A 54,880-nucleotide genomic window follows, 5' to 3' on the forward strand; every position below is an offset into this window, starting at 1 on the left:
CCCAGTACCTGGCGAGGTCGGCTTCATCAAGCATGCGGAACTCGCAAGCCTCTGGAAACGAAATCCGCAAACCATTGAACCGCTGCTGACCAGCGGGCGAGGATGCAATCAAGATTTCGAGCCGCCCGCCAACGAAATGAACTTCCGCGATGTCCGATCCGCGGTCAACGGTCGTTGAAGTATCAAAGGGCTGGGTTTCAAGCTGCATAACGTTGAAATTCAGCGAGCCAGCCAGCCAGCGTAGCTGGCGCAGGTCCGCTGCAATGCCCGATTGAAGCGCATATTCATGTGTTGCCCCGCAACCCAAGCAACACCCGACGGACCCAGCCGATTGCGATGATGAGCGCTACGACCAGCGCACACAGCAAGATGACGAGTTCGCGTAACCAAAACGCCGCGAAGCTTCCCAAGCTCGGTGGATGCCCGCTCGGATAGGGATAGGTGTACGTGTAGTACATAAGCCCGCACAGAACGAGCATGGATGCGATGAAGGCGATCGCCTCTCCCGCCTGGCTCCCGCCGCGTCCTTGACAGCTCGATTGGCTCATGAACAACTCTGCACTGGTTTGCGCTTCAACGTGTTCTCGGGAGACAGCCGACGCCTCTTAGGCAGGCTGGCTGAGCCCTAGAACCGGCTACAGAAACCAGCACAACCGATTGATTTCTATGGAAATGTTCAAACATTTTGCTGGACTAAACGGTCATTAAATTTCCGGCAAAAGCGGCGCGCCGTTACAAGGCCGGGCTCAGCGAGGCGGGTTGAGGGCTAAGGCAACGCTGAACAAGTCCCTCGCGCGCAGCGCATCCCTGCTTTGGGCGGCCTGCAGCGTTGCAAATCCTCGCCATAGCCCGCTATGGCTGCGGTTTGCGCCTTGCAGCCCATCCCAAACCAGGGCGCGCTGCATCGCGGGGACTTATTCAGCGTCGCCCTAATGATGCCAGCCGGAGGCGCTGGATTCCCAACTCGTGCAGAAACGCGCTCCGCCGCACCGGCCGCGAAATTGCAGCGGCGGCAAGGGCAGACCGCGTCAGCTGCACTTCGGCAGTGCCGTGACTGTCCAGCATGTGCCCCGAAGCTGCGGCCAGTGAATGCCCGCTCCCGGCCGATCCGCGACGTGCGCCCTGCTGTCAATGGCTCAATCCGTCGGCTTGCCGGAGCAGTTTGCGCAGCTCGCCTTCCTGCAACTGCGCATAGCCCGGATCCCGCTTGCGGAGGTCTTCATCGATCACGAAGTGCCGAAGAAAGTGCAAGAGATCGTCCGGCCCTTCAAGCGAGCCCGCCTGTCCGGACAACTGTCATCGCAGGTCAAGGTCCTGGCGAGGAGCCCGCGCGCCAAGTCGACGGCCGCCCCTGCCACGGCGGACAAGCTCACCACACCTTGCACCGCTGCCCCGCCGGCTTCACCAGCTTGGCACCCGGTTTGCACGCAAAGGCTTTCTCGAACTCCGGCATGTTGACGACGACGCCGTTGATGCGCCACCTGGCGGGCGAGTGCGGGTCGATCTTGGCCTGCACGCGCATCGCCTCGGGGCGGGCGTCGGCGCAGTCCCATTGGGCAAAGCCGACGAAGAAGCGCTGCTCGGGGCTGAGGCCGTCGCGGGACTCGCCGGCCTTGCCTTGCATGTGCGCCTTCCACGCCTCCCAGGCGAGCACCAGGCCGCCGAGGTCGGCCAGGTCTTCGCCCAGCGTGAGCTTGGAATTGATCTTGATCTCGTCGACGACGGTGTAGGTGGCGTACTGGCCGGCCACGCAGGCGGCGCGCTTCTCGAACTCGCGGCCGTCCTTCTTCGTCCACCAGTTCTTCAGGTTGCCCTGGGCGTCGAACTGGCGGCCTTCGTCATCGAAGCCGTGGGTCAGCTCATGACCGATGGTGCCGCCGGTGTTGCCGTAGTTGGGCGCCTCGTCCAGCTTGGCGTCGTAGAGCGGCGCCTGCAGCACACCGGCGGGGAAGTTGATGTCGTTCATCTGCGCGTCGTAGTAGGCGTTGACGGTCTGCGGCGTCATGCCCCATTCGCCGCGGTCCAGCGGCTGGCCGATCTTGGCCAGGCGGCGCTTGGCCTCGAAGGCATTGCCGCGCACGACGTTGCCGAGGAAGTCGGCACGCTGCACGGCCAGGCCGGCGTAGTCGCGCCAGCGCTCGGGGTAGCCGACCTTGTTGACGATGGTCTGGAGCTTGGCCTGCGCGCGCGCCTTGGTCTCGGCGCTCATCCAGGCCAGGCTGTCGATGCTGCGCGCCATGGCGGCCTTGATCTCGTCGGTCATCTGCACCGTGGCGGCCTTCAGCTCGGGCGTGAAGTTGCGCGCCACGAACTCCTGGCCCAGCGCCTCGCCGAGCTGCAGGTCGACGAGCTGCACGCAGCGCTTCCAGCGGGGTTTGAGCTGGGGCGTGCCGGTCAGCGTCTGGCCGTAGAAGTCGAAGTTGGCCTGCACGAACCGGTTGTCGAGCATGGGGGCGAGGCTGCTGGCGAGCTGCCAGCGCAGATAGGTCTGCACGTCGGCCAGGCTCATGGCCTTGAGCCGCGCATCCAGCGCCTTGAAGAACGCCGGCTCAGTGACGTTGTAGCGCGCCTGCCAGGGCGCCTGGCCCAGGCCGGCCTGGAAGGCGGCCCAGTCGAAGCCGGGCGTGAGGGCCTGCAGGCCACGGGCGTCCACGCCGTGGAAGGTCTTGTAGGGGTCGCGCTTGTCGACCTTGCTCAGCGATGCCTTGGCCAGCACCGTCTCGGTAGCCAGCACGCTGCGCGCTGCTGCCTTGGCTGCAGCGGGCGACTCGCCCAGCAGCGTGAACACCTGGGCCACATGGGCCTCATAGGCGTTGCGGATCTTCAGCGTCTTGGCGTCGCGCTTGAGGTAGTAGTCGCGGTCGGGCAGGCCCAGGCCGCCGGCCGTTGCGAAGGCGATCTGGCGCGTCGCGTCGGCAAAGTCCTGGCCCGAGCTGAAGCCGAAGAAGAGGCGGTCATCGCCGGCGGCGAGCTGCAGCTCCGCCAGCAGGGCCGGCAGGTCGCGCTTGGCCTTCAGTGCGGCGATGCGGTCCAGCAGCGGTTGCAGGCCGGTGAGGCCGGCGGCCTGCACGGCGCCCTCGTCCATGCAGCTGGCGAAGTAGTCGCCCAGCTGCGCCTGGGCCGGGCTGCGCGCGGCAGCGGTGTCGCCAAGCTTGTTCAGCACGCCCCAAAGGTAGCGCTGGTTCTCGTTGGCCATCTTGGCGTAGACGGACCAGCGCGACTGGTCGGCCGGGATGGGGTTGGCCTTGCTCCAGGCGCCGCAGGCAAAGCGGTGCAGGTCTTCGCAGGGGTCGGCGCTGCGGTCCATGGCCGTCACGTCGAGGCTGGGCGTGTAGGGCAAGGCGTCCAGCGGCGCCTCGTCGGCAGCTTGGGCCAAAGTTGGGGTCAAGGTGGCCGCCAGCAGGGCGGAGAGCAGCAGTCGTTTCATGGCAAAGCTCGAGTGAAGTGCAGCGATTGTGGGTGCGCGCTGCGGCGTCGCCATTCGTCAGCGGCTGCAGGAGCGGGCCGCGCGGCATGATGGCCGCATGAACGACACCCTGCTGCTGCTCGTCCCGATTGCCGCCGAACACAAGGCCCTGCTGCTGGAGCGCTTTCGCGTCATCGACGCGCCGGACGCCGCCTCGCGCGCCGCAGCAATAGCGGCCCATGCGGCCGACATCGAGCTGGTGCTGACGAATGGCTCTGTCGGCTTCACGGCCGCCGAAATCGCCGCGCTGCCCAACCTGACACTGCTGGCCGCCCAGGGCGCCGGCTACGAGAACCTGGACCTGGCCGCCGCCCGCGCGCGCGGCGTGGCGCTGTGCAATGGCGCCGGCACCAACGACGACTGCGTGGCCGACCACGCGCTGGCCCTGCTGCTGGCGAGCGTGCGCGCCCTGCCCCGGCAAGGCCTGGCCCTGCGGGCGGGCGCTTGGCGCGACGCACTGCCGCTCTACCCCAGCTTCACCGGCCGGCGGCTGGGCGTCATCGGGCTGGGTGGCATCGGCCAGAAGATCGCCCGGCGCGCGGCGGCCTTTGGCATGGTCATCGGTTATCACAACCGCCAGCCCAAGGCCGATGCAGGCGATGCGCGCTACTTCGACAGCGCGGCCGGCCTGGCCCACTGGGCCGACGACCTCGTCGTGGCCACGCCCGGCGGTGCGGGCACGAAGCACATCGTCAACGCGGAGGTGCTGGCGGCGCTGGGCGCGGGTGGGCATGTCGTCAACATCGCGCGCGGCAGTTGCATTGACACAGCCGCGCTGGCCGCCGCGCTGCGCACCGGGCAGATCGCCGGCGCTGCGCTTGACGTCTACGACAGCGAACCGCAGCCGCCGCTTGAACTGCTGGCCTTCGACAACGTCATCCTGACGCCGCACGTGGCCGGCTGGTCGCCGCAGTCCATTGGCGCCACAGTGCGCAACTTCATTGCTAACGTCGAGGCGTTGCGGCGCGGCGAACCGCTGCCGACGCCGATCTGACGAGGCGTTACCGGCGCGGCCGGTCGACGACCTCGGCTTCCGCCATCGGCACGTAGACGCGGCGGCTGCCTTCCTCCAGCTCCAGCTCGATGGCCCGGCGCAGCAACGGCGGCGGCGGTGCCGCAGACGGCGGCGGCGGCAGACTGTCGAAGTGCAGCACGGGCTCGTGGCTGCGGTTGATCCCTTGATCAACAGGGCGGCGCTGCGAGGCCAGCGCGTCCAGCAAGCGACGGGGCGTGGGCAGATGCATCATGACGTTGCGTTGAAGAGGGCTTGTCAGGAGACGCCATTCGCAGCGCAGCGGCGACAAAGCGACCCGATCGCCAAGTGTGTGTCCTGTAGGCGCCCGCTTGCAAGCAGGCTTGCCCGCAGCCGACAGCCATGCACCGCAATGGCGCTCAGCATGGCCTTTTCACCACACCGGGAGCCGCCATGCCCGCCCTCACCCCCGCCGTTGAACTGGCCAGTCAGGCCAGAACGCCCTTTCCTGGTGCCTCCGCCGAGTACGAGGCCGCCCGCCAGGCCCTGCTGGCTGAGGAAATCGAGTTCCGCCGCCACATGACGCGCCTCGGAGAGCAGCGCCGCGCGCTACCGCCTGGCCCGGTCATCAAGAAGGACTACCGCTTCAAGGACGAGCAGGGATTCGACGTCGGCTTGGCCGAGTTGTTCGGCGACAAGGACACGCTGGTGACCTACTTCTGGATGTACGGCCCGCAGCGCCAGCGGCCCTGCCCGATGTGCACCAACTGGCTGGGCTCGGTGAACGGCAATGCGGCCGACATCAAGCAGCGCGTGGCGCTGAAGATCCTCGGCCGCTCGCCGGTGGAACGGCAGTACGCCTTCGCGCAGGAGCGCGGCTGGCGCGACCTGAACTTCGTGCAGACGGTGGGGGACGACTACGCCAATGACCTCGGCATCCTGCTGCCCGATGGCAGCGAGTTCCCGGCGCTGATCGTCTTCAAGCGCGACGGTGACGAGGTGCGTCTGTTCTGGGCCAGCGAGATGACCAAGGCCATGGCCGACCCGGGCCAGGACCCGCGCGACGCGCCGGACATCGCGTCGCTGTGGTCCATCCTGGACCTGACGCCGGAGGGGCGGCCGGCGGATTGGTATCCGAAGCTGCAGTACTGACTGGGGCAACATTGGGGCTGGTCAGCAACGAGCATCCACATGACACCCCTGCAGCGCAAACGAGCTTCGGAGGATCGGCTATCGGCACTCGATATCCCAATCAACCTGCACCTGCCGATGGTGGAGTCGGAGGAGGAGACTCTTTTGCGGACGCCCGACGAACTCCTGCAGCGGCTGGTTGCGCTGTGGGCGGTTGCAGGAACAGCCTTCTTGGACGGCAACGAATTCTTCCGCAGGTACATGACGGACAAACAACTGCTCGGTTGGTTGTCGCCGCAAGAGAAGGACTTTTTGCTGGCATCGGAGCCAACGGACCGACAGCGCATTCAAGCCACATGGCGGCTGGAGTGCCTTTACTTCCTGGCATGGTGCGCGGGTCTCATCGACCAACTCGATATTCCCTCCGAGCAGTCGTCGGTAGAAAGGTTCATGCACCTGTTTCCACAAGAAGGCGATGACCTTTCGACACTGAAGGCATCAATCTCACCGCGCACGGTGTCCGAGGTGCTGGACTGGTCCGATTTGCTCTACCGCTTGCACTGGGCAGTGCGAGACGCTCATGTCAGCGGTCTTTCAGAGCCTGCGGGCGTTCAGGGCGGTGTCGTCCAGGAGTGGCATCACGCCGTCAACTGGATGACGCGCTACGACGATGAGGATGACTGGGACATGGTGGGCACCGACACATGAGCGCAGCCAGTCGGCCTAGCCCACGACGTACGCCGCCAAATGCTGGCCCGTCAGCGTCGACTTCCTCTTCACCAGCGCCGCCGGCGTGCCCTCGAACACGACCTTGCCGCCCCCATGCCCCGCGCCCGGCCCGAGGTCGATGAGCCAGTCGGCATGGGCCATGACGGCCTGGTGGTGTTCGATGACGATGACGGACTTGCCGTTGTCGACAAGCCGGTCCAGCAGCGCCAGCAGTTGCTCGACGTCGGCCAGGTGCAGGCCCGTCGTCGGCTCGTCCAGCACGTAGATGCCGCCCTTCTCGGCCATGTGGGTGGCGAGCTTGAGGCGCTGACGTTCGCCGCCTGACAGCGTCGTTAGCGGCTGGCCCAGGCTGAGGTAGCCCAGGCCGACGTCGGCCAGGCGCTCCAGGATGGCGTGGGCCGCCGGGACTTTTGCCGAGGCGAAGAAGGCCGTGGCCTCGGTGACCGGCATCGCAAGCACCTCGCTGATGTCGCGGCCGGCCAGCTTGTATTCGAGCACCGCGGGCTGGAAGCGCTTGCCCTCGCAGTCCTCGCAGGTCGTCGCCACGCTGGCCATGGGCCCCAGGTCCGTGAAGATGACGCCCGCGCCGTTACAGGCCGGGCAGGCGCCTTCGGAGTTGGCGCTGAAGAGCGCGGGCTTCACGCCATTGGCCTTGGCGAAGGCGCTGCGGATGGGGTCGAGCAGGCCGGTATAGGTGGCCGGGTTGCTGCGCCGCGAGCCGCGGATGGCGGCCTGATCCACCGCGACGACGCCCTCCAGCTTCGCGACCGAGCCGTGGATCAACGAGCTCTTGCCCGAGCCCGCCACGCCGGTGATGACACAGAGCACGCCGAGCGGGATGTCGACATCGACCTTCTGCAGGTTGTTCGTGCTGGCGCCGCGCACCTTGAGCGCACCCTTGGGCTTGCGGACCGACGGCTTGAGCGCGGCACGGTCGCCGAGGTGGCGGCCGGTCAGCGTGTTGCTGGCGCGCAGGCCCGCCACGCTGCCCTGGTAGACCACCTCGCCGCCGCCCGAGCCGGCACGCGGGCCGAGGTCGATGACGTGGTCCGCAATGGCGATGACCTCGGGCTTGTGTTCGACGACGAGCACCGTGTTGCCCTTGTCGCGCAGCCGCAGCAGCAGCTCGTTCATGCGTTGGATGTCGTGCGGGTGCAGGCCGATGGTGGGCTCGTCGAAGACATAGGTCACGTCGGTCAGCGCCGAGCCGAGGTGGCGGATCATCTTGGTGCGCTGGGCCTCGCCGCCGGACAGCGTGCCAGAGGGTCGGTCCAGCGACAGATAGCCCAGGCCGATCTCGACGAAGGAGTCCAGCAGCTGCTGCAAGGCGGTCAGCAGCGGTGCGACGTTAGGCGCCGCCTTTGACGTTTTCAGGCCGCGCACCCAGCCGGCCAGGTCGCTGATCTGCATGGCGCAGACCTCGGCGATGTTGAGCTTGGCGATGCGCGAGGAGCGCGCCGCCTCGCCGAGGCGCGTGCCGCCACATTCGGGGCAGGTCGCGAAGGTGATGGCGCGGTCGACAAAGGCGCGGATGTGCGGCTGCAGCGCCTCCACGTCCTTGGACAGGAAGGACTTCTGGATGGACGGGATCAGGCCGGCATAGGTCAGGTTGATGCCGTCGACCTTGATCTTGGTCGCCTCTTTATGCAGCAGGTCGTGCAGCTCGCGCTTGGTGAACTTGGCGATGGGCTTGTCGGCGTCGAAGAAGCCGCAGCCACGGAAGATGCGGCCGTACCAGCCGTCCATGCTGTAGCCGGGGATGGTGACGGCGCCTTCGTTGATGGACTTGCTCGCATCAAACAGCTGCGTCAGGTCGAAGTCGCTGACCGCACCCATGCCCTCGCAGCGCGGGCACATGCCGCCGGTACGGGTGAAGGTCTGCTTGACGGCCTGGCTGGCATCGCCCTTGTCGACGGTGATGACGCCGGTGGCCTTGACCGACGGCACGTTGAAGGCAAACGCTGCGGGCGGGCCGATGTGCGGCTGGCCCAGGCGGCTGAACAGGATGCGCAGCATCGCGTTGGCATCCGTCGCCGTGCCGACCGTGGAGCGCGCGTTGGCGCCCATGCGCTCCTGGTCCACGATGATGGCCGTGGTGATGCCGTCCAGCACGTCCACGTCTGGCCGTGCCAGCGGCGGCATGAAGCCCTGCACGAAGGCGCTGTAGGTCTCGTTGATGAGCCGCTGCGACTCGGCCGCGATGGTGCCGAAGACGAGCGAGCTCTTGCCCGAGCCGGAAACGCCGGTGAACACCGTCAGCCGCCGCTTGGGGATGTCGACGCTGATGTCCTTGAGGTTGTTCTCGCGCGCGCCCTGCACCCGAATCAGGTCGTGGCGGGCAGCCACGGGAGCAGTGAAAGCGGCGGCAGGCGGTGTCTTCTTCGTGGCCATGTGTCGGCAGTCAGCGAGCCTGTTGCTGAATGCGGATCATGTTGCCGGCGGGGTCGCGCACGCCGCAATCCCGCACGCCGTAGGGCTGGTCGGTGGGTTCCTGCACGATGTCGGCGTCAGCGGCCTGCAGCTTGTCGAAGGTGGCGGCCAGGTCGGGCGTGGCGAACAGGATCATCGCGAACGTGCCCTTGGCCATCATCTCGGCGATGGTGCGTTTCTCGTCGTCGGTGACGCCGGGCGTGGCCTGCGGCGGGTAGAGCACGATGGACGTGCCCGGCTGGCCCTTGGGGCCCACGGTGATCCAGCGCATGCCGCCGTAGCCCACGTCCTTGCGCACCTCGAAGCCGAGCACGTCGCGGTAGAAGGTCAGCGAGGTTTCGGCGTCGCTGTGGGGCAGAAAAGTCGAGTGGATGGTGATGTCCATGGGTTTGTCTCCGGGGGTTGAAAAGGCCATGGAGCCAGTCTAGGTTTGCTGCCGTTACGGCGCTTCTCGATTCCTGATCGGTCGCATCACCTGCTTGGCGACGCAGGACGGCAGGCCCTCGGTCGCACCCGCCGCGTCGCGCCGGTAGACGCTGGGCGGCACGCCCACCAGTTCGGTGAAGCGGGTGCTGAAGGTGCCCAGCGAGGCGCAGCCCACCTCGAAGCAGACCTCCGTGACGCTGAGGTCGCCGCGGCGCAGCAGGGCCATGGCGCGCTCGATGCGCCGCGTCATCAGGTAGGCGTAGACGGACTCGCCATAGGCCGCGCGGAACTGCCGGCTCAGGTGGCCGGCGGACATACCGATGCCCACCGCCAGCGCCTCGACGTCCAGCGGCTGTGCGTAGTCGCGGTCGATGCGGTCGCGCACGCGGCGCAGGCGGGCGAGGTCACGCAGGTGCGTGTCGGTGGTAGGCGCAGGCATGGCCGCGAGGATATGTCCTACGGCCGGCGTGCCCTCGTCCGACGCCACCCGCCCGCCCTGCGGCGCAGACTGGGTCATCCCCCGCAAATGGAGACCGTTATGGGACACAGCAGCCTTGTAGGCACCGAGAAGGCACCTCAACGCCCCAAGGGCACCGATGAAGAAGCGCTCGGGCCGTCCGACAACTCGGACAGCGGCAGCGACACTGTCGGCATCGACAGCCTGCCCACCGCCGACCCAGGCGAGCCCGTCGACGTGACGCTGGGTCGTGACCAAGCCGTGGCGCCCATCGAGGGCACGGGTGAGGACTCGACGGAGACGGAGGCCTCGGACATCGGTGTCGACCGCATCATCGACACGCCCGACGGCGAGGAAGTCGTCGACGACCTCGACCTGGATGACGCCGCGCCGGCTACCGGGCGCGGGGCTGGCACCAAGGCGCGCTGACGCGCTAGGCGGGCTTGGCCGGCGTGGTCGCCACGCAGGTCTTGGCGACCGCCAGCCCACGCAGGAAGCCGCGCCGCACACCGCCGGCCGTGATGGCCGCGTTGACCTGGCGTGCGTAGCGCTCGGCGCCGCTCAGCTTGCGGATCCAGCCGCGGAAGGGAATGACACCCTCGGCCGTGCGCTGCAGTGCGCCGGTGGCGGCGTCCTCGCCGCGCTCCAGCAGGCCGGTGTTGTTCTTGCCGGTGGGCGCGTCGAGGTCGGGGCCGAGCACTTCGTCCAGCGCCCGGATGCTGACCGCGAGCGCGGGGCAGCTGACGTCGGCCGGCTGCGCGTAGGGCGCGGCGGCGGCGGCCCTCAGCACTTCGGGGATGTCGGCGCGGACGACGTTAAGGTCGGACAGCGGCGTGGTGGCGGCGGAGGCCACCTTGTCGGGACTGGAGCTGGCGCAGGCAGTCAGGGCAAGGATGGCAGCGAGCGTGAGGGCGAGGTGGTGTGGGCGCATGGCGCGCGGATCATCTCAGCTATCCGCCCATGTCCGCCTCAACTGCGGCGCATGAAACAGGGGTATTCGGGCCGAGCGCCGGGCCGCTCCCAAGCCGGCCCGCCTTGGCGATGTGCTTGCGGCTCGATGCCGCAAGCATCGCCTTCCCCTCGGAGGACCGACTGGACTCGCCCGCGTGCAGCGAGGCGAGACTGGGCGAGGGGTTGTTTCATCTCAGGCCGGCGTTGATTTTTGCGAGCGCCGCCGACCCCGGGCAAAGGTCTTTTTCACCAAGCGTGTTGAGCGGCGCGGACGCCGTGCGTTGCGCGGCGTGCCAATCGTGTGCGGTCGGGTCGACGTAAAGCAGGCCCGTCGCAATCTCGCCACCCGCCGCGAAGCGCTGCATCGCGTTCATGGCGCCGAGGCGATCGGTGGGGTCGTAGTCGGGCGCCACCTTGCGCAGGCGCAGCGTGCTGCCGTCGGCTTGCGGCACGTCCACGACATCCGGCGAGTGCTCGACAACCTGCTCGGCCGCCAGGTCGATGAAGTCGATGCGGTTCAGCGCTTCGTTGTGCTCACGCACGTGGTCATAACTGCGTGTCGAACCGGCATGGTTGTTGAAGGCCACGCAGGGGCTGATGACGTCGATGAAGGCCGCGCCGCCGTGGCGCATGGCGCCTTCGATGAGGGGCACGAGCTGGGCCTTGTCGCCCGAGAAGCTGCGCGCCACGAAGGTGGCGCCGAGCTGCAGCGCAAGCGCGGCGAGGTCTATGGCGGTGTCGTTGTTGGTGGCGCCTTTCTTGGCGACCGAGCCCTTGTCGGCCGTCGCGCTGAACTGGCCTTTCGTCAGACCGTAGACGCCGTTGTTCTCGACGATGTAACCCATGCGCACGCCGCGGCGCATGGCGTGGGCGAACTGGCCCAGGCCGATGGAGGCGGAGTCGCCGTCGCCGGAGATGCCGAGGTAGAGCAGGTCGCGGTTGGCGAGGTAGGCGCCGGTCAGCACGCTGGGCATGCGGCCGTGCACGGTGTTGAAGCCGTGGCTGGCGCCGAGGAAGTAGTCGGGCGTCTTGCTGGAGCAGCCGATGCCGCTGAGCTTGGCGATGCGATGCGGCTGGATATCGAGCTGCCAGCAGGCCTGCACGATGGCGCTGGAGACGGAGTCGTGGCCGCAGCCGGCGCAGAGCGTGGAGACCTTGCCTTCGTAGTCGCGCCGCGTGTAGCCGACGGCGTTCTTGGTCAGGCTGGGGTGGTGGAGCTTGGGCTTGGCGAGGTAGGTCATGCTGCACTCCTCGGCGCCGTCGCCAGCGCATGCACATGGCGCGTGATCGCGTCGGTGATGAAGCGCGCGGTGATGGGCGTGCCGTCGAAGTGCAGCACCTTGGTCAGCTGCGCGGGCGCCACCTCCAACTCGTTGACCAGCATGCGGCGCATCTGCGCGTCGCGGTTCTGCTCGACGACAAAGACGCTGTCGTGCGCGGCGATGAATTCGGCCACGGCGGGCGCGAACGGGTAGGCGCGCAGCCGCATCGCGTCGAGGTGGATGCCGGCTTCGGCCAGCGCCGCCAGCGCCTCGTCCATGGCCGGCGCGGTGGAGCCGAAGTAGAGGACGCCCAGGCTGGTCTTCTTCGCCGCAGAACGCACCAACGGCTGCGGCGCGAGCAGCGCGGCAGTGGCGAACTTGGCGCGCAGGCGCTCGACGTTGCGGACGTAATCCTCCCCGCGCTCGGAGTAGATGGCCTGCTCGTTGCGCGTGGTGCCACGCGTGAAGTAGGCACCCTTGCTCTCATGCGTGCCGGGCAGCGTGCGCCAGGGGATGCCGTCGCCGTCCACGTCCTTGTAGCGGGCGAAGGGCATGCCGGCGTCGAGCTGCTCCACCGTCATGACCTTGCCGCGGTCGTAGCGGCGCGCGTCGTCCCACGCCAGCGGCGCGCACAGGCGTTGGTTCATGCCGATGTCGAGGTCGCTCATCAGGAAGACGGGCGTCTGCAGGCGCTCGGCCAGGTCCAGCGCATCGGCCGCGAACTCGAAGCACTCGCGCGGGTCTTCGGGCAGCAGCAGCACATGCTGGGTGTCGCCATGCGAGGCGTAGGCGCTGGAGAGCAGGTCGGCCTGCTGCGTGCGCGTGGGCATGCCGGTGCTGGGGCCGCCGCGCTGCACGTCGATGACGACGAAGGGGATCTCGGCGAAATAGGCCAGGCCCAGGAACTCGGTCATCAGCGACACGCCGGGGCCCGAGGTGCAGGTGAAGGCGCGCGCGCCGTTCCAGCCGGCGCCGGTGATGATGCCGATGGACGCGATCTCGTCCTCGGCCTGCACGATGGCGTAACGCTTCTCACCGGTCTCGGCGTCGATGCGGAACTTACCCGCGTACTTTTCGAAGGCCTCGGCCACCGAAGACGACGGCGTGATCGGGTACCAGGCGCAGACCGTGGCGCCGCCGTAGACGCAGCCCAGCGCCGTCGCGGCATTGCCTTCGAGGAAGACTTTGTCGCCGACGGCATCGGCGGGCTTCACCGCCAGGCCGAAGGGCTGCACGGAGAGATGGTCGCGCGCAAACTCGCGGCCAGCGTGCAGCGCGCGGACGTTGGAGTCCAGCAGTCGTTCCTTACCCCTGTACTGCTCGGCGAACAGCGTCTCGATGACAGCCGCACCAATGCCCATCAGCTCGCTCAAGGCGCCCAGCACCATGATGTTCTTGAACAGCGTGCGCTCGCGCGGCACGTCGTAGGTGGCATTGCAGATGGCCGTGACCGGCATGCCGATGACGTGGATGTCCGTTCGGAAGGCGCTGGCCGGCATCGGCTTGGTGCTGTCATAGAACAGGTAGCCGCCGGGCTGGATCTCGGCCAGGTCCTGATCCCAGGTCTGCGGGTTCATGGCGACCATCAAGTCCACGCCGCCGCGCCGGCCCAGCCAGCCGGCCTCGCTGACGCGCACCTCGTACCAGGTCGGCAGGCCCTGGATGTTGCTCGGGAAGATGTTGCGCGGGCTGACCGGCACGCCCATGCGCAGGATGGCACGGGCGAACAGCTCGTTGGCCGACGCGGAGCCGGAGCCGTTGACGTTGGCGAACTTGACGACGAAATCGTTGGTGGCTTCGATGCGACTCATGCGAGGAACTCCTCAAATTCAAACAAAGCCACAGACGCACAGAGGCACAGAGGGGCCGTCATTCCGCTTTCTCTGTGTCTCTGTGCCTCTGTGGCTGTGTATCTTTTTGGCATATCAACCGCCCTTGCGACCGGCGTGGTCCCGACAGGCCGCACCCGCCTTGGCCGTCACCAGCAGGAACTTCTGCATGTCCCACGCCCCCGTCGGGCAGCGCTCGGCGCACAGGCCGCAGTGCAGGCAGACGTCCTCGTCCTTGGCCATGATGCGGCCCGTCTTCAGCCCGCCTTCGACATAGACGTCCTGCATCAGGTTCAGCGCTGGCGCGGTCAGCCGTTCGCGCAGGTCGTCGCCGTTGTCGGTGAAGGTGATGCAGTCCATCGGGCAGATGTCCACGCAGGCATCGCACTCGATGCACAGCTTGGGCGCGAACACCGTCTGCACGTCGCAGTTCAGGCAGCGCTGGGCTTCCTTGAACGCGGTGGCCGCGTCAAAGCCCAGTTCGACCTCGACCTTGATGCTGGCCAGCGCGATGGCTGCAGCCGTCCACGGCACCTTGCTGCGCAGGTCATTCGTGATGGCGTTGTCGTAGCTCCACTCGTGGATGCCCATCTTCTGGGAGACGAGGTTGACGTGCGGCGGCGGGCGCTGCGTGACCGGCTCGCCGTGCAGCAGACGGTCGATGCTGACGGCGGCTTCGTGGCCGTGGGCTACCGCCGTGATGATGTTCTTCGGCCCGAAGGCCGCGTCGCCGCCGAAGAACACATGGGGTAGCGAGGACTGAAAGCTCTGCGCGTCCAGCACTGGCAGGCCGTGCTCGTCGAAGGCCAGCCCCGCGTCGCGCTCGATCCACGGGAAGCTGTTCTCCTGCCCGACCGCGAGCAGCACCTCGTCGCAGGGCAACACAATCTCCTCGCCCGTCTGCGCTTTCTTGAAACGCATGCCGGTCAGCTTGCCGTCCACGTGTTCGAAGGCCAGCGGCACATGGAAGTCGAGGATGGGGATGCCCTCGTGCTCGGCGTCCTCCTTTTCCCACGGCGAGGCCTTCATCTGCGCATAGCCGCTGCGCACGGCCACCGTCACGCTGCTAGCGCCTAACCGCCGCGCCGAGCGGCAGCAGTCCATGGCCGTGTTGCCGCCGCCCAGCACGATGACACGCGGCGCAACGGCCGTCACGTGGCCAAAGCTGACGCTGGCCAGCCAGTCGATGCCGATGTGGATTTGCTCGCCCGCCTCCTGCCGCCCCGGCAGCGGCAGGTCGCGCCCGCGCGGTGCGCCGCAGCCGACGAAGACGGCGTCCCAGCCCTCCGCCAGCAGCGCCTCCATCGACTCAATGCGCTGCCCGGCCCGCCACTCCACGCCCAGCCCGAGGATGTAGCCGCACTCCTCGTCGATGACCCGTTCAGGCAGCCGAAAGCGCGGGATCTGCGTGCGGATGAAGCCGCCCGGCTTGGCCTCGCCGTCGAACACGGTGACGGCATAACCTTCCAACGCCAGGTCACGCGCCACCGCCAGCGACGCCGGCCCCGCGCCCACGCAGGCCACGCGCTTGCCGTTCTTCGCGGCGGGCTTGGGCAGCATGGCGCGGAACTCATCGGTCTTGTTGTCCGCCGCCACGCGCTTGAGCCGGCAGATGGCCACCGGCTCGGGCTTGGCCGCCTGCTTCTCTTCAACCCGCCCCCGTCGACACGCCGGTTCGCAAGGCCGGTCGCAGGTTCGCCCAAGCACGCCGGGAAAGACATTGCTGACCCAGTTGACCCAGTAGGCCTCGTCGTGCCGCCCCTGGGCGATGAGGCGGATGTACTCCGGCACAGGGGTATGCGCGGGGCAGGCCCACTGGCAATCGACGACCTTGTGGAAATAGGCCGGGTCCGAGATGTCGCTGCGCTGCACGGTGTCTCCTCCGTGGTGCTTTTTGTCGCGGCAGTCTAGGACTGGCGATCCCCACAGATCAACGTGGAAACCCTTTGCAAACCCGGCTCACGGCTGACTAAAGCCCGGTAGTTGGTGTCAGGCCGTGACTGCGCTGTGGCGAATCCGGCCGGGGCCGACGGACGTGGCGGCCACCGTCACCGCCCAGCAGATCCACGCCGTCCACATCGTGTGGCTGGGGTAGTGGGCGCCGCGCAGCATCTGGCCTACGCCGTAGATCGCGCCCAGCACCACCACGCTGACCCACCAGGCCCGCGCTGCCTTGGGGTAGGCCCGCGCCAGCGCCCAGCCGCCGGCCAGGTAGGCGAACGCGGCGCTGGCATGGCCGGATGGAAAGCAATGCCCGCCGCCGCCGTCGCTCACGCCAAAGGCCCAGTGCGACACGTACTGCGCCGCGCCGCCGAACTCGGCCAGGTCCCAGGGGCAGCTGGTCATGCTGAAGCGCTTGATCAGCGAGATGACGGCCAAGCAGACCAGCGTCACCACCAGCCACCAGACCCGCTCGCGCCGGTTCAGCGCCGGCAGCAGCCGCGGCCACAGGTTGAGCACGACGATGAAGACCATGGCCACGTAGGACACCACGCGCCCACCCTCGTGAATCAACACCCGCGTGACCCAGGCCTCGCGCAGCACAAAGCCGCTGGCGCCAACCACCGACCGCATGGCCCACAGGTCGAGATGGCTGGCGTCCCAGGCCAGCAGCAGCAGGAGGGCCAGCAAGGGCCAGCGGTAGGTCTTCAACATCGAGGCATTGTCTACACTGGCCCGATGTCTTCCGCTTCCTTCGACGCCCAGCGCGCCATCCGCATCGGCCGCCAGGCGCTCGAGGTCGAGGCCCGCGCCCTGGCCGAGCTGGCGCCCCGCCTGGGCGAGTCCTTTGCCCGCGCCGTGCAGCTCATCCTCGGCTGCCAGGGCCGCGTCGCCGTCATGGGCATGGGCAAGAGCGGCCACGTCGGCCGCAAGATCGCCGCGACGCTGGCCTCCACCGGCGCGCCGGCCCTCTTCATCCACCCCGCTGAAGCCGCGCATGGCGACCTCGGCATGGTGACCGCAGGCGACATCGTGCTGGCTCTGTCCAACTCCGGCGAGAGCGACGAGCTGAACGCCATCCTGCCCGTGCTCAAGCGCCTGGGCATCCCGGTCATCGGCATGACCGGCAGGCCCGACTCCAGCCTGGCCGCTCATGCCGAGGTCGTGCTCGACAGCGCCGTGGCCGAGGAGGCCTGCCCGCTGCAGCTGGCTCCCACGGCCAGCACCACGGCCCAGATGGCCCTGGGCGACGCGCTGGCCGTGGCGCTGCTGGACGCCCGCGGCTTCAAGGCCGAGGACTTCGCCCGCTCCCACCCCGGCGGCGCTTTGGGCCGCAAGCTGCTGACGCATGTACGCGACCTGATGCGCAGCGGCGACGCCCTGCCCCGCGTGGCGGCTGATACGCCCTTCACCGAGCTGATGCGCGAGATGTCGGCCAAGGCGCTGGGCATGGCGGTCATCGTCGATGCCGACGACCGCGTGCTGGGCATCTTCACGGACGGCGACCTGCGCCGCCTCGTCGAGCAGGGCCGCGACCTGCGCGCACTCACCGCCATCGAGGTCGCCTACGCCAAGCCGCGCACCGTCGGCGCCGAGGCGCTGGCCGTCGACGCCGCCGACCTGATGGAAGCCGCCCGCATCACCGTCGTCCTCGTCACCGACGCCGACAAGCGCCTGCTCGGCGCCGTCAGCATCAACGACCTGATGCGGGCGAAGGTAATTTAATGGCGGCGCTGACCTTCCCGCCCGAACTGCTCGTCAAGGCCCAGGGCACGGGCCTGGGCGTCAAGGTCGCCCTCTTCGACGTCGACGGCGTGCTGACGGATGGCCGCATCTACATCGGCGACAGCGGCGAGGCCTTCAAGGCCTTCTCGACGCTGGACGGCCACGGTCTGAAGTCGCTGCAGCAGGTGGGCATCACGCCGGTCGTCATCACCGGGCGCGACAGCCCCGCCGTGCGCCGCCGCGTGGCCGACCTGGGCCTGGCCCACGCGCTCTACGGCATCAGCGACAAGCTCGCCGCCGCCGAGCCGCTGCTGGCCCAACTCGGCGCCAGCTGGGGCGAAGTCGCGGCCATCGGCGACGACTGGCCCGACCTGCCGCTGCTGGCCCGCGCCGGCTTTGCCTGCGCCCCGCCCGGCGCCCATGCCGAGGTGCTGGCCATCGCCCACCACGTCACGCGTGCCCCGGCCGGTTACGGCGCGGCGCGCGAGTTCTGCGACCTGCTGCTGATGGCCGCCGGCCACTACGAACGCCTGCTGAAGGCGCATCACGAGACCTTGGACGGGGGCAGGTCGTCGGGGGCCAAGCGCTGGGCCGCTCCCGAGCCGGCCCCCATCCCCTCGGGGGATCGCCCGACGTACCCGTCGGGCGAGGGGCAGACATGACGCCGGCCGCGTTGCCGGTACCCACGCCGCGCGCCCGGCCCGCCCAGCCCCTTGTCTGGCGCCTGCAAAGCCTGCTGTCGAACTTCCTGCCGCTGCTGCTGATGGCCCTTCTCGCCAGCGGCACCTGGTGGCTGGTGAAGAACACGCCGCTGCTGGACGCCCCTGGCGAGCTCGCCGCGCCGCGCCACGAACCCGACTACCGCATGGCCAATTTCGAGATCCAGCGCATCGGCGCCGATGGCCGGCTCAATGTGCAGATCGCCGGCGCCGAGCTGCGCCACTACCCCGACACCGACACCGTCGAGATCGACCAGGCCCGCGTGCGCGCCGTGTCGCCCGACGGCAGCCTGGCCATCGCCGAGGCCAAACGCGCCATCAGCAACGGTGACGGCACGGACATGCAACTGCTGGGCGACGTGCGCCTGCGCCGCCTGGCGCCCGGCGCCGGCGAGGAGGGGCCCGCCCTGATCGAAGTTCGCGGCGAGTTCCTGCAGGCCCTGTCCAACAGCGAGATCCTGCGCTCCCACCTGCCCGTCACCATCCGCCAGGGTGGCACGACGCTGCACACGCAGAACTTCGAGTACCGGCACCTGACCGGCCAGGTCAGCTTCACCGGCAAGGCGCAGGGCCAGATCATTTCTCGGCCCAAGCGATGACGGAGCTGGTTTTCATTACCGGCGCGTCCAGCGGTATCGGCCAGGCGCTGGCCCTGCGCTACTACCAGGGCGGCGCGCGCCTGGCGCTGGTGGCCCGCCGCACCGCCGAGGTCGAGCGCTGGGCCGTCGAGCAACAACTCGACGCAGCGCGCTTCAAGGTCTACGGCGCCGATGTGGCGGACCTCGATGCCATGGCGCGCACGGGCCGCGACTGCATCGCCGCCCAGGGCCTGCCCGACGTCGTCATCGCCAATGCCGGCATCAGCGTCGGCATGGACACCGCCCACTTCGACGACCTCGACGTGATGCGCCGCACCTTCGCCACCAACAATGTCGGCCTGGCCGCCACCTTCCACCCCTTCGTGGCGGCGATGAACGAGCGCGGCTCGGGCACGCTGGTGGGCGTGGCCAGCGTGGCGGCCATCCGCGGCCTGCCGGGGCATGGCGCCTACAGCGCGAGCAAGGCCGCCGTCGTCGCCTACTGCGAAAGCCTGCGCGGCGAATGCCGGCCCTTCGGCGTCAAGGTCGTCACGCTGCTGCCGGGCTATATCGACACGCCACTGACGCGCGGCAACCGCTACAGCATGCCCTTCCTGATGCAGGTAGACGACTTCGCCGAGCAGGCCGTGCGCGCCATCCGCGTCCAGGTCAGCTACCGCGTCATTCCCTGGCAGATGGGGGTGCTGGCCAAGGTCATGCGCCTGCTGCCTAACGCGCTGTATGACCGGCTGCTGGCCAGCCGGCCACGCAAGAAGCGCGCGAGCGAATAGCCAGCTCTAGTGGCTTGTTGAACTGGCGTCGGACACAAGCAGTCGCTGCGGACTGCTCGTGCCTACGGAAGGCCCGGCGCTTGGCCCGCATGCGCTGCGCGCAAAAAGAAAAGGCGCCCGAAGGCGCCTTGTCATTCATGCTGGGTCAGCAGAGAGCTGCTTAGTAGCTGCCGCCGCCGTAGCCGCCGCCGCCAGAGCGACCGCCGCCACCACCGCCGTAGCCGCCGCCACCGCCGGAACGGCCACCGCCGCCGCCGCCGTAGCCGCCACCACCGCCGTAGCCACCGCCACCGCCGCTGCTGCCACCACCGCCGTAGCCGCCGCCACCGCCGGAACGGCCACCGCCGCCACCGCCGAAGCCGCCGCCACCGGAGCGGCCACCGCCACCACCGTAGCCGCCGCCACCGCCGGTGCTGCCACCGCCACCGCCGCCGTAGCCACCGCCACCGCCGCCGAAGCCGCCACCACCGGAACGGCCACCGCCGCCACCGCCGAAGCCGCCCGGGCGCTCTTCACGAGGACGAGCCTCGTTGACGACGATCGCACGGCCTTCGAGGGCCTGACCATTCATGCCGTTGATGGCTGCTTGAGCCTCAGCGTCAGATGCCATTTCGACGAAACCGAAACCCTTGGAACGGCCCGTCTCGCGGTCCATCATGACCTTTGCGGAGGTCACCGTACCAAACTGACCGAACGACTCTTGCAACGACTCGTCACGCACGCTGTAGGCCAGATTGCCCACATAAAGCTTGTTTCCCATGGGGAAGCCCTTCTCTACTCAAAACCAAAAAACCATGTGGAGCTTCAACCCATCGTGAACCATTCAAGCGAAGGTGCGGCGTCCAGACACAGGCGAATCATTATGGTGGCCGGGTAAAGAATTGCGCGCCAGCCCTCCCGCAAGTGTTGTTTTTCAGATCTAGAGCAAACCCTGGAGGGGCCGCCGCCTCAAGTTCGCGTCATCGCTACCATCCTCGCCCGATGAGCCCCTCTCTGTTACCTGCCCTCGCCCGCGTCCTCGCCAGCATTGACGCGCCCCGCAACCTGCGCGCCCTCTATGCCCTGCTGGCGGGCTTTTGCCTGGCCGGCCTGCTGCTGGCCATGGCGCAGTCGGCCCTCGCCCGCAGCGAGGAGCTGCTCAGCGCGTTGTGGCTGGGCTTGGCGCTCGCTGTCGCCTTTTTCGGCGTCAACACGACCGGCCTGATGCTGATGGACCAGGCGCGCGGCCTGCCTGTGCGCGACCCGCAGGACGCACTCGCCGACGCGCTGCGCAGCGGCCATCGCGTGCTGCTGGCCTTGCTCGCCTGCGTGGCGCTGGCCGCCGTCGGCGTGGCGTTGCTGGCCGGCCTGCTGTGGGCCACACGCTGGCCCTGGGTGGGCGCACCGCTGCTGGCCGTGGTGCTGCCGGCCGGCGTGCTGCTGCTGGGCGGCCTGGCTTTCGTCGTCGTCATCCTGGTCGGGCCGCTGGCCGGGCCGGCGGTGTGGGCCGGGCGGCGCAGCACCGGCGTGCTGGCCTTCCTGCGCGAGCGGCTGCGCCACGGCCTGCCCGAAACGGCGCTGCTGATGGCCACGGTCTACCTGCTCGTCGCGCTGACCACCGGCGCCGTCAGCTTTGTCGTCGTGACCGGCGGCAAGCTGCTGGCGGGCCTGGCCATCCTGGGTGCCGGCATCGAGTTGCCCGCGCGCCAGCTGCTGGCCGGCGTCATGGGCCTGGGGCCTCGCGGGCTGGGGGCCAGCGGCGTGGCGCTGGAAGGCGGCAACCTGGGCCTGGCGGCGCTGATCGGCGGCGGCATCGTCTTTGCGCTGGCCCTGGTGCTGCCGACATTGGTGTGGTTGCGCGGCTGCTGCGCGGTCTACCTGGCGCTGACCGAGGCGGAATGACGCCACGCATCGCGTCGCTGGTGCCCAGCGCGACGGAGACGCTGGTAGCGCTGGGGCTGGGCCCCTGCCTGGTCGCCCGCACAGGTTTCTGCATCCACCCGGCCGACGCGGTGAAGGACGTGCCCAAGGTGGGCGGCACCAAGGATGTGAATCTGCCCAAGCTGCGGCGGCTCGCGCCCACCCACGTCATCGTCAACGTCGATGAGAACCGGCGCGAGACGGCCGAGGCGCTGAAGGCCTTCGTGCCCGAGGTCATCGTGACCCACCCGAGCAGGCCCGAGGACAACCTGGCGCTGTTCGAGCAACTGCGCGCTGCCTTCGCCAGCCAGCCGGGCGTCAACCAACGTGCGGCGGCGCTGTCGGGCGAGTTCTCGGCCGCGCTGGCCCGCTGCCGCGAGCAGGCGTGGCCGGGCGAGAACGTGCTCTACCTGATCTGGCGCGACCCGTGGATGACGGCGGCGCGCGACACCTACATCTCGACCTTGCTGGCCGAGACCGGCTGGCGCACCTGGCCCGACGTGCTGGGCGGCGAGCACGGCGCCGGCCGCTACCCCACGCTGACCGGCGATGAAGCCTGGCTGCCCGGCATCGACCGCGTGCTGCTCAGCTCCGAGCCCTACCGCTTCGGCCCCGCGCACATCGCCGAGGCGCAGGCGCTGTGCCCGCAGGCGCGCGTGCAGCTTGTGGACGGCGAACTGCTGAGCTGGTGGGGCGTGCGCGGTGCGGCGGGGCTGGACTATCTGCGCGGGCTCAGCGATCCCAGTCGATGCGAACGAGCAGGCGCTTGAGTTTTTCGGCCTTGACGGCGTTGAGCTGAGCCGCCCAGGCGACGCGGCCCTGCAGATGGGCGCGCCAGTCGGCGTGGCCGTCGCGGTTCTGGCCGGCGGGGCCGTCGACGACACAGCGGTGTAGCGTGGCCTTGAGCCGGTCGAACTCGTCGCGCGCCAGGTTGGGCTTGTCGTTGACGACGATGCCGCAGACCGCTTGCCGCTGCGCGACGCCGAGGCTGCGCGTCTTGCGCGGGTTGACGACGAAACCCTCGTCCGCCGCGATGGCCGCGACCCAGGCGGCAATCTGGCGCACGGGCAGCGTCGCCAGGCCGGAGACGACGAGGTCGTCGGCGTAGCGGCTGTAGCGTGCGCCGAAGGCCTCGGCCAAGCCGGTGAGGCGGGCATCCAGGCCGAAGGCGCAGAGGTTGGCCAGCGCCGGTGACGTCGGCGCGCCCTGGGGCAGGTGGGCGTCGCGCAGGCGCTGGCACTGCTGCCAATCCAGGTGGCCCTGCGCGCGCAGCCAGGCTTCGGGCGTGGCCGTGGTGCACAGCGCAGTCAATGCGCGGGCTACCGCCGTGGAATAGCCCAGCGTCTTGAACAGGGCGTGGACCCGCGCGGCGCGCACCGTCGAAAAGAAGTCGCTCAGGTCGAAGCGCAAGACCCGACCCTGCCCCGCATGCCGGGCCGCGTGCTGCACGACCGAGCGGCCCGGCGTGTAGCCGAAGGCGGCTTCGTGCGGCGGTAGGGCGTTCAACAACTGGCCGAGCAGGCGGCGCTGCACGGCGCGCAGATGCGGCTCGGGCACCTCCAGCAGCCGCCAGCCGGCGCTGCGCTTGCGGATGAGGCAGGGGCGGTAATGCTGCTGCGCCAGCGGGCGGCGACGTTGCCAGTCGACGGGCAGGGTCAGCCGCCACAGGCCGGCGGGCGTCATGCCCAGACCTCGGGCCAGCGCGCCGACGGTGGGCCAGTGCGGGCGCTCTAGGCCGGCAGGCGCCCGGGCCAGCTCGTCGGGTGGCTGCAGCAGCCAGTGGCGGGCGACGGGGCGCGCCTCGCTGCGCCAGGCCTGGGCAAAGCTGTCATGCGCCTGGACGCGCTCGGCCAGCGTCTGCACGTCCAGCCGCCCCCAGACCTCGCCCGGTACGCGGGCCATCGCCTCGGCCAGCTTGGCCAGCCACGGCGGGCGGGCGGCGAGGCAGACGGCCATGCGCGCCGCCAGCCCGTCGGCGTCGCGCGGGCCGGCGAGCATCGCGCGGGCCAGTGCCCGGGCAGTCATCGTGCGGGCGGTATCCACCCTGTTCGTCTCCCTGAAGAAAGGTGCGGCGCGCTGCCCGAGCGACGGGTGATGCGTGAGCAGTCTGGCGAGAACTCGCCACCAGGCTCACGCCCTGCTGGACGCGAGATCGAGAACCCCCGGGGTTGCCCCGGAGTGCATGCCGGTGAAGGCTTGCGAAGACCTCGGGCAGCGGCCGCCACACGATGGTAGCCGCCACAATCCGCGCCCATGGACATCTACAAGCCCCTCGTTGCGCTGCTGGCCATCGTGAACCCGGTGGGCGTCGTGCCCTTCTTCATCCACTTCACGAGCAACCTCACGCGCGAGCAGCGGCGCCGGACCATCCTCGTCAGCGCCTGCACGGCCGGCATCGTCATCGCCTTAAGTGCGCTGTTCGGGCTGAAGATCATCGAGTTCTTCGGCATCTCACTGGCCAGCTTTCAGGTCGGCGGCGGTTGCCTGCTGCTGATCAGCTCGTTGCAGATGCTGAACGCCCAGCCGGCCGAGGCGCGCAAGGAGGACGTGACCGAGGGCAACAGCAAGGCCGACGCGGGCGCCAGCATCGCCGTCGTGCCGCTGGCCATCCCGCTGCTGACCGGCCCGGCCACCATTTCCACCATGGTCATCTACGCCGACAAGACGCGCGTCTGGTGGGAGCTGGCCATCCTGTGCGGCTATGGCGTCGTCGTCACGGTGGTGACCTTCATCGCCTTCACGGCCAGCAGCAAGATCGCCAAGGTACTGGGCCAGACGGGCATCAACATCATGACGCGGCTGATGGGCTTGATCCTCGCCGCGCTGGCGGTGGAGCTGCTGGCGGACGGGCTGATCAAGCTCTTCCCCGTGCTGGCCGCGCGGACCGTCGGCTGAGGCGGGGCAGGCACGCTTGACGACCCTGCTGCTGCTGGAAGACGACCCCGCCATCGCGGACACCGTCGTGTTTGCGTTGCAGCGCGAGGGCTTTCGCGTAGAGCACCGCGCCTGGCTGGCCGAAGCGCGCGAGCGGCTGCGCCAAGCGCCGGCACCCGAGCTGCTCATCCTCGACATCGGCCTGCCCGACGGCCATGGGCTGGACCTGTGCCGCGAACTGCGCGCCGGGCCCTTGTCGCACCTCTCGCACCTGCCCATCATCGTGCTGAGCGCGCGCAGCGACGAGATGGACCGCGTGCTCGGCCTGGAACTGGGGGCGGACGACTACCTCGCCAAGCCCTTCAGCCCGCGCGAACTGGTGGCACGCGTGCGGGCGCTGCTGCGCCGTGCGCAGGCCGCGCCCGCCATGGCGACGGGCTTTGCGGTGGACGGCTCGCGTGTGCGACTGGACGGCGCGCTGCTCAACCTCACCAAGCTGGAGCTGGGCCTGCTGCTGAAGCTGCTGCAGGCGCCGCAGCGCATCCACTCGCGCGAGGTGTTGCTGGACGCCGTCTGGGGCGTCAGCGCCGACAGCAGCGACCGCACCGTGGACACGCACATCAAGACGCTGCGCGCCAAGCTGCGCGAGGCGGCGCCTGGGCGCGACCCGATCAAGACACATCGGGGCATGGGCTATTCATTGGAGCCGTGACTCTGTCGCCAAGATTCATGAACACAGCCACAGAGACACAGAGACACAGAGAAAGCCCCACTCTCTCTGTGCCTCCGTGTCTCTGTGGCTGTGTTTGGAATTGGATTTGGAATTCCTGACATGCGCCTCGGCCTGCGCGTCTTCTTCGGCTTCTTCCTCATCGCCGGCTTGAGCGCCGTGCTGCTGCTGAAGGTCTTCCTCGCCGAGGTGAAGCCGAGCGTGCGCGAGGTCATGGAAGACCTGATGGTGGAGGCGGCCTACCTGCTGGCCGAGACGGCGGCGGACGAGCTGGACGCCGACGGCCTCAAGCCCGGCAGCCGCCTCGGCGCGCAGTTGCAGCGGTATGCGAAGCGCGAGGTCAACGTGCCGATCTGGGGGCTGCGCAAGGAGAGCCTGGACCTGCGCCTGTACGTGACCGATGCGCGCGGCCGCGTGCTGCTCGACTCCGGCCAGCCCTCCGCCGTGGGCCAGGACTACTCGCAGTGGCGCGACGTGGCGCTGACGCTGCGCGGCGACTACGGCGCGCGCTCGACGCGCTACGCGGATGACGACCGCAGCACCATCCTCGTCGTGGCGGCACCCATCATCAAGGACGGCCGGACGCTGGGCGTCGTCAGCGTCGCCAAGCCGGTGGCCAGCGTGCAGCGCTTCATCGACCGCGCCGAGCGGCGGCTGTACTGGGCCGGCGCCGCACTGCTGGCGGCCAGCCTTGTCGTCGGTGTGGCGGTGACGCTGTGGCTGGTCGCGTCCGTGCGGCGGCTGCGGCGCTACGCGCAGCAGGCCCAGGCCGGCCACGCCATCGCGCCGCCCGACATGCCCGGCGAGCTGGGCGACCTCGCGCTGGCCATGGACGACATGCGCCGGCGGCTTGAGGGCCGCGAGCAGCTGGAGCACGACGTGCGCGCACTGACGCATGAACTCAAGAGCCCGCTGGCCGCGCTGCGCGCCAGCGGTGAGCTGCTGCAGGACGAACTGCCTGCCGCCGACCGCCAGCGCTTTGCCGCCCAGGTGCTGGACCAGACCGCGCGCCTGCAGACGCTGGTGGAGCGCGTGCTGGGGCTGTCGCAGCTGGAGGCGCAAATCGGGCTGGGTGAACGGCAGCGCCTGGCATTGGTGGGCTGGGCCGAGGCGCAGCTGGAGCGCCAGGCATCGCGGCTGGCGCAGAAGGGCCTGAGCGTCGTGTGGACGGCGCGGGACGACGTGGCCGTGGCCGCCGACGCGGCGCTGCTGGAGCTGGCCTTCGGCAACCTGCTCGTCAACGCCATCGACTTCGCGCCTGCGGGCTCGACGCTGGAACTGGCCGTTAGCGCTTCGCCCACCACCGCGCGGCTGACGCTGCGCGACCACGGCCCCGGCGTGCCGGCCGCAGCCTTCGCGCAGTTGGGCAAACGCTTCTTCTCCACGGCGCGGCCGGGCAGTCTCGTGAAAGGCTCGGGCCCGGGCCTGGCGATTGCGCGGCGCGTGGCGGAGCTGCATGGCGGGCGGCTGGCGTTCGAGGCGGCGCAGCCGGGCCTGCGCGTTGGCTTGATCCTGCCGCGCTGACTTCACGCTCGCTTCACACAGCTCGTCAGGCCCTCACATCGCCTCGCGATGCTGGCGGCATGAACAAACAACTCATCATCAAGCTGGCCATCCTGGCCGTCGTCACCGTCCTGCTGTGCATCGTGCTCGCCCAGATCGGCGGGCTGGTGAACGAACGCCAGGCACGCCAGCGCGAGGCGGAGCAAAGCGTCGAGCAGTCGCAAGCCGGCCCGCAGACCTTGCTCGGCCCCATCCTCACCCGCAGCTGCAAGGAAACCTGGACGCCCTCCAAGGACGGCGTGCAGAGCCGCAGTTTCCTGGCGACGCTGCCGCCCGCCCAGTTGGAGGTCAGCGGCGGCCTCAGCCCGGAGACGCGTTACCGCGGCCTGTTCAAGATCCACACCTACGTCGGCAAATTGGCCGTCACTGCGCGCTGGGACGATCTCGTCGCGCTGACGCCACCACCGGAAAACGCCGGCGGCCGCATCGAATGCGGCGACGTCATCGCGATGTTTTCGGCCAGCGACTCACGGGGTCTGCGCAAGGTCGAGTTGAAGCGCGACGGTCACGTGTTGAACGTCAGGCCAGGCACGGCGAACGCAGTCCACGCCTCCGGGCTGCATGCGGTTCTTGCGCTTCCACGGCCGGGCGAGCCGCTGGAGCTGAACTTGGCCTTGGAGCTCGTCGGCACGCAGCGCCTGGCAATCGTGCCTGCGGCCGGCAACACGACCGTGGCTCTGCAGTCCAGCTGGCAGCACCCAAGCTTCTCCGGCCGCTTCCTGCCGTCCGATCGCGAGGTCGGCGTGTCTGGCTTCTCGGCCCGCTGGCAGGTCTCCGAACTGGCGAGCAGCGCGGCGGCCGACGTCGTCGCGGGCAAGAGCGGCCTGGACACGCTCGCCGTCGACCTCATCGACCCCGTGAACCCCTACGTCATGAGCGACCGCGCCATCAAGTACGGCCTCATGTTCATCGCCCTCACCTTCGTCACCGTCGGCCTCACCGAGCTGCTGACCGGCCGCCGCGTGCACCCGGTGCAATACCTGCTGGTGGGCCTGGCGCTGAGCCTGTTCTTCCTGCTGTTGCTGAGCCTGTCGGAGCACCTGCCCTTCCTGGTGGCCTACCTCATCGCCGCCGCCGCAGCTGCGGTGGTGCTGACCCAGTACGCCGCCGCTATGCTGGGTGGCTGGCTGCGCGGGCTGGCGTTCGGCGGCGGCATCGCGCTGCTGTACGGCGCGCTCTACGTGCTGCTGAGCCGCGAGCAGACGGCTCTCGTCATCGGCGCCGTGCTGCTGTTCGCGGTGCTGGCGGTGGTGATGACGCTGACGCGCCGGCTGGACTGGTACCGGCTGGCGTCAGGGAATCCGCAGGGTGAGTGATTTACGCTCGGGCCTATGGCAAAAGAAGGTTTCGACTACATCATCGTGGGCGCCGGCACCGCCGGCTGCCTGCTCGCCAACCGGCTCACCGCCGACCCGACGAAGCGCGTGCTGCTCATCGAAGCCGGCGGCAAGGACGACTACCACTGGGTGCACATCCCCGTCGGCTACCTCTACTGCATCGGCAACCCCCGCACGGACTGGTGCTACAGCACCGAGGCAGAACCGGGCCTGAACGGTCGCAGCCTGCGCTACCCGCGCGGCAAGGTGCTGGGCGGCAGCTCCAGCATCAACGGCATGATCTACATGCGCGGCCAGAGCCGCGACTACGAGCACTGGGCCGAGGCCACGGGCGATGACACCTGGCGCTGGGAACGCGTGCTGCGCGCCTTCCGCCGCCACGAGCACCATTGGCGGCTGGACGACCCCAAGACCGCACCCGAGGGCTTTGCCGCCGTGCACGGCCCCATGCCAGGAAAGAAGGGCGAATGGCGCGTGGAGCAGCAGCGCCTGCGCTGGCCCATCCTCGACGCCTTTGCCGCTGCGGCACAGCAGACCGGCATCCCGGCCACCAGCGACTTCAACGCCGGCACGAACGAGGGCGTGGGCTATTTCGAAGTCAACCAGAAGAAGGGCCTGCGCTGGAACACGGCCAAGGCCTTCCTGCGCCCCACGACCTTCGGCCGGCCCAACTTCGAGCTGTGGACCGGCGCGCAGGTGCGCAAGTTGCGGTTGATGCGCGACGGTTCATCCGAAAGTAGCGGCCTGCGCTGCAGCGGCGTAGAGGTGCAGACGCCGCACGGCATCGAGCAGCCCTGGCTGAACTCGGGCGGCGAGGTCATCCTGTGTGCCGGTGCCATCGGCTCACCACAGATCCTGCAGTTGTCGGGCCTCGGCCCGGCCGAGCTGCTGCAAGGCCTCGGCATCAAGGTCGAGCAGGACCTGTCCGGCGTGGGCGCCAACCTGCAGGACCATCTGCAGATCCGTTCCGTCTACAAGGTGCAGGGCGCCAAGACGCTGAACATGCGCTCGGCCTCGCTGTTCGGCAAGGCCATGATCGGCCTGGAGTACGCGCTGCGCCGCAGCGGCCCGATGAGCATGGCGCCGAGCCAGCTGGGCGCCTTCACGCGCAGCAGCCCCGGCAAGACCTGGCCCGATCTGGAGTACCACGTGCAGCCGCTGTCGCTGGACGCCTTCGGCGAGCCGCTGCACGGCTTCGACGCCTTCACGGCGAGCGTGTGCAACCTCAACCCGACGAGCCGCGGCACGGTGCAGATCAAGTCGCCGGACTCGACCGTGGCGCCGGCCATCCAGCCCAACTATCTGTCGACCGATGCCGACCGCGAGGTAGCCGTCGAAAGCCTGAAGCTGACGCGCCGCATCGTCGCCCAGCCGGCACTGGCTGGCTTCAAGCCCGAGGAACACAAGCCCGGTCCGCAGTACCAGACCGACGAGGACCTGGCGCGGCTGGCCGGTGACATTGCCACGACCATCTTCCACCCCGTGGGTACCTGCAAGATGGGGCGCAACGACGACCCGGGCGCGGTCGTCGACTCGCGGCTGCGCGTGCGCGGCGTGAGCGGGCTGCGCATCGCAGACGCAAGCGTGATGCCGACGATCACGAGCGGCAACACGAACTCGCCGACGTTGATGATTGCGGAGAAGTTGGCTGGGTGGTTGGTGGGGGGCAACTGAGGCGGGCGGGCTTGACCCACTCTGGCGTGAGGAGGCGCAGGCGCGGACGCAGGCTGACTGCAGACCTCTACACTTTCTCTACCGCAAACAACACGCGCCATGTCTGACACGCCAAGGTTTGGCTTTGCGAAGGTTGCGGCATGGGCTCTTTGCTGCGTGCTCGGCCTGGGCCTGGTGGGCTGGCAGGCCGCCCGCGCCGAAACAGCGGCCTCCCCCGACAAGCGTCGCATGGAGTTTCGCTATTGGGACTGGGGCGCCACGCCGAAGCGAGACGACTACCAGTTCGCGCTGTTGACGCTGGCCCTCGACAAGACCGTCAAGGACTACGGGCCCTACCAGCTCTCACGGGTGGTGCGCAGCTACTCCACTTCGCGACTCAGGCGCGAGATCAATCGCGGCGAAGTGGTGAACGTGCATGCCGGGCCTTGGCGGCCGCTGGAGGTCAGTGAAGACAAATTGCCGGAGCGCAGCGTGCGCATCAATGTGTCCATCTTCAAGGACTTGCTGGGCTATCGCAAGCTGCTGATCCGCCGCGCCGATCTGGACAGATTCAAGCGCATCCGACGCGCCGATGAGCTGAAGAAGCTGGTTGTCGGGCAGGCGAACGGCTGGGTCGATATCGACATCTACCGGCACAACGGCTACGCGGTCAACGACACCCCGACCCCGGCTTCGCTGTACGACATGCTGGCCAGGAAGCGCTTCGACTACATCCCCATCAGCCTGCTGGAGGCCACCACCGCACTGAACTACCGCCCGGAGCTGGCGGGCGAGCTGATGCTGCTGCCCGACATCACCGTCTACCTCCCGCTGCCCATCATCTTCTACGTCAACGTCCACGAGCCGCTGATGGCGGAACGACTGGAAAAGGGTCTGGCCCTGGCCAAACAGGACGGTTCCTTCGAGCGCCTGTTCAAGTCTTCATTTGCCGACGAGTTGCAGCTGATTCAAGACGGCTCACGCGTGCACTTCGCGCTGTCCAACCCCTTCGTTCCCAAAGAGCTGACGGACGAGAAGTCACTTGAACCAGGCGCGCGCGGCACACCGGCGAAGCCGCACGCCAGACGGCGGTAGGACGGCGTGCCGATGCGCGCGTGATGCGCCCGCGATTCGAGACCGAGCTTGAGGTCTCGGGCGCCCGTTCAGGCAAGAGAAACGCGTGAACGGAGTGGCCATCTTCTACAAATAGAGCCGTTCGCAGCCAAGTAGAGCTGGTCGTGAAATAGCGTGGGACAAGAATGCGAAAACTGGGTTTGACTTTGCTGGTCGTCGGATTTCTCTGGCTGCTCGTGCTGCAGGTCCAAGCTGCGCTGCACGCTGGCGTTCGGGCGGTGGTACTCACTCAGTACAAACAACTTGATGCCGAGGCCAAGCCCAGCTATTCGAGACAAGAGGTCGACGGATTGATCCGTAATACAGCAAGGGATGCATTTGATGCACATCCGTTGTTCGCTTTGCCAGGCGCCGTCAGCTTCATCGGCGGTTTGCTGGCGTTGAAGCGACAACGCGGCAAGTCGGCGGGCTGAACCATGGATCGCGGGAAAGCCGCACTACGCGCGGCATAGGCTTGAGCGTCTGCTCCTCGACAATCGAGCCATGCCGTCTACGTCCCCCCGTGTCCTCGCCGTCATCCCGCCGATGACGCAGCTGAACACGCCTTACCCGTCCACCGCCTACCTGACCGGCTTCCTGCGTTCGCGCGGCATCGAGGCGCAGCAGGTGGACCTGGCGCTGGCGCTGGTGCTGGAGCTGTTCTCGCCCGCCGGCATCACGCAGTTGCACGACACCGTGCTGGCCCTGCCTGATGCGAAGCGCACGCCGCAGACCGCCTGGTTCGCCGCCGAGTTCTCGTCAATCGCCGCCGCAACTCCGCGCGCAATTGCCTTCCTGCAGGGCCGCGATCCGACGGTGGCGCATCGCATCAACACGCGCGCCTTCCTGCCCGAGGGCAAGCGCTTCGAGACGCTGGAGGCCTATGTCGATGAGGATGGCGGCGACCCGCTGGCCTGGGCGTTCGGCGCTTTGGGCCTGCAAGACCGCGCGCGGCACCTGGCGACGCTGTTCCTGAACGACCTCGCCGATGTGCTGCGCGACGCGTTGGACGCGCGCTTCGAGTTCGTCCGCTACGCCGAAAGCCTCGCCGCCGCGCAGGCGCACTTCGACCCGCTGGCCGACGCGCTGGCCGCGCCGCCCAATCTCGTCGACGACACGCTGCGGCGCCTCACGCTCGAAGCGCTCGAACAGCACGAGCCCGACGTCGTGCTGCTGTCTGTGCCCTTCCCCGGCTCGGTCTACGCGGCGCTGCGCATCGCACAGACGATCAAGGCCGCGCGGCCCGAAGTGGTGTGCGTGCTGGGTGGTGGCTACGTGAATACCGAGCTGCGCGAACTGGCCGAACCACGGCTGTTCGACTTCGTCGACTACGTGACGCTGGACGCCGGCGAGCGGCCGCTGCTGGCGCTGCTGGAGCACATGTCGGGCAAGCGCTCCAAGACGCGCCTGGTGCGCACCTTCTGGCGCGATGGCGCCGACGTCAAGTACACCAACTTCGTCGAACCCGACATTCCCTTCGACGACGTCGGCACGCCGACCTGGGACGGCCTGCCGCTGGACCGCTATTTGTCGCTGCTGGACATGCTCAATCCGATGAACCGGCTGTGGAGCGACGGGCGCTGGAACAAGCTGACCGTGGCCCACGGCTGCTACTGGAAGAAGTGCAGCTTCTGCGACGTGAGCCTGAACTACATCTCGCGCTACGAGGCGGCGAGCGCCGAGGTGCTGGTGGACCGTATCGAGGCCATCGTCAAGGAGACAGGGCAGACGGGCTTTCACTTCGTCGACGAGGCCGCGCCGCCCAAGGCGCTGAAGGCGCTGGCCGAGGAGTTGATCCGCCGTGGCGTGGCCATCTCGTGGTGGGGCAATATCCGCTTCGAAAAGACCTTCACGCCCGAGCTGGCCCAGCTGCTCGCCGACAGCGGCTGCATCGCCATCTCGGGCGGGCTGGAGGTCGCGTCCGACCGGCTGCTCAAGCTGATGAAGAAGGGCGTCTCCATCGAGCAGGTGGCGCGCGTGACCAAGGCGTTCTCCGATGCCGGCGTGCTGGTGCATGCCTACCTGATGTACGGCTTCCCGACGCAGACGACGCAGGACACCGTGGACGCGCTGGAGTACGTGCGCCAGCTGTTCGAGAGCGGCTGCATCCACAGCGGCTTCTTTCACCGTTTTGCCTGCACGGTGCACTCGCCCGTGGGCCTGAACCCGGCGGAATACGGCGTCACGCTGCAGCCACTGCCGGAAGGCCGTTTTGCGAAGAACGACATCGCCTTCATCGACCCCACGCCCACCGACCACGACGGCCTGGGCCAGGGGTTGAAGAAGGGCCTCTACAACTTCATGCACGGCATCGGCGTCGACAGCGACATCCGCAGTTGGTTCCCGGTGCGCGTGCCCAAGACGACGGTGCCCAGGCACTTCGTCGAGCGCGCTCTCACCACGACCCGCTGACGTTCGCCAATAGAAGACAAACACAGCCACAGAAAGCAGATCCGCGCGACTTTGGTGCAGCGCACAATTGCCGCATCCAAGCGGAGGTAGCAGCCATGCGGCGAGTCGTGTTCAACCAGAAGGGTGGCGTGGGCAAATCCACGATCACGAGCAACCTGGCGGCGATTGCTGCCTCGCAAGGCAAGCGCGTGCTGGTCATCGACCTGGACTGCCAGGGCAATACGACGCGCTACCTGCTGGGCGACGCGGCGGACGGCGAGGTGGCCGGCTCAGCCGACTTTTTCAGCCAGACGCTGAAGTTCAGCGTGCGTGACTCCGACGGCAGCGAGTTCATCAGCGAGACGCCCTGGGACAACCTGCACGTGATGGCCGCCAGCGCCGAGCTGGACGAGCTGCACAGCAAGCTTGAAAGCCGCTACAAGATATTCAAGCTGCGCGATGCGCTGCTGAAGCTGCAGGCGCAGTACGACGAGATCTGGATCGACACGCCGCCGGCGCTGAACTTCTACACGCGCTCGGCGCTGATCGCGTCGCAGGGCTGCCTCATCCCCTTCGACTGCGACGACTTCTCGCGCCGCGCGCTGTACGGGCTGCTGGAAGCGGTGGACGAGATCCGTGCCGACCACGCGCCCGAGCTGAGCGTCGAGGGCATCGTCGTCAATCAGTTCCAGGCCCGCGCGTCGCTGCCGCAGCGGGTGGTGCAGGAGTTGATCGACGAGGGCCTGCCGGTGCTGCAGCCGTTCCTGTCGAGCAGCGTCAAGGTCAAGGAATCGCACGAGCTGAGCCGGCCGATGATCCACCTCGACGCGCGCCACAAGCTCACGCTGGAGCTGGTGGCGCTGTACGAGTCACTCGGTCGCTGAACGAATCTCGGGCTTGCGGCCGATGGCTTCCAGCTGCGGCGCCACCTTGGCCTTGTCGCCCACGGCCACGACGATGAGCTGGGCCGGGTCCAGGTGCACCTTGGCCGCCTTCAACGCGGTGGCCGAGGTGACGGCGGCGTATTTCTTCGGCAGGTCGGTGATGGTGGACAGCGGCTGGCCGGTGGCCCAGTTGCTGGCGTAGCCGGAGACGACCGCCAGGTTGGTGTCGAACAGCCCCGGCAGCGACAGCAGCTGGGCGTTGCGCACGCGGTTCAGCTCGGCCGCGCCCATGGGCTTGGCGCGCATGCCTTCGATCTCCTTCCACATGTCGACCAGCGCGGCGCCGGTCACGTCGGTGCGCACGCTGCCGCGGATGCCGAACTGGCCGCGCTCGCGGCCCAGCGTGTAGCCGGAGTAGATGCCGTAGGTGTAGCCCTTGACCTCGCGCAGCTGGGTGTTGATGCGTGACGTGAACAGGCCGCCGAGCGCCGCGTTCATGACCTTGAGGGGCGCGGCGTCGGGCACGCCGGCGAAGGGGCCGGACGCGACGACGGCCAGTGCCGTTTGCGGCGCACCGGGCTTGTCGATGACGACGGTGCGCACCGCGCTCGGCTTGGCCGCTGGCAGCGGATCCACCGCAGGCGCCCCACCCTCGCCCTTCCAGGCGCCGAACAGCGGCTCGATCAACGCGCGCAGCTCGGCCTCGCTCAGGTCACCGGCCACCACCAGGGCCGCGCGTTCGGGCCGGTAATGCGCCTGCCAGAAACCGCGCAGCGCGGCGGCGTCCACGGCCTTGATGCTGGCCTCGGTGCCCAGCGGGTTCTCGGCCAGCGGGTGGCCGTCGCCGTAGGTCACGCGGTTGCCGACGGCGTTGGCCAGCAGCGGCGCCTGCTCACGCTGCTGCGCCAGCGCGGCCAGGCGCTGGGCCTTGAGCCGCTCGATCTCGGGCGCGGCGAAGGCGGGGTTCAGCGCCAGGTCGGCCAGCAGGGCCAGGCCCTCCTTGGCGGCAGCCTTGCGGCCGGAGAAGTCGACACGCGCTTCCTCCGGCGCGGCCTGGGCGCTCAGCGTGGCACCCAGCGCGGCGATGCCCTCGGCGATCTGCTGGGCGCTGCGGGTCGTCGTGCCCTCGGGCAGCATGGCGGCGGTAAAGCCGGCCAGGCCCGGCTTGTCGGCCGGGTTCACGGCCTGGCCGGCGCGCAGCACGAGGCTGGCGCTGACCAGCGGCAGGCCGGGCTTGGGCGAGTAGATGACGGTCAGGCCGTTGGCGAGCGTGAAGCTTTGTGCCGCCGGCAGCGTCAGCGCCGTGGCCTTGGCGGCACCCGGCGGCTTGTTGCGCCAAGCCTCCAGCGCGTTCAGCGCCTCGCGCTCACCCTTGGCTGCCTGGGTCGGCACCGCCGGCGTGGCCACCTCGGCGGCCAGCACCTGCTCGCCCGGCTTGGCCAGCACGACGACGCGGCTGTCCTTCTTCAGGAACCGGGCCACGGTGGCGCTCACGGCGGCGGGCGTCAGCTTGGCATAACGCGCCAAGTCCTGGCCCACGAAACCGGGGTCGCCGGTCATCTGGTTGTAGTGGTTGACGAGGTCGGCCAGCGACGAGACCTTCTCCATGCGCTGCAGCACCTGCGTCTCGATGGTCGCGCGGGCCTGGGCAAGCTCGGCGGCGGTGGGCGGCTCCTTGGCGAGCTTGTCGATCTCGGTGTCCACCAGCGTCTCGATCTCGTCCAGCGACGCACCCGGGCGGGCCACGACCTCGATGTCGAACACCGAGCTGAGCGACTGCGAACCCTGGCCCACCTGCACGCTCTGCGCGAGCTGCTTGTCGCGCACCAGCAGGCCGTAGAGCCGGCTGGCCTTGCCGCCGCCCAGCACATGGGCGGCGATGTCCAGCTCGGCGTCGCCGGGCTTGTACATGGCCGGCGTGTGCCAAGCGAAGTTCAGCCGCGACAGTTCGATGCGGTCCGTCACGACGAGGCGGCGCTCCTTCGTGATCTCGGGCGTGGCCACGTTGACCGCAGGCGGCTTGGGGCCGGCCTTGAGCGTGCCGAAGTACTTCAGCACCAGCGCCTTGGCCTGCTTCGGGTCGAAGTCGCCCGCCAGCACCAGCGTCGCGTTGTTGGGCCGGTAGTAGGTGCGGGCGAAATCCTTCACGTCCTTGAGCTGGATGCCCTGGATGTCGGCATGCGAGCCGATGACCGAGGCGCGGTAGGGGTGGCCTTCCGGGTAGAGCGCCTGGTACATCGCCTCCTCGACGATGCCGTAGGGCCGGTTCTCGTAGCTCTGGCGGCGCTCATTGCGCACCACGTCCTGCTGGTTGGCCAGCGACACGGCGTCAATCTCGTCGAACATCCAGCCCAGCATGTCGGCCTTCAGCCACAGGCCCTTCTCCAGTTGGTTGGCTGGCAGCGTGAAGAAGTAGTTGGTGCGGTCGAAGTTGGTGGAGCCGTTGGCATCGGTGCCGCCGGCGGCGTCGACGAACTTGTCGAACTCGCCGCGCGGGACGTGCCGGCTGCCGGCAAACATCAGATGCTCGAAGAGGTGGGCAAAGCCCGTCTGGCCCTTGGCCTCGTTGCGCGGGCCGGCGTGCACCCACAGGTTGAAGGCCACCAGCGGCAGGCGGTGGTCTTGCACCAGGATGACCTCGAAGCCGTTGGGCAGGGTGTACTTTTCATGCCGGATGGCCAGCTGGCCGGCCTCGGTGCTGACGGCACCTTTGACTGCGGCTGCGGGCGCGCTCCAGGCGGGCAGGGATAGCGCGCCAGCCAGAGCAAGCAGCGCGACGAGACGGCGGGGGGCAGGGGTATTCATTCGTGGCGGTCCTCGATGGTCAATGCGTTGATTGGGCAGCAGACTGAAGCGGCGGCAGAAGTGCCGATGGTCACCACGGCGAAATCCAGGCCAGCAGCGCCAGCCAGAGCGGCGCCGTGGCGACGTAGAGCACCGTCGACAGCACCGTGGCCGCCGTCACTTCGGCCTCCATCGTGCGGTAGCGCTGCGCAAAGATCAGCGCGTTGGAGCCGGTCGGCAACGCCGCCATCATCACGATGACGGCCAGTGGCAGGCCGCTTAAGCCCAGGCCCCAATGTGCGATGCCCAGCACGACGGCGGGTATCAGCAGCAGCTTGGCGGCCACCAGCCCGGAGAGGCCGCGCCAGGACTTGGGCCAGCCGTAGTAGGCCAGCGACATGCCGATCAGCGTCAGGCACAGCGGCACGACGGCCGTGCCGAGGTTGAGCAGCACCTCGTCCAGCACGGCGGGGATGGGCCAGCCGGTGGCGTTCCAGCTCAGGCCCGCCAGCACGGGCAGCACGACGGGGTGGATGACGGTGTTGCGCACCGTCTGCGCCAGCGTGGCGGCCAGGCTGCCGCCCTCGCGGCCGCGCGCCACGTCCAGCTCGACGAGGGCCGTCAGCAAGGTCAGGATGGTCAGCGCATGCAGGCTGACGACGGCGATGTGGATGGCCAGGCCCTGCTCACCGAACACGCCTGCGGCCACGGGCAGGCCCACCTGCAGCGTGTTGCCGAAGCCGGCCGTGATGGCCTTGACGCTGGGCGCCGTGACCGCCTCGCCCGGCTTGCGGCGCCAGCGCTCGAACAGATAGATGAGGAATACGACGACCAGCACCGGCGCGAAGAAGGCGAACAGGAAGGCCCAGGGCAGCGTGGCCGTGTCCAACCGCGCGGTGGTGCGAAAGAGCAGCGCCGGCACGAAGATGAAAAAGGCCGCGTTGGCCAGCACGCGAGCGGGGTCGCTGTCGCTACCGGCCTCGCCGCCGCCGAGCCAGCGCATGCGGCCGACGGCCCAGCCAATGGCCACGGCGACAAGAATGGCCAGCAGCTTGAACGCAATCGCCCAGGTCATGGCAGTGACCCCTGGCGCCGCGCGCCAACAAAGGCAGAAACACAGCCACAGAGACACAGAGGCACAGAGACAGCGGCACGCCCTCGCGACTTCTCTATTTCTCTGTGTCTCTGTGCCTCTGTGGCTGTGTTCATGACCCCGATGATCAACGCCGCTTCAGGCCAACGCCAACAGCAGCTCAAATGAAAAACTGCTCCCCTGCCCCGCCGTGCTCTGCACCAGGATCTGGCTGCCCATCAGGCGCACGAGCTGCTGGCTGATGGACAGGCCCAGCCCCGTGCCGCCGAGATGGCGCGAGGCCTCGGAGACCTGCTCGAAGGCCTTGAAGAGCCGCGCCTGCTGGGCCGGCGTCATGCCGATGCCGCTGTCCGTCACGCCAAAGCGCAGCCGCACCTGGCCGGCCTGGGTGGGCTCCATCACGGCGGCCGACAGGCTGACGGTGCCGCTGTCGGTGAACTTCACCGCGTTGGACAGCAGGTTGAGCAACACCTGGCGCAGGCGCTGCCCGTCCACCAGCACGTGCACGGGCAGGCGCGGGTCCACGTCGAGCGCAAAGGTCAGGTTCTTCTGCTCGGCGCGCAGGCGCACGCTGTCGCAGGCCATGTCGAGCAGCGCTCGCAGGTCCACAGCGGCAGGCTTCAAGCTCACCTTGCCGGCCTCGATGCTGGCCATGTCGAGCACGTCGTTGATGAGCTCCAGCAAATGCAGGCCCGAGTCGCGCATCAGCTGCAGGCGCGTCTGCTGCGGCGCGGGCACGCGCGCGTCCATCTGCATCAGCTGCGTGAAGCCGAGGATGGCGTTCAGCGGCGTGCGGAACTCGTGGCTCATGGTCGCCAGGAAGCGGCCCTTGGCCTGGTTGCCGGCCTCGGCGCGCAGCTTGGCCTCGCTGAGTTCGGCGGTGCGCTCGTTCACCAGGTCTTCCAGATGGTCGCGGTGGCGCGTCAGCTCGGCCTCGGCCTGGCGGCGCAGCGAGATGTCGATCACCATGCCCTCGATGCGCCGCTGGCCGCCCTCGGCTTCCACCCAGTGGGCGCTCAGCTCCACCCACAGCGGCCGGCCTGCCGCGCCGCGTAGCTGCAACTGCGCCTGCTGCACCTTGCCCTGCTCGTTCATGAGGGCGGACACGCGCAGCATCTCGTCGCGGTCGATGCCGGTCACCTCGCGCAGCCGCCGGCCCACCGGGCTTATCGTGCCCAGGCCCAGCATCTGCGTGAAAGCGCGGTTCATGCCCAGCACGCAGCCCTTGGCGTCGGCCTGGAAGATGCCCTCGGTCGCGTTCTCGAACAGGCTGCGGTAGCGCGCCTCGCTGGCGCGCAGGCCCTGGGAGCTGAGCTGCACCTGATCGGCGGCGCTGCGCAGCTTCAGGCTCATGGCGTTGAAGCGCGTCGTCAGCTCGCCGATCTCGTCGGCATGCTCGACCTCCTCCTGCGCGCCGAGGTCGCCCGTGGCCACGCGCTGCGCCAGGGCGCCCAGCCGCGCCACGGGCCGGCGCACCAGCCAGTGCACGAGCAACGAGGTGGCAATGACGATGCCGATGACGACGACGGCCAGCAGCTCAACGACGAAGAGCCGCGTACGGCGGATCTGCTCGTCGATGCGGTCACGTGTGAAGGTCAGTACCGCCGAGGCCACCTGGGCGCCGGGGGCGTCTGCTGCGGGCTGGTAGGTGATGGGGAACTCGCGCTTGAGCGAGCCGCTGGCGGCGTGGTCGCGCTCGCGCCTGCCCTGGCCGCCGGGCAGGCCCAGGCCCTTGAGCTCGATGCCATGCACCTCGGGGTCGGCCATGACGGCATCGAGCAGGTTTTCGATGGCGACGAGGTCGAGGTTCCAGATCGGCCCGGCGAGGCCCCGCTCGACGAGGCCGGCCATGCGCGCCTCGCGCTGGCGCAGGCCCTGCATGAGGGCGTCTTCCTCGTAGGACGTCCACGTGAAACCCACCACGAGGACGAGCAGGCTGGCGACCAGCGCGATGCCGGCCGTCAGGCGCGTCTGTATGCCGATGCTCAACGGCGCCAACACCATCCGCTCTCCTCCTGACGCCGTGCTGAGGCGCCGCGAGGCGAGCATAGTGGCATTTGGGCCGGTATCAGCCGCCTCGCTTTCGCGGCATCCTCGACGCATGGATTGAGCTATTGCGGGCCGAGCGCCGGGCTGCCATGGGCCAGAGGCCCATGGCCTGTCGTAGGCACAAGCAGTCCGCAGGGACTGCTTGTGTCCGACTCCAGTTCACCAAGCCGGCCCGTCATGGCGATGTGCTCGCGGCTCAATGCCGCGAGCATCGCTGTCCCCCCGGGGGACCGACTAGGCTTGCCCGCGTACAGCAGGGCAAGGCTGGGCGAGGGGCTCACCTTCATTTCAGACGAACTGAGAGTTCTCGTCGGCGACACGGGCGGCTTCGAGCACCACCTGCGCCAGCGCCAGCAGCAGCAGCCCGAACAGCAGCGCGAGGTAGTGATCCGACGACAGGCCGAACCAGAACTGGCGTTCGCCCTTGCCGTTGCCCCAGGTCACCGCCAGGATGGCCAGCGTTTGGCCCAGCGGCTGCGCGGCGGCCATGGCGCACAGGCCCAGGCCCAGGCGGCGCAGGTGCTGGGCCGGCTGGCGCGCCAGCAGCTCGCCCTGGGCAAAGCAACCGAACAGCGCCCACATCTGCCACAGCGCGAACAGGCTCACCGTGGTGGGCACCATGGAGGCCGCCAAGCCCCAGAGCCGCGAGCTCATGTCGAGCTGCAGTTTGCTGAGGTTCCAGGTGCGTGCCGCCACCTCGGCCACCCATTCGGGCTGGGCCCAGAAAATGAAGGGCAGGGTGCCGATGACGACGACGCCGAACAGGCACAGCAGCCGCACGATCCAGGCCAGGCGGCGGATGCGCCGCAGACCGTCGGCGGAGAAGGAGTCGGGCATGGCGGTCTTTGTAAAACAGGAAAACTTACTGTAAAACAATAATTGATTGCCGTTAAGAAGAAAGTAAAGCGCGTCCGAGAATTGCGGCATGAGCAAGAAGACCCCCCACGTCAGCGAGACCCCCGCCACCCAGCAGCTCAGGCGCGCCGGCGTCGCTTTCACCGAGCATGTCTACGACTACGTCGAGCACGGCGGCACGGCCGAGTCCGCGAAGCAGCTCGGCGTGGACGAGCACGCCGTCGTCAAGACGCTGGTGATGCAGGACGAGAAGGCCGAGCCGCTGATCGTGCTGATGCATGGCGACTGCAGCGTCAGCCTGAAGGAGCTCGCGCGGCAGATCCCGTGCAAGAAGGTGGAGCCCTGCAAGCACGACGTCGCGCAGCGGCACAGCGGCTACCAGGTGGGCGGCACGTCGCCGTTCGGCGTGCGCAAGGCCATGCCGGTGTTCGTCGAGGCGACCATCCTGGAGCTGGACAAGATCTGCATCAACGGCGGGCGGCGCGGTTACCTCGTCGGCATCGCGCCGCAGGTGCTGACTGAGCTGCTCGGCGCCCGGACCGTGCACTGCGCGAACCGAGGCTGACGCAGGCGCCCCGTTTGCCGAGGCGCCGGATGTGGCAAACCATCTTCGACACCCTGCGCTCCGAGTTCTCCGATGCCCCCGACGCTGAACAGGCCACGCGCATCCTCACGCGGCTGCTGCTGGCGGCGCTGTTGGGCGGCGTGCTGGGCTATGAGCGCGAGCAGAAGGGCAAGGCGGCCGGCATTCGCACCCACATGCTGGTGGCCATGGGATCCGCCCTCTTTGTGCTGGTGCCGCAACTTGGCGGCATGGCCGAGGGCGATCTGAGCCGCGTCATCCAGGGCGTCGTCACCGGCATCGGCTTCCTTGGCGCGGGCGCCATCATCAAGAACCGCAGCGAGGAAGACGTGCAGGGCCTGACAACAGCCGCCGGCATCTGGATGACCGCCGCCATCGGCGTGGCCTGCGGCCTGGGTCGGGAATCGACAGCGGTGTTGAGTGCGCTGCTGGCGCTGGTGGTGCTGGCGGTGGTGCCGCGCCTGGTGGGCCGGGACCGGCACTGAAGCGGCTTGCACGGCCTTGTCCTACCGCCCCGTCGCGTCACCCCTGACGAGTGACCGGCGGGGCGCTCCGCAAACTCATGTGGATGTCGACACGAACCGAGGCCATGAGCGGTCTGGAGACGCTGGACCTCGCGTATGCCCGGCTCGAAGAGGTGCTGCCCGCATGGGCGGCTCGGTGGCTGGCCTGGTTGCGCAGCCCGCGGGGCATCTGGCTGCGCATCCCGGCGGCGCTGCTGTGCTTCGTGGCCGCCGCCTTCTGGTTCATGCCCATCATCGGCATCGAGTGGTTGCCCGTGGGCTTGCTGTTGCTGGCCGAGGACGTGCCCTTCCTGCGCAAGCCAGTGGGCCAATTCATCCTGTTCCTGCTGGCGCAGGCGCGGCGCTTGCAGGCCTGGTGGCAGGCACGGCGCCACTGACCTGCGACCGACCCGCCACTGACCGGCGTGCCCGGCGGCCTGCATGACAATCCGGCCCCATGCAAATCGCTCTGCAAAACGTCCTTCCCCTGCTGGCCGCGCTCGCCGGCTACCTGATCGGCTCGCTGTCTTTCGCCGTCATCATCAGCCGCGCGATGGGCCTGTCCGACCCGCGCTCCTACGGCTCCGGCAACCCCGGCGCCACCAATGTGCTGCGCTCGGGCAACAAGGCCGCGGCCGTGTTGACGCTGGTGCTCGACGCCCTCAAGGGCTATCTGCCGGTGCTGGCCGTGCTGGTCTGGGGCCCGCGCTACGGGCTCGGGGAAGGCACGGCGGCCCTCGTCGGCCTGGCAGCCTTCCTCGGCCATCTCTACCCGGTGTTCTTCCGCTTCCAGGGCGGCAAGGGCGTGGCCACGGCAGCCGGTGTCATCTTCGGGCTGAACCCGCTGCTGGGGATTGCGACGCTGGCGACATGGCTCATCATTGCCTGGTTCAGCCGCTACTCGTCCCTCGCGGCCATCGTGTCGGCTGCCTTCGCGCCGATGTTTCAGTTGCTGATTTGGGAAGCCGGCCCCACCGCGTTGGCGCTGATCATCATGGGCCTGCTGCTGGTGTGGCGCCACCAGGCCAACATCAAGAAACTGCTGGCCGGCACCGAGAGCAGGCTCGGCGCCAAGGCGGCTGCGCCGCCGCCCGGCGCCAGCAAGAAACATCCGCACGGCACCGGCGCGGTCAACAAAAAGACGGCCGCCAGTCATTCCCACCATCACCCCAAGAAAAAGTGACTCCCATGAACACCATCGAACGCTTCGACGTCGGCGCCCGCATGTCCGAAATGGCCGTGTACAACGGCGTGGCCTACCTGGCCGGCCAGGTGCCCGAAGACACCACGGTCGGCATCGAGGGCCAGACGGCCCAGGTGCTCGCTGCCATCGACAAGCTGCTGGAGCGCGCCGGCACCAGCAAGGCCCACATCCTGCGCGCCGAGATCTTCCTGGCCGACCGCGCCGACTTCGCCGGCATGAACACCGCGTGGGAAGCCTGGGTCTCCGCCGGCCACACCCCGCCGCGCGCCACCGTCATCGCCGGCCTGGCGCGGCCGGAGTGGAAGGTCGAGATCCTGGTCACCGCGGCAGTCTGATGACTTTGCGGGACAGACCGATCGAGCTGAGCGAGTAGCTCTGTCCCCAGCTGAATGACCTTGCGGGACAGACCGATTGAGCGAAGCGAGTAGCTCTGTCCCCAGCTGAATGACCTTGCGGGACAGACCGATCGAGCGAAGCGAGTAGCTCTGTCCCCAACTGACTAGGTGTGTCTGGCTGCACGTTGCCGCCAGAAGTCCACGTCGATGAGCTGCTCCGCGCCGGTGCGCGCATGATCAGCCAGAACTGAGCCCCATCGGCGCTGATGCGCGCTACCTCGCCCTCGTGCCGCCCCGCGCTGACGCGCTGACCGAGCGCATTGGCCGGGAAGCCCGGCTGCCGGGCGAGCTCCAGCAGCGGCGTCACCGCCCGCGTGTCGCCCGCCAGCCGCAGCCGCTGCATCAGCGGCGCCAGCAGCGGGCTGGCCGCGTCGGCCGGCGACACGAACAACACCAGCTTGGCCTGAGCCCGGCTCAACGCGACGTTGAGCAGGCGCTGCGCCTCGTCGCCGTGCAGGAAGGGCTGGGCGCCGTCCGCCGGGTCGAACAGCACGACGGGCGCCTCGCTGCCCTGGGCGCGGTGCACGGTGCTGACGCGCAACTGCTCCGGCAGCCCACGCGCCCGCAGCCGCTGGCGGATCAGCGCGCGCTGGGCTCGAAACGGCGTCAGCACGATCAGCTCCTCGGGCTGCCATTGGCCACTGCCCAGCGCCTGTTCCAGTAGCGCAGCAATCGCCTCGGCCGACTCGCGCCGCACCGGCCCGCGCTCGGCAGCCACCCAGCCGCCGTCCGCATTCACGCGGTGCACATGCACATGAACGTCGGCGGCTATGTCGCCGAGCGCGCGCTGCCGGGTGGCCAGCCAGCCCGGCGAGGCCTGCGTGTCGGCCGCCACGCGCAGCGCGCCGTCGTAGAACAGCTGGCTGACCAGCTCGCCGATGGGCGGCGCCATGCGCGACTGCTCGTCCAGCAGCGCCACGGCCGCTCCGCCGGGCGGCATCTCCGCGAACGCCGAGCGGCCCAGCCAGCGCCGCGCCAGGCGGTCCTCGCTGCGCAGCACCGGCGACAGCTGCTGCGGGTCGCCCGCGAACAGCCGCGCGCGGCCCAGCGGCACCAGCACCAGCGCGTGGGCCAGGCTCACCTGGCTGGCCTCGTCGAACACCAGCAGGTCGAAGGGCGGCGCGCCGTCGGGCTGCAGCTCGCGCAATGTCTTCAGCGTGAAGGCCGCGCGCGTGGTCGTCATGGCGGCCAGGCGGCAGCGTTGCAACACCTTCAGCGATGACGCGCGCAGCTCGTCGCGCAGGCCGGCCACGCGGTCGGCCCAGGTCTTCAAGGCGTGCGCGTCGCGGGCCGAAGGCCGGGCGCTCTCGGCACGCGCCAGGCGGGCGATGAGCTCGCGGTCCTGCGTCGGGATCAGGTGCTCGCGGCCCTCGTAGGCCGCCGCGTCGAAGCGTGTGCCCAGGCGCTGCACCTCGCTGCGCAGATGCTCTCGCCGGCCCTTCTGCAAGGCCTTGTCGACTGCCAGCGTGGCCTGGTCCACCGCCTGGTTGGTGGTGGACAGCAGCAGCACGCGGGCGTTGGGGTGGCGGTCCAGGTACTCGGCCAGCAGCACGCCCAACGTCGTCGTCTTGCCCGTGCCGGGTGGCCCCCACAGGAAGCCACTGCTGTGGCCCGTTAGCGCCAGTGCCGCGTGCTGGGCCGGGCGCAGCCAGCGGAAGGGCTCACCCGTCAGCGCCACGTCTTCGTTCAGCCGCTGCGGGTTGGCCAGGTCGGGCAGGCAAGCCAGCGCCTGCTCGGCCCAGGGCGTGTCCCACCAGGCATCGGCCACGGCGTTCAGGAAGCGGGTGGGGTAGAGGCGAATCAGATGCCCGGCCGGCGGCGGCGGGCCACTGGCGTTCTGCAGCACGAGCTGGTCGTCTTCGGCCAGCACGGCCAGCACGCTGGCACCGCCCTTGCGCGGCGCACCCCACCAGGCCGAGGCGCCGTCCAGGCTGTCGTCCAGCAGCGCCTGCGCCGAGGCTGTGCCGGGCCGCTGGCCCTCGGCGAACACATAGCCCGGCTCCAGCGTCACCCGCCACAGCACGCCATCGCGCTCGGCGTGCAGCACCTTGAAGTCGTAGTACTCGGGTGTGGCCGACAGCTCGGCATTCAGGGCCGAACGGAGGTCGGCAAGGCTCATGGATCAGAATGGCGACGGTGCGGGAGGGCGCGACTGTATCGGTCCCGCCCCGGCACTTTCCAGTGGTGTCAGTGCGATGGCTTGAAGTCGGCCGGCAGCAGCGTGACAACGCGCGAGACGTTCAGCAGCGGGCCGCCGTCGGGGCCGATGCTCAGGCCCTGCGTGTCGCCGGAGGCGATGTGCGAGATGTGGTTGCCGAGCTTCTCTCCGCGATAGCTGGAATCCGTGACGACCTTCAGCAGGCCGTCTGCGTCCTGCGTGACGGTCATGTCCATGCGCCAGACTTCGTCGGGGTTCGCGCCCCATTCGATGCGTGCTGGCGCGCCCAGCGTCACGATCAGGCGGGGCTGCGCCTTGGCATCGCCGGAAGCGATCACCATGCGGATGTCAACCTTGCGTGTCGTGTCGATCGTGTCGGGTGCCACGCCTTGCGCGGCATAGGCCAGGCCCACGACGGCGAGCAGCGCGAGGCCCAGGGCTGTGTTGCGGCGGCGTTGCAACGGAGCAGGGCGGTTCAACATTGCGATCCTTTCAATCAGTGGGTGGGTGCTGCCCCAGCGGCTGGCCAGCGGTGCGCCGTGGGGCGTGAGGTCGTGGGCGGCGAGCAGCGCCCGCGTGTAGTCGGCCAGCGCCTGGGGGCGTGAGGCCAGCACGGCGGCATCGCAAGCCAGTTCCTGGTCGGCCTGCATGCGCCGCGCCGCCAGCCAGGCGAGCGGGTTCCACCAGTGCAGCGCGGTCAGCAGGCAGGTGAGAAGGTTCCAGGCGTTGTCGTGGCGAGTGCGATGCACGTCTTCGTGAGCAAGGATGAGGCGGCGCTCTTCGGGCGTGAAGCGGGTCTCGAAGTCGGCCGGCAGCGCCACGAGCGGGCGCAGCAGGCCGACGAGGGCTGGGCTCGCGCCGGCCGGCAGACGGGTGCCGTGCCTGGACAGCCGCCATTGCCGCGCCGCCTGCAGCGTGAGCACGAGTGCCGTGCCCGCCAGCCACGCGGCGAGCAACAACTGAGGCCAGAGGGCTCCGGTCTGCGGTGGGATCAGCAGGGGCGCAGTGGCCGTGCGGGCCATCTCCGCAACCGTCACAAGCACGGGCAGCGGCTTGGCCGACAAACTGGGCAGCAGCGGTGTCGCGAGCAGCGCCGGCAGCAGCAGCCAGGCGGCGTAGGTTGCTCGCGCGCCAAGGCGCTTCAGCAACAGCGGACGCAGGGGCAGCAGGAGCAGCGTGCCCAGGCTCAGCAGCAGAGCCTGGCGCTGCAGGGCGGCGAGCAATGTGTCGATCATGGTGAACTCAGAAGGTGTTCTTCGGCGGCTCGTAGTCCGCCGGCAACTCGGTGGGCGTCAGCTCCAGCACCAGCTTCTCGCCGGAGTCCGGGCGGGCGATCTCGATGCGGGCCTTGGTGCCCCAGGCGGACATCACGCTGGGATGTCCCAGTTCCACGCCCGGGTCGCCGAGGCTGATCTTGGTCTTGATCAGCACCGCGTTGGCCGTCTTCTGCTTCTGGGGCAGCAGTTCAATCCACAGCGCTTCGGTCGTCCAGCCGGGCGTGTCTGAAGCAATGGGGTCAAAGCGCAGTTTCAACGTTTTGCCGTCCTGGCCGATCAGGCGGGCCTGGATGCTGGTCTTGGTGCTGCCTTCGGTGCTGCCCTGGCTGCGTTCCACGAACACCTGCATGTCGACGTAGCCCTTGCCAGCGGTTGGCAGGGTCTCTACGGCGTAGGTCAGTGTCGACACGGCAGTCACTGCCGTGGCCAACAGCAGGGCGCGGCGGCGGGTCAGGGGCAGGGGGCGGTTGAGCATTGCAATCCTTTCAACAAGCGGATGAGTGGTGCCCCAGCGGCTGGCCAGCGGCGCGCCGTGGGGCGTGAGGTCGTGGGCGGCGAGCAGGGCGCGCCTGTAGTCGGCCAGAGCCTGGGGGCGTGAGGCCAGTACGGCGGCATCGCAACCCAGTTCCTGGTCCGCCTGCAGCCGCCGAGCGGCCCACCAGGCCAGCGGGTTCCACCAGTGCAGCGCCGTCAGCGCGCAGGCGAGCAGGTTCCAGAGGTTGTCCAGACGCTCGCGGTGCACCTGCTCGTGGGCCAGGATCAGCTCGCGTTCGGCGGGCGAGAAGCGTTGCTCGAAATCGATGGGCAGCGCCACGCGCGGGCGCAGCAGGCCGACGAGGGCGGGGCTGCTGCCGGCGGGCAAGCGTGAACCCAGGCGCGCAAGGCGCCATTGCCGTTGCGCTTGAACTGCTGCGACGAGGATGGCCCCGCCAAGCCATAGCGCCAACCAGATCGCCGTCTGGTCGAGCGGCGGCGCTGGCAGCACCGGCATGGCTGCCGTCTCGGAAACGCCCGTAGCTTGCAGCACCACGCGCAGCGGCTCCTGCGCCGGCCGGGGCAGCAGCGGCGTCAGCAGCAGCGCCGGCACCAGCAGCCAGGCCGCGTAGACGCTGCCGGCACCCAGGCGCTTCAACAGCAGCGGCCGCAACGCGGCGATCAGCACGATTGCCACGCTCAGCAGCAGGGCTTGCTGCAACAGCAACGCCAGCAGCCTTTCACTCATGCCCCTGCTCCTTCAGCAGCGCCTTCAGCGCCTCGACGTCCTCGGGCTTCAACTTGCGTTCCGACGCGAACTGCGCCACCAGCGGGGCCAGGCGGCCGCCGAAGAGCTTGTCGATCAGCGACATGCCGGCGTCGGCCATCCACGCGTCCTTGGGCACGGCGGGGGCGTACAGAAAACGCCGGCCGTCGCGCTCGGCGGTCAGTGCGCCCTTGTGCAGCAGGCGGTTCAGCAGCGTCTTCACGGTGGCGAGCTGCCAGCCCTGGCGCGGGCCCAGCGTGGCGGCGATCTCGTCGGCGCCCTGGGGCGAGCGCGCCCACAGCTCCTGCATGACCTGGGCTTCGGCGTCGCTGATGGGCTGCGGGGTGGGTTTCTTCATGATTACGCCTGTAAACGATGGCGAATGATTACGGCTGTAAACGCATTCGTCAAGCCCCAGGCTGTCACAGGGTCTTCATGGCACCCCGCTAGGCTGGCGGCATGGGCCGCTGTCGCGGCCGGGAGCTGCCGTGAGCCACATCGACGACGAACTGGTGAAGCGCATTCACCGCGACCTGCAGGACGATTTCGACGAGGAGCTGGAGCTCGAACTGGAGGACCGCGAGCACGGCGTCATGCCGAGCGACGACGCTTCCGCTGAGCGCAAGCGCTACTTCCGCGAGCTGTTCCGGCTGCAGAGCGAGCTGGTGAAGCTGCAGGACTGGGTGCAGCACACGGGCCACAAGGTCGTCATCCTGTTCGAGGGTCGTGACGCGGCGGGCAAGGGCGGCGTCATCAAGCGCATCACGCAGCGGCTGAACCCGCGCGTGTGCCGCGTGGCCGCGCTGCCAGCCCCGAACGACCGCGAGCGCACGCAGTGGTACTTCCAGCGCTATGTGTCGCACCTGCCGGCGGCCGGCGAGATCGTGCTGTTCGATCGCAGTTGGTACAACCGCGCCGGCGTGGAGCGCGTGATGGGCTTCTGCACCGACGACCAGTACGAAGAGTTCTTCCGCTCCGCGCCGGAGTTCGAACGCATGCTGCAGCGCTCGGGCATCCAGCTCATCAAGTACTGGTTTTCGATCAGCGACGACGAACAGCGCATCCGCTTCCTGGGCCGTATCCACGACCCGCTCAAGCAGTGGAAGCTGAGCCCGATGGACCTGGAGTCGCGCCGCCGCTGGGAGGAGTACACCCGGGCCAAGGAGGTGATGCTGGAGCGTACCCACACGCCCGAGTCGCCGTGGTGGGTGGTGCCGGCCGACGACAAGAAGCGCGCGCGGCTGAACTGCATCCACCACCTGCTGTCGCAGATGCCCTACCAGGAGGTGCCGCACGCCGACATCGAGCTGCCCGCACGCGAACGCCGCGAGGACTATCTGCGCAACCCGGTGCCGGACAGTCTCATCGTGCCCGAGGTGTATTGAGGCCTGCCGACACCGCAGTGGCGGGTCTGGCCTAGCATCCAGGCATGAAGTGGCCCCCGCTTTCGCTCCTCGTCGTGGTTGGCTTGACGGCGCTGGCGTCGTGGGCCTGGCGCGGCCATGTCGCGGCGCAGGACGGCGAGTTGCTGGCCCAGCGCGCCAAGCCCGGCGACATCCGCATGATCTCGTCCGAGACCTGCGGCTGGTGTACCGCAGCGCGACGCTGGATGACGCAGCAGCACGTGCCCTTCAGCGAGTGCTTCATCGAACGTGATGCGCAATGCCTCGCTGACTACCAGGCGCTGGGCGCCGCAGGCACGCCAACGCTGATCGTGCGCGGCCAGCGCGTCATCGGCTTCGACCGCGCGCGGCTGCTTCAGATCCTGCAATAGCCGAACCGAGTCGGCAACGCTGCTCAGCAGCGCTGGCGACTCGGCTCGGCGGTGGTGGGAAAGGGCGTCAAGTGCATGGGAGGGCGCCGGGTTCAGATGCGCTTGGTGCCGGTCTTGGCGGCAGCCAGCGTGGCGTTGCGCAGCAGGGTGGCGTCGCTGTAGCCGGTGATGACGACGCGCGGCAGTTGAGCCACTTCACGGACCGCGTAGCCGGTCACCACGACGCGGGGCAGCTGAGCCACGACTCGCGTTTCAGCGTGGACGGCCTTGCCGGTGATGACGACGCGCTCCAGCTTGGCAGTGACTTGCGGCGCAGCGTGGGCGGCGACGGCAGAGACAGCGAGGACGACGGCGGTGAAGACAGTTTGCAGGCTCATGATGGACTCCGTGGGGTGGGTGTCGAACCGCGTGATTGCTTGTTCGATGGAGTCAGTTTCGTCACTGGAGCCGTGCGCTTCCAGGCAGCTGCGATCAATCGCGGGCCGCGCTGGATGAACTGCAAAACGGTTGGATGAGCTGCGGCCAGATACGCAGGGCGACCGTCGATTGACGAGCAGGCCAACCCATCATCCAATTCCCGAGCGGCCGGGACGCCGCGTGTCTATGAGCACAGGGAGGACGAGATGGGCCGAAGGTCTGGAGTTGAGGGGTTCCTGCGCGCCGCAGGGCGCGCCATGGCTGCATCGGAACGGAACCGACAGCGCTTGGTTCGAGCAGCAGCTACCCAAGCAAGGCAGCTTGAACGCCATCAACGGATGGCAGCGAATCAACATAGACGTGCTGACCAGGCGGCTGCAAAGGAAGCCAAGGCTCAGTACCTCGCGGACCGGGAAGCTGAGACCGAAGACCTGAATGCTGAGGTCCAGGAACGCGTCGACGAGCTTCAGAGCATCTTGGCGCACACACTGAGGGTGGACGACCGCATCACTTTCAACTCGTTAAGGAGCAAGGTCGCCTTCGATGAGTTCAAGCTTGCGTCAGCCCTGGTCTCGAAGCCAGCTCCGACAGCCGCAGTGGTTGCCCCGCCCTCCTGGGTGCAGAAGTTCATCCCAGGCGCTTCTTCGAAGCATGCGCAAGCCGTCGAGGCGAACCGTGCCTCGCACGCTGCTGCTCTCGCCGAGCACCAGCGCGTCGAAGCAATGAAGGTTGCGGCGACTGCGAAGGCGAAGGAAGAGCATGCTCAGCGCAAGGCTGCCTTTGAAGCTGAGCAGCAGAAGAGGAACGCGGAGGTCGACGACTTCGAGGCCGACTACCGAGCTAAGAACGCCGACGCCGTCGTGGCGTACAACGAGATGGTTCTGACACGCTCGGAGTACCCCGATGAGGGCTTTCCTCAGAACTTCCGCCTGGCGTACAACGAAGCTTCCAGTGAGCTGGTGGTCGAGTACGAGCTGCCGCTTGCCACAGTGATCCCTGCTGAGGCTGAGTACCGCTACATCAAGACGCGGGACGAGATTGAATCAAAGGCCCGCAAGCCAGCGGAGACGAAGAAGCTGTACCAGGACGTGCTGGCATCCATCGCGCTTCGGACGCTGCATGAGCTGTTCGAAGCGGATCAGGCTGACGCGCTTTCCATCGCGACCTTCACAGGCGTCTTGGACACCATCGACCCCGCGAATGGCCGTGAGGCCCGCATTCCTGTCATTAGCGTCCGTGCTCCAAAGGCTGAGTTCGAGCAAATTCGCTTGGACAAGGTCGACAAGGTGGTCTGTCTTCGCAACCTGGGAGCCCATGTCTCAGGCCGACCCGATGAGCTTCAAGCGGTGAAGCCCATCGTCGAGTTCAACATGGTCGACAAGCGGTTCATCGAGCAGGGCGATGCGCTTTCCGGCCTGGAGTCAAGGCCGAACCTCATGGACCTGACACCCAGCGAGTTCGAAATCCTGGTTTCAAACCTGTTCGGCAAGATGGGTCTGGAAACCAGACTCACGCGCTCCTCGCGCGATGGTGGCGTGGATGCAGTCGCTTTCGATGCTCGTCCGGTACTGGGAGGCAAGGTAGTCATTCAGGCGAAGCGATACCGCGACACGGTGGGAGTCAGTGCCGTGCGTGACCTGTACGGCACGATGCTCAATGAAGGTGCCTCCAAGGGCATCCTCGTGTGTACCAGCGGCTACGGTGCCGACGCGTACAACTTCTCCAAGGACAAGCCGCTCGAGCTCATCGATGGCGGTGGCCTGCTTTACCTACTGCGAGAGCACGCGGGTACGCATGCGCGCATTGCGTCGTAGCGAGCTTCAGTGCCGCCCTAACCGAGGTGCAGGCCCAACCGCGCCAGCTCGCCGCGCCCCTGGCGCACCAGCACCGGCTCGTCGCCTTGGCTCAAGTCCAACACCGTGGTCGGCTGGGCCGGGCAGGCGCCCGCGTCCAGCACGAACTGCAGTTGCCGGTCCAGCCGGGCGCAGACGTCGGCGGCGTCGTTCATCGGCTCGGTGTCGCCGGGCGGGATCAGCGTCGTCGACAACAGCGGCTCGCCGAACAGCGCCAGCAGGTCCTGCGTGACGCGGTGGTCGGGCACGCGCAGGCCGATGGTGCGGCGGCTGGGGTGGGACAGGCGGCGCGGCACTTCCTTGGTGGCCGGCAGGATGAAGGTGTAGGCACCGGGCGTGGCCAGCTTGAGCAGGCGGTACTGGCGGTTGTCCACCCTCGCGTAGTTGGCCAGCTCGGACAGGTCGCGGCACAGCAGCGTCAGGTGGTGCTTGTCGTCGACGCCGCGCACCCGGCGCAGCGCCTCGGCGGCGCCTTTGTCGTCCAGGCGGCAGACGAAGGCGTAGCTGGAGTCCGTCGGGATGGCGCCAATGCCGCCGGCCTGCAGCATCTGCGCTGCCTGGCGCAGGAAGCGCGGCTGCGGGTTGTCGGGGTGGACTTCGAAGAGCTGGGCCATACGGCATTTTGCGGTAGCCGGCCCGTGAGCTTCAGTCGAACTTGAAGAGGAACTGCTGTTCCAGCTCGGCGTCGGCCAGCTCGGTCTTGCAGACATAGGCCTGCACCGTCTTCCGGATGATGTCGACCAAGCGGGGGTCGCCTTGCACCTGTACGGCGTCGGCATGGCCGCCCCGGCCGATCTTGAACTTCACGTCAACGAGATAGTCACCTTTGAGCCCTTCCGGTGGGGGCCCGGGGGGCAGCGGCATGTCCGGGCAGGCCTCGCTCACCTTCGCGCGCTGGGCGGTTACGTCCGAGAGTTCAGAGCGCGAGCGGTGAGCCGTTGGCTTGGCGGCTTCCGGCGTACCGGTGTTCAGCGCCTGTACGGCGCCGAAGCCCAGCACGGCGCTCAGCGCCAGCGCCGCATGGGCCGCTTGACGAGCCCTGACGCTGGGGGCGGCGTTCTTGAGCAACATGATCCTCTCCTTCAAGGGGTGGCGAGCCTGCCAGGCCGAGGCAGTGGGCGGGAGGCCGGTGGCCCCGTCGAGCTTGAGCAGGGCGAGGCCGTAGCGGCGCCAGCTGCCGGGATAACGTTGCATCACAGCGGCGTCACAGGCGAGTTCCTGGTCCTGCCGCAGGGCGGCCAGGCCCCACCACATCAGCGGGTTGAACCAGGCGAGGCCGGTCAGCAGCGTGGCCAGCATCCGCGCAGAGTTGTCGAGCCGGCGTGCGTGGGTGGCCTCGTGAGCCAGGATCCAGCGTCTCTCGTCGGCCGCGAATCGCTGCCGGAAGTCGGCCGGCAAGACCAGGCGCGGGCGCCACACGCCGAGCAGGCCGGGCGAGTCGCCGGCAGGCGCCCGCCACGGGCCAAGGCCACGGCCCTGCAACTGCCGCCGGTAGCGGTGGTGCCGCGCGGTCTGCGCCCAGGCCACGGCAATGAGGCCGGCCAGCCACAGCGCCTGCGCGCCGGCCTGCGCTCCCTCCGGCGTCGCAGCGCTGGGCAATGCCGTCAGCGTTGAGATGTGCACGGCCGGCAAGGTCAAGTGCGGCAAGCCAGTCGACGGCCAGAGTGCGGCGAGGGCCAACCAAGGCGGCAGCAGCCACAGCGCGTAGGCAGCCTGGGGCCCTGCCCGCCGCCGCCAGGGCCGCCGCAGCACCAAGACCGCCAGCAGCCCCAACGTGAGGCCGGTGTGGGCACGCCACAGCGTGTCGATCCAGGTGTCAGGCAGCGTCGTCATGCGCCTCCAGCAGGCGCCGCAAGGCCTCGGCGTCTTCGCGGCTCAATTTGCGCTGGGAGGAAAAATGCGCCACCAGCGGCGACAGCCGACCGCCGAAGACACGGTCGAGTAGGTTCAGCGATTCACCCTGCTCCCAGTCGTCACGGGCGACGAGGGGTTCGTAGAGATAGCGCCGGCCGTCGCGGTCCGCCTGCAGCGCGCCCTTGTTGAGCAGGCGGTTCAGCAGTGTCTTGACTGTGCCGAGCTGCCAGCCGGCGTCCTGTGGCAGGGCGGCGAGGATGTCCTCGGCACTGAGCGGATGGCGCGCCCAGAGGGTGCGCATGATCCGGGATTCGGCGTCGGAGATGCTGCTCATGATCGACAACAGAGTGTTGACGATTGATTGTCAACGGCTGTTGTCGAACGCGCCAATCGAGGGAAACCCGCGGGCGGCGCGGACGACTGGATCAGTGATGAATCTTGTCGGCCAGCTCGGCCCAGACGGGCGTGAGCTTGGTAGCAAGAGGCGGCAGCGTGCCGAGGTCGATACGGCTCTCGTCGGGGCTGTGGAAGTCCGAGCCGCGCGACGCGAGGAGGCCGAACTCCAGCGCCGTGTCGGTGTACTTCACGAACTCGGCCGGCGTGTGGCTGCCGGTGACGACCTCGATGCCGCGCCCGCCGTGGCCGATGAACTCGGTGATGAGTGCGTACTCCTCGGTCGGTGTGAAGTCGTAGCGGCCCGGGTGGGCGATGACGGCGACACCGCCGGCGCGGGTGATCCAGCCGACGGCGTCCTTCAGCGCCGCCCACTTGTGCGCCACGAAGCCGGGCTTGCCTTCGGTCAGGAAGCGGCGGAACACCTCCGAGATGTCGCTGCAATGGCCGGCGTCGACAAGGAAGCGGGCGAAGTGGGTGCGCGAGATCAGCTCCGGGTTGCCGACGTACTTCAACGCGCCCTCGAAGGCGCCGTGGATGCCGACCTCGGCCAGGCCAGCCGCCATCTCGCGGGCACGCGGCTCGCGCCCGCCACG

The 54,880-nt window shown here is 68.5% G+C and carries 54 protein-coding genes (1 of these 54 cut by a window edge); 27 read left to right on the forward strand and 27 right to left on the reverse strand.

What is annotated here, in order from left to right:
* From ABIS05_RS24375 to ABIS05_RS24385, 3 genes are all read right to left on the reverse strand, one after another.
* Positions 1-208, reverse strand: a 208-nt coding sequence (locus tag ABIS05_RS24375; RefSeq protein WP_348011867.1) for a hypothetical protein, incomplete at its 3' end; no start/stop codon positions are given.
* Between the two features lie 76 nt (positions 209-284).
* On the reverse strand, positions 285-548 hold the full coding sequence (locus ABIS05_RS24380; RefSeq protein ID WP_348011868.1) for a hypothetical protein: 264 nt from the start codon (positions 546-548) through the stop codon (positions 285-287).
* 821 nt (positions 549-1,369) lie between these two features.
* Positions 1,370-3,427 (reverse strand): M13 family metallopeptidase, encoded by a 2,058-nt coding sequence (locus tag ABIS05_RS24385; protein WP_348011869.1) that lies wholly within the window; start codon positions 3,425-3,427, stop codon positions 1,370-1,372.
* A 97-nt stretch (positions 3,428-3,524) separates the two neighbouring features.
* On the opposite strand from ABIS05_RS24385, the gene ABIS05_RS24390 reads away from it, so the two are divergent.
* Positions 3,525-4,460 carry an NAD(P)-dependent oxidoreductase gene (locus ABIS05_RS24390; protein ID WP_348011870.1) on the forward strand — a complete coding sequence of 312 codons (936 nt, stop codon included), beginning with the start codon at positions 3,525-3,527 and terminating at the stop codon, positions 4,458-4,460.
* Positions 4,461-4,467: 7 nt separating this feature from the next.
* Here ABIS05_RS24390 and ABIS05_RS24395 read toward each other — a convergent pair whose 3' ends face one another.
* A complete protein-coding gene (locus ABIS05_RS24395) occupies positions 4,468-4,713 on the reverse strand; it encodes a hypothetical protein (protein ID WP_348011871.1) in 246 nt (81 codons plus the stop codon).
* A gap of 179 nt (positions 4,714-4,892) precedes the next feature.
* Between ABIS05_RS24395 and ABIS05_RS24400 the strand changes: the two genes are divergently transcribed.
* On the forward strand, positions 4,893-5,591 hold the full coding sequence (locus ABIS05_RS24400; protein ID WP_348011872.1) for a DUF899 family protein: 699 nt from the start codon (positions 4,893-4,895) through the stop codon (positions 5,589-5,591).
* A gap of 39 nt (positions 5,592-5,630) precedes the next feature.
* The gene (locus ABIS05_RS24405) at positions 5,631-6,278 is read left to right on the forward strand and encodes a DUF4272 domain-containing protein (RefSeq protein WP_348011873.1); all 648 of its coding nucleotides are present in this window, start codon (positions 5,631-5,633) and stop codon (positions 6,276-6,278) included.
* A 15-nt stretch (positions 6,279-6,293) separates the two neighbouring features.
* On the opposite strand, the gene ABIS05_RS24410 is transcribed toward ABIS05_RS24405, so the two are convergent.
* The 3 genes from ABIS05_RS24410 to ABIS05_RS24420 are packed head-to-tail and all read right to left on the reverse strand — an operon-like array spanning position 6,294 to position 9,594.
* On the reverse strand, positions 6,294-8,690 hold the full coding sequence (locus ABIS05_RS24410; protein WP_348011874.1) for an excinuclease ABC subunit UvrA: 2,397 nt from the start codon (positions 8,688-8,690) through the stop codon (positions 6,294-6,296).
* 10 nt (positions 8,691-8,700) lie between these two features.
* Positions 8,701-9,114 (reverse strand): VOC family protein, encoded by a 414-nt coding sequence (locus ABIS05_RS24415; RefSeq protein WP_348011875.1) that lies wholly within the window; start codon positions 9,112-9,114, stop codon positions 8,701-8,703.
* A 54-nt stretch (positions 9,115-9,168) separates the two neighbouring features.
* A complete protein-coding gene (locus ABIS05_RS24420; RefSeq protein WP_348011876.1) occupies positions 9,169-9,594 on the reverse strand; it encodes a helix-turn-helix transcriptional regulator in 426 nt (141 codons plus the stop codon).
* 99 nt (positions 9,595-9,693) lie between these two features.
* Here ABIS05_RS24420 and ABIS05_RS24425 point away from each other — a divergent pair, with 99 nt between their 5' ends.
* Positions 9,694-10,041, forward strand: coding sequence for a hypothetical protein (locus tag ABIS05_RS24425; protein WP_348011877.1), 348 nt, complete (start codon positions 9,694-9,696; stop codon positions 10,039-10,041).
* 4 nt (positions 10,042-10,045) lie between these two features.
* Here ABIS05_RS24425 and ABIS05_RS24430 read toward each other — a convergent pair whose 3' ends face one another.
* The 5 genes from ABIS05_RS24430 to ABIS05_RS24450 form a co-directional block, all read right to left on the reverse strand.
* Positions 10,046-10,543 carry a hypothetical protein gene (locus ABIS05_RS24430; protein ID WP_348011878.1) on the reverse strand — a complete coding sequence of 166 codons (498 nt, stop codon included), beginning with the start codon at positions 10,541-10,543 and terminating at the stop codon, positions 10,046-10,048.
* Positions 10,544-10,751: 208 nt separating this feature from the next.
* On the reverse strand, positions 10,752-11,804 hold the full coding sequence (locus tag ABIS05_RS24435; protein ID WP_348011879.1) for a 2-oxoacid:ferredoxin oxidoreductase subunit beta: 1,053 nt from the start codon (positions 11,802-11,804) through the stop codon (positions 10,752-10,754).
* Positions 11,801-13,636 (reverse strand): 2-oxoacid:acceptor oxidoreductase subunit alpha, encoded by a 1,836-nt coding sequence (locus tag ABIS05_RS24440; RefSeq protein WP_348011880.1) that lies wholly within the window; start codon positions 13,634-13,636, stop codon positions 11,801-11,803. The genes ABIS05_RS24435 and ABIS05_RS24440 overlap by 4 nt, the downstream gene beginning before the upstream one ends.
* A gap of 114 nt (positions 13,637-13,750) precedes the next feature.
* Positions 13,751-15,526, reverse strand: a complete 1,776-nt coding sequence (locus tag ABIS05_RS24445; protein WP_348011881.1) for an FAD-dependent oxidoreductase — start codon at positions 15,524-15,526, stop codon at positions 13,751-13,753.
* Positions 15,527-15,643: 117 nt separating this feature from the next.
* Complete coding sequence (locus ABIS05_RS24450; RefSeq protein ID WP_348011882.1) at positions 15,644-16,309, reverse strand: phosphatase PAP2 family protein; 666 nt, start codon at positions 16,307-16,309, stop codon at positions 15,644-15,646.
* Positions 16,310-16,333: 24 nt separating this feature from the next.
* Between ABIS05_RS24450 and ABIS05_RS24455 the strand changes: the two genes are divergently transcribed.
* From ABIS05_RS24455 to ABIS05_RS24470, 4 genes are read left to right on the forward strand one after another with little or no spacing between them, the layout of a single operon-like run.
* Positions 16,334-17,320 (forward strand): KpsF/GutQ family sugar-phosphate isomerase, encoded by a 987-nt coding sequence (locus tag ABIS05_RS24455; RefSeq protein ID WP_348011883.1) that lies wholly within the window; start codon positions 16,334-16,336, stop codon positions 17,318-17,320.
* On the forward strand, positions 17,320-17,982 hold the full coding sequence (locus ABIS05_RS24460) for an HAD hydrolase family protein (protein WP_348011884.1): 663 nt from the start codon (positions 17,320-17,322) through the stop codon (positions 17,980-17,982). The genes ABIS05_RS24455 and ABIS05_RS24460 overlap by 1 nt, the downstream gene beginning before the upstream one ends.
* Complete coding sequence (gene lptC, locus ABIS05_RS24465; RefSeq protein WP_348011885.1) at positions 17,979-18,638, forward strand: LPS export ABC transporter periplasmic protein LptC; 660 nt, start codon at positions 17,979-17,981, stop codon at positions 18,636-18,638. The genes ABIS05_RS24460 and lptC overlap by 4 nt, the downstream gene beginning before the upstream one ends.
* On the forward strand, positions 18,635-19,408 hold the full coding sequence (locus tag ABIS05_RS24470; protein ID WP_348011886.1) for an SDR family oxidoreductase: 774 nt from the start codon (positions 18,635-18,637) through the stop codon (positions 19,406-19,408). Before lptC ends, ABIS05_RS24470 begins: the two co-directional genes overlap by 4 nt.
* 160 nt (positions 19,409-19,568) lie before the next feature.
* Here the strand turns inward: ABIS05_RS24470 and ABIS05_RS24475 are convergent, their stop codons facing one another.
* Positions 19,569-20,168, reverse strand: a complete 600-nt coding sequence (locus ABIS05_RS24475) for an RNA-binding protein (RefSeq protein WP_348011887.1) — start codon at positions 20,166-20,168, stop codon at positions 19,569-19,571.
* Positions 20,169-20,389: 221 nt separating this feature from the next.
* Here ABIS05_RS24475 and ABIS05_RS24480 point away from each other — a divergent pair, with 221 nt between their 5' ends.
* Together ABIS05_RS24480 and ABIS05_RS24485 are read left to right on the forward strand one after the other, a co-directional pair.
* On the forward strand, positions 20,390-21,289 hold the full coding sequence (locus tag ABIS05_RS24480) for a hypothetical protein (protein WP_348011888.1): 900 nt from the start codon (positions 20,390-20,392) through the stop codon (positions 21,287-21,289).
* Positions 21,286-22,077 (forward strand): helical backbone metal receptor, encoded by a 792-nt coding sequence (locus ABIS05_RS24485; RefSeq protein ID WP_348011889.1) that lies wholly within the window; start codon positions 21,286-21,288, stop codon positions 22,075-22,077. The genes ABIS05_RS24480 and ABIS05_RS24485 overlap by 4 nt, the downstream gene beginning before the upstream one ends.
* Here ABIS05_RS24485 and ABIS05_RS24490 read toward each other — a convergent pair.
* Positions 22,040-23,332, reverse strand: a complete 1,293-nt coding sequence (locus ABIS05_RS24490) for a reverse transcriptase family protein (protein WP_348011890.1) — start codon at positions 23,330-23,332, stop codon at positions 22,040-22,042. The two genes, ABIS05_RS24485 and ABIS05_RS24490, sit on opposite strands and share 38 nt — an antisense overlap.
* A gap of 228 nt (positions 23,333-23,560) precedes the next feature.
* Between ABIS05_RS24490 and ABIS05_RS24495 the strand changes: the two genes are divergently transcribed.
* The 9 genes from ABIS05_RS24495 (at position 23,561) to ABIS05_RS24535 (ending at position 33,852) form a co-directional block, all read left to right on the forward strand.
* Positions 23,561-24,202, forward strand: a complete 642-nt coding sequence (locus ABIS05_RS24495; protein ID WP_348011891.1) for a MarC family protein — start codon at positions 23,561-23,563, stop codon at positions 24,200-24,202.
* Positions 24,203-24,218: 16 nt separating this feature from the next.
* Positions 24,219-24,893, forward strand: coding sequence for a two-component system response regulator CreB (gene creB / locus ABIS05_RS24500; RefSeq protein WP_348011892.1), 675 nt, complete (start codon positions 24,219-24,221; stop codon positions 24,891-24,893).
* 120 nt (positions 24,894-25,013) lie between these two features.
* Positions 25,014-26,435: a two-component system sensor histidine kinase CreC gene (creC, locus tag ABIS05_RS24505; protein ID WP_348011893.1), complete on the forward strand. Its 1,422-nt coding sequence runs from the start codon at positions 25,014-25,016 to the stop codon at positions 26,433-26,435.
* Positions 26,436-26,494: 59 nt separating this feature from the next.
* The gene (gene creD, locus ABIS05_RS24510; protein ID WP_348011894.1) at positions 26,495-27,790 is read left to right on the forward strand and encodes a cell envelope integrity protein CreD; all 1,296 of its coding nucleotides are present in this window, start codon (positions 26,495-26,497) and stop codon (positions 27,788-27,790) included.
* Positions 27,791-27,805: 15 nt separating this feature from the next.
* Entirely contained in the window at positions 27,806-29,485 is a 1,680-nt protein-coding gene (locus ABIS05_RS24515; RefSeq protein ID WP_348011895.1) for a GMC family oxidoreductase N-terminal domain-containing protein, read from the forward strand.
* A 99-nt stretch (positions 29,486-29,584) separates the two neighbouring features.
* Complete coding sequence (locus tag ABIS05_RS24520) at positions 29,585-30,559, forward strand: hypothetical protein (RefSeq protein ID WP_348011896.1); 975 nt, start codon at positions 29,585-29,587, stop codon at positions 30,557-30,559.
* A 164-nt stretch (positions 30,560-30,723) separates the two neighbouring features.
* Positions 30,724-31,011, forward strand: a complete 288-nt coding sequence (locus ABIS05_RS24525) for a hypothetical protein (protein ID WP_348011897.1) — start codon at positions 30,724-30,726, stop codon at positions 31,009-31,011.
* Between the two features lie 70 nt (positions 31,012-31,081).
* On the forward strand, positions 31,082-32,989 hold the full coding sequence (locus ABIS05_RS24530; protein ID WP_348011898.1) for a radical SAM protein: 1,908 nt from the start codon (positions 31,082-31,084) through the stop codon (positions 32,987-32,989).
* A gap of 95 nt (positions 32,990-33,084) precedes the next feature.
* Entirely contained in the window at positions 33,085-33,852 is a 768-nt protein-coding gene (locus ABIS05_RS24535; protein ID WP_348011899.1) for a ParA family protein, read from the forward strand.
* Here the strand turns inward: ABIS05_RS24535 and ABIS05_RS24540 are convergent.
* The 4 genes from ABIS05_RS24540 to ABIS05_RS24555 form a co-directional block, all read right to left on the reverse strand.
* Entirely contained in the window at positions 33,838-36,657 is a 2,820-nt protein-coding gene (locus ABIS05_RS24540; RefSeq protein ID WP_348011900.1) for a pitrilysin family protein, read from the reverse strand. The two genes, ABIS05_RS24535 and ABIS05_RS24540, sit on opposite strands and share 15 nt — an antisense overlap.
* A gap of 70 nt (positions 36,658-36,727) precedes the next feature.
* Positions 36,728-37,711: an AEC family transporter gene (locus ABIS05_RS24545; RefSeq protein ID WP_348011901.1), complete on the reverse strand. Its 984-nt coding sequence runs from the start codon at positions 37,709-37,711 to the stop codon at positions 36,728-36,730.
* Between the two features lie 156 nt (positions 37,712-37,867).
* Complete coding sequence (locus ABIS05_RS24550; protein WP_348011902.1) at positions 37,868-39,733, reverse strand: ATP-binding protein; 1,866 nt, start codon at positions 39,731-39,733, stop codon at positions 37,868-37,870.
* 333 nt (positions 39,734-40,066) lie between these two features.
* Complete coding sequence (locus ABIS05_RS24555) at positions 40,067-40,615, reverse strand: hypothetical protein (protein ID WP_348011903.1); 549 nt, start codon at positions 40,613-40,615, stop codon at positions 40,067-40,069.
* An 88-nt stretch (positions 40,616-40,703) separates the two neighbouring features.
* Here ABIS05_RS24555 and ybaK point away from each other — a divergent pair, with 88 nt between their 5' ends.
* The 5 genes from ybaK to ABIS05_RS24580 all read left to right on the forward strand — a co-directional run bounded on the left by ybaK (position 40,704) and on the right by ABIS05_RS24580 (position 43,258).
* The gene (gene ybaK / locus ABIS05_RS24560; protein ID WP_348011904.1) at positions 40,704-41,198 is read left to right on the forward strand and encodes a Cys-tRNA(Pro) deacylase; all 495 of its coding nucleotides are present in this window, start codon (positions 40,704-40,706) and stop codon (positions 41,196-41,198) included.
* Between the two features lie 29 nt (positions 41,199-41,227).
* A complete protein-coding gene (locus tag ABIS05_RS24565; RefSeq protein ID WP_348011905.1) occupies positions 41,228-41,701 on the forward strand; it encodes an MgtC/SapB family protein in 474 nt (157 codons plus the stop codon).
* Positions 41,702-41,784: 83 nt separating this feature from the next.
* Positions 41,785-42,117: a hypothetical protein gene (locus ABIS05_RS24570; RefSeq protein WP_348011906.1), complete on the forward strand. Its 333-nt coding sequence runs from the start codon at positions 41,785-41,787 to the stop codon at positions 42,115-42,117.
* 59 nt (positions 42,118-42,176) lie between these two features.
* Positions 42,177-42,902, forward strand: coding sequence for a glycerol-3-phosphate 1-O-acyltransferase PlsY (gene plsY / locus ABIS05_RS24575; RefSeq protein ID WP_407074862.1), 726 nt, complete (start codon positions 42,177-42,179; stop codon positions 42,900-42,902).
* 5 nt (positions 42,903-42,907) lie between these two features.
* Entirely contained in the window at positions 42,908-43,258 is a 351-nt protein-coding gene (locus ABIS05_RS24580; protein ID WP_348011907.1) for a RidA family protein, read from the forward strand.
* On the opposite strand, the gene ABIS05_RS24585 is transcribed toward ABIS05_RS24580, so the two are convergent.
* From ABIS05_RS24585 to ABIS05_RS24600, 4 genes are all read right to left on the reverse strand, one after another.
* A complete protein-coding gene (locus ABIS05_RS24585; protein ID WP_348011908.1) occupies positions 43,242-45,437 on the reverse strand; it encodes an AAA domain-containing protein in 2,196 nt (731 codons plus the stop codon). The two genes, ABIS05_RS24580 and ABIS05_RS24585, sit on opposite strands and share 17 nt — an antisense overlap.
* 68 nt (positions 45,438-45,505) lie before the next feature.
* On the reverse strand, positions 45,506-46,711 hold the full coding sequence (locus ABIS05_RS24590; RefSeq protein WP_348011909.1) for a M56 family metallopeptidase: 1,206 nt from the start codon (positions 46,709-46,711) through the stop codon (positions 45,506-45,508).
* Between the two features lie 7 nt (positions 46,712-46,718).
* Entirely contained in the window at positions 46,719-47,975 is a 1,257-nt protein-coding gene (locus ABIS05_RS24595; RefSeq protein ID WP_348011910.1) for a M56 family metallopeptidase, read from the reverse strand.
* Complete coding sequence (locus ABIS05_RS24600) at positions 47,968-48,351, reverse strand: BlaI/MecI/CopY family transcriptional regulator (protein ID WP_348011911.1); 384 nt, start codon at positions 48,349-48,351, stop codon at positions 47,968-47,970. The genes ABIS05_RS24595 and ABIS05_RS24600 overlap by 8 nt, the downstream gene beginning before the upstream one ends.
* Before the next feature lie 130 nt (positions 48,352-48,481).
* Here ABIS05_RS24600 and ppk2 point away from each other — a divergent pair, with 130 nt between their 5' ends.
* Together ppk2 and ABIS05_RS24610 are read left to right on the forward strand one after the other, a co-directional pair.
* Entirely contained in the window at positions 48,482-49,378 is an 897-nt protein-coding gene (ppk2, locus tag ABIS05_RS24605) for a polyphosphate kinase 2 (protein ID WP_348011912.1), read from the forward strand.
* A gap of 44 nt (positions 49,379-49,422) precedes the next feature.
* Positions 49,423-49,767: a glutaredoxin family protein gene (locus ABIS05_RS24610; protein WP_348011913.1), complete on the forward strand. Its 345-nt coding sequence runs from the start codon at positions 49,423-49,425 to the stop codon at positions 49,765-49,767.
* Between the two features lie 92 nt (positions 49,768-49,859).
* Here the strand turns inward: ABIS05_RS24610 and ABIS05_RS24615 are convergent, their stop codons facing one another.
* On the reverse strand, positions 49,860-50,144 hold the full coding sequence (locus tag ABIS05_RS24615) for a hypothetical protein (protein WP_348011914.1): 285 nt from the start codon (positions 50,142-50,144) through the stop codon (positions 49,860-49,862).
* Positions 50,145-50,522: 378 nt separating this feature from the next.
* On the opposite strand from ABIS05_RS24615, the gene ABIS05_RS24620 reads away from it, so the two are divergent.
* Positions 50,523-51,998, forward strand: coding sequence for a restriction endonuclease (locus ABIS05_RS24620; RefSeq protein WP_348011915.1), 1,476 nt, complete (start codon positions 50,523-50,525; stop codon positions 51,996-51,998).
* A gap of 17 nt (positions 51,999-52,015) precedes the next feature.
* Here the strand turns inward: ABIS05_RS24620 and ABIS05_RS24625 are convergent, their stop codons facing one another.
* The 4 genes from ABIS05_RS24625 to ABIS05_RS24640 form a co-directional block, all read right to left on the reverse strand.
* A complete protein-coding gene (locus ABIS05_RS24625; RefSeq protein ID WP_348011916.1) occupies positions 52,016-52,651 on the reverse strand; it encodes an L-threonylcarbamoyladenylate synthase in 636 nt (211 codons plus the stop codon).
* A 31-nt stretch (positions 52,652-52,682) separates the two neighbouring features.
* Positions 52,683-53,870: a M56 family metallopeptidase gene (locus ABIS05_RS24630; protein WP_348011917.1), complete on the reverse strand. Its 1,188-nt coding sequence runs from the start codon at positions 53,868-53,870 to the stop codon at positions 52,683-52,685.
* Positions 53,854-54,225: a BlaI/MecI/CopY family transcriptional regulator gene (locus ABIS05_RS24635; RefSeq protein WP_348011918.1), complete on the reverse strand. Its 372-nt coding sequence runs from the start codon at positions 54,223-54,225 to the stop codon at positions 53,854-53,856. The genes ABIS05_RS24630 and ABIS05_RS24635 overlap by 17 nt, the downstream gene beginning before the upstream one ends.
* 91 nt (positions 54,226-54,316) lie before the next feature.
* Positions 54,317-54,880, reverse strand: the 3' portion of a protein-coding gene (locus ABIS05_RS24640) for a 3',5'-nucleoside bisphosphate phosphatase (RefSeq protein ID WP_348011919.1). 300 nt of this gene lie beyond the right edge of the window; only the last 564 of its 864 coding nucleotides appear in the window; the start codon falls outside the window, past its right edge; the stop codon is at positions 54,317-54,319.

It is taken from the genome of Roseateles sp., from assembly GCF_039929605.1.
Taxonomy (GTDB): domain Bacteria; phylum Pseudomonadota; class Gammaproteobacteria; order Burkholderiales; family Burkholderiaceae_C; genus Pelomonas.

Bases quoted from the DNA above. Each gene is read 5' to 3' on its own strand.
- ABIS05_RS24570 (WP_348011906.1), top strand. From the start codon at position 41,785: ATGTCGACACGAACCGAGGCCATGAGCGGTCTGGAGACGCTGGACCTC.
- ABIS05_RS24415 (WP_348011875.1), bottom strand. From the start codon at position 9,114: ATGGACATCACCATCCACTCGACTTTTCTGCCCCACAGCGACGCCGAA.
- ABIS05_RS24620 (WP_348011915.1), top strand. From the start codon at position 50,523: ATGGCAGCGAATCAACATAGACGTGCTGACCAGGCGGCTGCAAAGGAA.
- ABIS05_RS24555 (WP_348011903.1), bottom strand. From the start codon at position 40,615: ATGCCCGACTCCTTCTCCGCCGACGGTCTGCGGCGCATCCGCCGCCTG.
- ABIS05_RS24515 (WP_348011895.1), top strand. From the start codon at position 27,806: ATGGCAAAAGAAGGTTTCGACTACATCATCGTGGGCGCCGGCACCGCC.
- ABIS05_RS24395 (WP_348011871.1), bottom strand. From the start codon at position 4,713: ATGATGCATCTGCCCACGCCCCGTCGCTTGCTGGACGCGCTGGCCTCG.
- ABIS05_RS24535 (WP_348011899.1), top strand. From the start codon at position 33,085: ATGCGGCGAGTCGTGTTCAACCAGAAGGGTGGCGTGGGCAAATCCACG.
- ABIS05_RS24625 (WP_348011916.1), bottom strand. From the start codon at position 52,651: ATGGCCCAGCTCTTCGAAGTCCACCCCGACAACCCGCAGCCGCGCTTC.
- ABIS05_RS24455 (WP_348011883.1), top strand. From the start codon at position 16,334: ATGTCTTCCGCTTCCTTCGACGCCCAGCGCGCCATCCGCATCGGCCGC.
- ABIS05_RS24440 (WP_348011880.1), bottom strand. From the start codon at position 13,636: ATGAGTCGCATCGAAGCCACCAACGATTTCGTCGTCAAGTTCGCCAAC.
- lptC (WP_348011885.1), top strand. From the start codon at position 17,979: ATGACGCCGGCCGCGTTGCCGGTACCCACGCCGCGCGCCCGGCCCGCC.
- ABIS05_RS24540 (WP_348011900.1), bottom strand. From the start codon at position 36,657: ATGAATACCCCTGCCCCCCGCCGTCTCGTCGCGCTGCTTGCTCTGGCT.
- ABIS05_RS24405 (WP_348011873.1), top strand. From the start codon at position 5,631: ATGACACCCCTGCAGCGCAAACGAGCTTCGGAGGATCGGCTATCGGCA.
- ABIS05_RS24580 (WP_348011907.1), top strand. From the start codon at position 42,908: ATGAACACCATCGAACGCTTCGACGTCGGCGCCCGCATGTCCGAAATG.
- creC (WP_348011893.1), top strand. From the start codon at position 25,014: ATGCGCCTCGGCCTGCGCGTCTTCTTCGGCTTCTTCCTCATCGCCGGC.
- creD (WP_348011894.1), top strand. From the start codon at position 26,495: ATGAACAAACAACTCATCATCAAGCTGGCCATCCTGGCCGTCGTCACC.
- ABIS05_RS24420 (WP_348011876.1), bottom strand. From the start codon at position 9,594: ATGCCTGCGCCTACCACCGACACGCACCTGCGTGACCTCGCCCGCCTG.
- ABIS05_RS24495 (WP_348011891.1), top strand. From the start codon at position 23,561: ATGGACATCTACAAGCCCCTCGTTGCGCTGCTGGCCATCGTGAACCCG.
- ABIS05_RS24470 (WP_348011886.1), top strand. From the start codon at position 18,635: ATGACGGAGCTGGTTTTCATTACCGGCGCGTCCAGCGGTATCGGCCAG.
- ABIS05_RS24635 (WP_348011918.1), bottom strand. From the start codon at position 54,225: ATGAGCAGCATCTCCGACGCCGAATCCCGGATCATGCGCACCCTCTGG.
- ABIS05_RS24590 (WP_348011909.1), bottom strand. From the start codon at position 46,711: ATGATCGACACATTGCTCGCCGCCCTGCAGCGCCAGGCTCTGCTGCTG.
- ABIS05_RS24520 (WP_348011896.1), top strand. From the start codon at position 29,585: ATGTCTGACACGCCAAGGTTTGGCTTTGCGAAGGTTGCGGCATGGGCT.
- ybaK (WP_348011904.1), top strand. From the start codon at position 40,704: ATGAGCAAGAAGACCCCCCACGTCAGCGAGACCCCCGCCACCCAGCAG.
- ABIS05_RS24410 (WP_348011874.1), bottom strand. From the start codon at position 8,690: ATGGCCACGAAGAAGACACCGCCTGCCGCCGCTTTCACTGCTCCCGTG.
- ABIS05_RS24490 (WP_348011890.1), bottom strand. From the start codon at position 23,332: ATGACTGCCCGGGCACTGGCCCGCGCGATGCTCGCCGGCCCGCGCGAC.
- ABIS05_RS24485 (WP_348011889.1), top strand. From the start codon at position 21,286: ATGACGCCACGCATCGCGTCGCTGGTGCCCAGCGCGACGGAGACGCTG.
- ABIS05_RS24475 (WP_348011887.1), bottom strand. From the start codon at position 20,168: ATGGGAAACAAGCTTTATGTGGGCAATCTGGCCTACAGCGTGCGTGAC.
- ABIS05_RS24480 (WP_348011888.1), top strand. From the start codon at position 20,390: ATGAGCCCCTCTCTGTTACCTGCCCTCGCCCGCGTCCTCGCCAGCATT.
- ABIS05_RS24610 (WP_348011913.1), top strand. From the start codon at position 49,423: ATGAAGTGGCCCCCGCTTTCGCTCCTCGTCGTGGTTGGCTTGACGGCG.
- ABIS05_RS24595 (WP_348011910.1), bottom strand. From the start codon at position 47,975: ATGAGTGAAAGGCTGCTGGCGTTGCTGTTGCAGCAAGCCCTGCTGCTG.
- ABIS05_RS24585 (WP_348011908.1), bottom strand. From the start codon at position 45,437: ATGAGCCTTGCCGACCTCCGTTCGGCCCTGAATGCCGAGCTGTCGGCC.
- ABIS05_RS24565 (WP_348011905.1), top strand. From the start codon at position 41,228: ATGTGGCAAACCATCTTCGACACCCTGCGCTCCGAGTTCTCCGATGCC.
- ABIS05_RS24550 (WP_348011902.1), bottom strand. From the start codon at position 39,733: ATGGTGTTGGCGCCGTTGAGCATCGGCATACAGACGCGCCTGACGGCC.
- ABIS05_RS24545 (WP_348011901.1), bottom strand. From the start codon at position 37,711: ATGACCTGGGCGATTGCGTTCAAGCTGCTGGCCATTCTTGTCGCCGTG.
- ABIS05_RS24460 (WP_348011884.1), top strand. From the start codon at position 17,320: ATGGCGGCGCTGACCTTCCCGCCCGAACTGCTCGTCAAGGCCCAGGGC.
- plsY (WP_407074862.1), top strand. From the start codon at position 42,177: ATGCAAATCGCTCTGCAAAACGTCCTTCCCCTGCTGGCCGCGCTCGCC.
- ABIS05_RS24425 (WP_348011877.1), top strand. From the start codon at position 9,694: ATGGGACACAGCAGCCTTGTAGGCACCGAGAAGGCACCTCAACGCCCC.
- ABIS05_RS24600 (WP_348011911.1), bottom strand. From the start codon at position 48,351: ATGAAGAAACCCACCCCGCAGCCCATCAGCGACGCCGAAGCCCAGGTC.
- ABIS05_RS24380 (WP_348011868.1), bottom strand. From the start codon at position 548: ATGAGCCAATCGAGCTGTCAAGGACGCGGCGGGAGCCAGGCGGGAGAG.
- ABIS05_RS24525 (WP_348011897.1), top strand. From the start codon at position 30,724: ATGCGAAAACTGGGTTTGACTTTGCTGGTCGTCGGATTTCTCTGGCTG.
- ABIS05_RS24385 (WP_348011869.1), bottom strand. From the start codon at position 3,427: ATGAAACGACTGCTGCTCTCCGCCCTGCTGGCGGCCACCTTGACCCCA.
- ABIS05_RS24530 (WP_348011898.1), top strand. From the start codon at position 31,082: ATGCCGTCTACGTCCCCCCGTGTCCTCGCCGTCATCCCGCCGATGACG.
- ABIS05_RS24615 (WP_348011914.1), bottom strand. From the start codon at position 50,144: ATGAGCCTGCAAACTGTCTTCACCGCCGTCGTCCTCGCTGTCTCTGCC.
- ABIS05_RS24435 (WP_348011879.1), bottom strand. From the start codon at position 11,804: ATGACCTACCTCGCCAAGCCCAAGCTCCACCACCCCAGCCTGACCAAG.
- ABIS05_RS24430 (WP_348011878.1), bottom strand. From the start codon at position 10,543: ATGCGCCCACACCACCTCGCCCTCACGCTCGCTGCCATCCTTGCCCTG.
- ABIS05_RS24400 (WP_348011872.1), top strand. From the start codon at position 4,893: ATGCCCGCCCTCACCCCCGCCGTTGAACTGGCCAGTCAGGCCAGAACG.
- ABIS05_RS24390 (WP_348011870.1), top strand. From the start codon at position 3,525: ATGAACGACACCCTGCTGCTGCTCGTCCCGATTGCCGCCGAACACAAG.
- ABIS05_RS24630 (WP_348011917.1), bottom strand. From the start codon at position 53,870: ATGACGACGCTGCCTGACACCTGGATCGACACGCTGTGGCGTGCCCAC.
- ABIS05_RS24450 (WP_348011882.1), bottom strand. From the start codon at position 16,309: ATGTTGAAGACCTACCGCTGGCCCTTGCTGGCCCTCCTGCTGCTGCTG.